Source organism: Pseudomonas sp. L13 (genome assembly GCF_009935965.1).
GTDB classification, from domain to species: domain Bacteria; phylum Pseudomonadota; class Gammaproteobacteria; order Pseudomonadales; family Pseudomonadaceae; genus Aquipseudomonas; species Aquipseudomonas lactis.
In genome coordinates, this window is the sequence record NZ_QODJ01000034.1 from 1 (window position 1) to 57,435 (window position 57,435).

The following is a 57,435-nucleotide window of genomic DNA, read 5'->3' on the forward strand; positions in this document are numbered from 1 at the left end:
TCCTGCCGGGTTACCCACGAATTCAAGCCTGCGTTCGGCCAGCGTGGTTTAACGGGGCGCCTGAGATCAAAAGCAGAGCAAGAGCAAGAGCAAGAGCAAGAGCAAGAGCAAGAGCAGCTCCCTTGCTTCAGGCATAAAAAAGGCGACTGGGCCATGGGGCCGCAGTCGCCTTTATGCTTGTGGAGACAGTGCTTACTGCACTTCTACCGCCAGGCTGTCACTGATCTTTTTCTGCCAGATGGCAGGACCGGTGATGTGGACGGACTCGCCTTTGCTGTCCACTGCAACGGTGACCGGCATGTCTTTGACGTCGAACTCGTAGATGGCTTCCATGCCCAGTTCGGCGAAGGCAACCACGCGCGACTTCTTGATGGCTTGGGCCACCAGGTAAGCGGCGCCGCCCACGGCCATCAGGTATACGGCCTTGTGGTCCTTGATCGCTTCGATGGCGGTCGGGCCGCGCTCGGATTTGCCGATCATGCCCAACAGGCCGGTTTGCTCGAGGATCTGGCGGGTGAACTTGTCCATCCGCGTCGCGGTGGTCGGGCCAGCAGGGCCAACCACTTCTTCGCGCACCGGATCAACCGGGCCGACGTAGTAGATAAAGCGGCCCTTGAGGTCCACCGGCAAGGTTTCGCCCTTGTTCAGCATCTCGACCATGCGCTTGTGCGCCGCGTCGCGACCGGTGAGCATCTTGCCGTTGAGCAGTACGGTTTCGCCCGGCTTCCAGCTCTGCACTTCTTCCGGGGTCAGGGTGTCGAGGTTGACGCGACGGGCCGATGGGCCGGCTTCCCAGACGATTTCGGGGTAGGCGTCCAACGGTGGCGCTTCCAGCGACGCCGGGCCCGAACCGTCGAGCACGAAGTGCGCGTGACGGGTGGCGGCGCAGTTGGGGATCATGCACACCGGCAGGGAAGCGGCGTGGGTCGGGTAGTCCATGATCTTCACGTCGAGTACAGTGGTCAGGCCACCCAGGCCCTGGGCGCCGATGCCCAGTTGGTTGACCTTCTCGAACAGCTCCAGGCGCATTTCTTCGATACGGTTCTGCGGGCCGCGCTTTTTCAGCTCGTGGATGTCGATGGACTCCATCAACACTTCCTTGGCCATTACCGCGGCTTTCTCGGCGGTGCCGCCGATGCCGATGCCGAGCATGCCCGGTGGGCACCAGCCGGCGCCCATGGTCGGAACGGTCTTGAGCACCCAGTCAACGATCGAGTCGGACGGGTTGAGCATGGCCATTTTCGACTTGTTCTCGGAACCGCCACCCTTGGCCGCCACGTCCACTTCCACGGTGTTGCCCGGGACGATGGAGTAGTGGATGACCGCTGGGGTGTTGTCCTTGGTGTTCTTGCGGGCACCGGCCGGGTCGGCGAGGATCGAGGCGCGCAGGACGTTTTCCGGCAGGTTGTAGGCGCGACGCACGCCTTCGTTGATCATGTCGTCCAGGCCCATGGTGGCGCCATCCCAACGCACGTCCATACCCACGCGCACGAACACGGTGACGATGCCGGTGTCCTGGCAGATCGGGCGATGGCCGGTGGCACACATGCGCGAGTTGATCAGGATCTGGGCGATGGAGTCACGGGCCGCCGGCGATTCTTCGCGCAGGTAGGCTTCGTGCATGGCCTGGATGAAGTCAACGGGGTGGTAGTAGGAAATGAATTGCAGGGCGTCGGCAACGCTCTGAATCAGGTCGTCTTGCTTGATCACGGTCATGAGTCGCGCTCCTCTATAAGGGAACATTCAATAAAGATGGCGTCAGTGTTGCATCGGTCGGCTGAAGCCATCTTTCCAAGGCACGCCAGAATGGTGCAGGCGCGACGCTAAAAAGGCGCGGCAGTATAACCCGGCACGGTGGCCGATACACCCGACTATGGTCACGAATGCCCGGCCCGGTTATCTGTAGGAGCGAGCTTGCTCGCGAAAAGCGTGAATCTGGTGGGTTTCATCTGGTTGTCCGCGTTATCGTTAGCGATCTTCGCGAGCAAGCTCGCTCCTACCTAGAGAGGTGACGGCGTTATGCCTGAACTGTACGTCGGCGAACGCCACTGGTCGGTCACCTCCGGCAGCAACCTGCTGGATGCCTTGAATCAGGCAGGCGTGGCCGTGCCCTTCAGTTGCCGAGCCGGCAGTTGCCATGCGTGCCTGGTGCGTTGCGAGGGTGAGGTTGACGACCTGCAGCCCGAAGCCCTGAGCCCGACGCAGCGCCAGCAAGGTTGGCGCCTGGCGTGCCAGTGCCGGGTCAGTGCAAACCTGAAGGTCGAAGCGTTTGACCCTCAGCGTGATGGCCTGCCCGCCCAGGTGGTGGGCGCCGATTGGCTGAGTTCGACGGTACTGCGCCTGCGCCTGCAACCCGAACGTGCCCTGCGTTACAGCGCCGGGCAGCATCTGGTGCTGTGGGCGGGGCAGGTGGCGCGCCCTTATTCCCTGGCGAGCTTGCCCCAGGAAGAGCCGTACCTGGAGTTCCATATCGAGTGCCGCCAGCCTGGTGCATTCAGCGATGCCGCGCGACAGTTCAAGGTCGGTGAGCCTCTACGCCTGGGCGAACTGCGGGGTGGAGCGCTGCACTATGATCCCGACTGGCAATCGCGGCCATTGTGGCTGCTGGCTTCCGGTACAGGCCTGGGGCCGTTATGGGGCGTGTTGCGCGAGGCGCTGCGTCAGGATCACCAGGGCGACATTCGCGTGATTCACCTGGCCCATGAGGCCGAGGCTCATTATCTGGCGGAACCCCTCGCAGCGCTTGCCGCGCAGCATGGGAACCTGACCGTGGAGCTATGGACCGCGGCGCAGTTGCAGCCGGCATTGGCGCAACTGCGGCTCGCGTCCCGGCAAACCCTGGCCTTGCTTTGCGGACATCCTGCCAGCGTCGAGGCGTTTTCCAAGCGCTTGTTCCTGGCGGGACTGCCGCGTAATCAATTGCTGGCGGATGTGTTTCTGTCCGGTTGCTGAGCATGCGCCGTTAACTGTGGGAGCTGGCTTGCCTGCGATGGCGACCTGACAGCCGACCAGGATGTTGGATCTGACCGGGTACATATCCGGTTCTACAGGAATGGATATGTACCCGACAAACCGCCATCGCAGGCAAGCCAGCTCCCACATTTGGGTAGCGGGGTGTCAGGTAGATAGGCGTAGGCAATCTACCCGCTTCAAATGCAAAAAGCCCCGCCATTCACATGGCGGGGCTTTTGTTTTTCAGCCTGTCACTCAGACCTGCGGGTCGCCCACATGCAGGATCTTCATGCCATTGGTGCCACCGGTGGTGTGGTAGCTGTCGCCCTTGGTCAGGATGACCCAGTCGCCTTTTTCCACAACGCCGCGTTTAACCAGCTCGTCGATCGCCTTCTGGCTGACTTCGTTCGGTGCCAGCGACGCCGGGTCGAACGGGATGGTGTACACGCCACGGAACATGGCCGCGCGGGCCTGGGCTTCGCGGTGTGGGGTGAACGCGTAGATCGGCACCGAGGAGCGGATGCGCGACATGATCAACGGCGTGTAGCCACTTTCGGTCAAGGCGATGATGGCCTTGACCCCCGGGAAGTGGTTGGCGGTGTACATGGCGGCCAGGGCGATGCTCTGGTCGCAGCTTTCGAATACCTTGCCGATGCGGTGGCTGGAGGTCTTGCTGGTCGGGTGCTTTTCAGCACCGACGCAGATACGCGCCATGGCCTGCACGGCCTCCAGCGGGTACGGGCCAGCAGCACTTTCAGCCGAGAGCATCACGGCGTCGGTGTAGTCGAGCACGGCGTTGGCCACGTCGGATACTTCGGCACGGGTCGGCATCGGGTTCTGGATCATCGACTCCATCATCTGGGTCGCAACGATCACCGCTTTGTTGTGACGGCGTGCGTGCAGGATGATCTTCTTCTGGATACCGATCAGCTCGGCGTCACCGATTTCCACGCCCAGGTCGCCACGGGCAACCATCACGGCATCGGAAGCCTTGATCAGGCCGTCGAGGGTTTCATCGTCGGCCACGGCTTCAGCACGTTCGATCTTCGCTACCAACCAGGCGGTACCGCCTGCTTCGTCGCGCAGTTTACGGGCGTATTCCATGTCGGCGGCGTCGCGCGGGAAGGACACGGCGAGGTAGTCCACTTCCATTTCGGCGGCGAGCTTGATGTCGGCCTTGTCTTTTTCAGTCAGGGCCGGCGCCGTCAGGCCACCACCGCGACGGTTGATGCCTTTGTGGTCGGACAGCGGGCCGCCGATGATCACGGTGCAGTTCAGTTCGGTCGGCGTGGCAGTGTCGACGCGCATGACCACACGGCCGTCGTCCAGCAGCAGCTCGTCACCGACGCCGCAGTCCTTGACCAGGTCCGGGTAGTCGATGCCCACCACGTCCTGGGTACCTTCGGTCAGCGGGTGGCTGGTGGAGAAGGTGAACTTGTCACCTATCTTCAGCTCGATCCGCTTGTTGGTGAATTTGGCGATACGGATTTTCGGGCCTTGCAGGTCGCCCAAGAGTGCAACGAAGCGGCCATGCTTGGCGGCGAGGTCACGCACCAGCTTGGCGCGAGCCTTGTGCTCGTCCGGGGTGCCGTGGGAGAAGTTCAGACGGGCGACGTCCAAACCAGCCAGAATCAGCTGTTCGAGGACTTCCGGCGAGTTACTGGCCGGGCCAAGGGTGGCGACGATTTTGGTACGACGGACGGACATGCACGGACTCCTGAGTTCTAGCGCTGGGGAAGGCTACTATGCTCTTTCGTTGTAGTCATTGTTCGTTTGCACTACTTATCGACGATTGGCTTGTTTTGGCTGCGGTTGAATGGGCAAACGCCTTGAAGATTTTCGACCAGGGGTCGATACACTGCACAAGACAGGAGAACCCCATGCGAATTTTGCTCGTTGCTGCCCTGGCCGTCAGTGTTGTCGGCTGTACCCGCTGGTCGATGGACCACCATTTGAACAACGCTTACCGCGCCTATGGGGTCGGTGATTGCCAGCGTGTCACCCTGGAGTTGTCCCAGGTCGATCGCGAGAGCCGTACCCGCCGCTACGTGCAACCGGAGGTTTCGATGTTGCGCGGGCAGTGCCTGGAACGCCAGAAACTGTTTGTCGATGCCGCACAGACCTATCAGTTCATCATCGGCCACTACCCGTCGAGCGAGTACGCCTATCGAGCCCGCGCGCGGCTCGATACCTTGCAACAATTGGGGCATCTGCCGGCTGCAGGCCTGGCAAAACCACGGCCTGCGTCGCTGTAAGGGTATTTGTCGCTTCAGAGCTGGCCGGTCGCCAGTCTTGGGCTAATCTTTGAATGTCTGTTTGTGCAGTTTCCCATTCGAACGGATGCAAGGCCCGGATTCGGCAGCTGTTTGGTGACAAGCGGTACCTGTTGTCACACCGAGATCCAGGGAGAGCGAGCGATAGCTTGTTCCGAATCACTGGCACGGCCAGATTTTTGGCTATTGGATGGCGACTTCACCATGTTTACCGAACGAAGGATCGAACGGCATCAACTGCCGTATTTTTTGCAGGTGTTCAATCGTATTACTGACAAGCCTATCGGCTTTCTTGGAAATGTGTCTGAAAACGGTCTGATGCTGATCAGCTCGTTACCCATGATGACCGAGGTGGATTTCGAGCTGCGCTTGAAAGTGCCGGTGGCTCAAGGCGAGCTCAAGGCGATTGACCTCACGGCAACCTGCTTGTGGAGCCACGAAGATGTCACCCCGCAGCATTACGACTCGGGGTTCAGCGTGCTTGAGGCACCCGAAGAGTACCGGCATCTGATCAACGCGCTGTTGCAGTACTTCAGCTTTTATCCTTTGCAGGCCTCTGTCTGAATTATGCGTGGGGTCGTGGCTGTTTCCTGGCCATGGCCCTGCGCAGTCATCCTCAGAATACCCCGGCCTTTTTCCATTCCAGATAGCGCGTGACCAGCCCGGCACCCAGCGCCGATGGCAAGGTATCCAGCACCGAGAGCCCATGGGCACTCAAGCGATCATGGCGTTGGTTGCGGGTGTTGAGGTAATCGACCGTGCCGCAGTAAGCCAGCGCTTCGGGCAATGTTTGCACCGGGGCCTGGCGTAGTTGGTCGAGGACCTCTTCCCTCAGGCTGGCCACCAGTACCCGGTGATGCCTACCGATACGCTGGACAGCGGCCATCAAGGCTTCATCCTCCTCATCCCGCAGGTTGGTGACGATAATCACCAGTGCCCGGCGTTTTTGCCGTGCCAGCAATTGGTTGGCGGCAGCCTGGTAGTCGGTGGTTTTTCGCGTGGTCTGCAGGTCGTAGACCGCATTGAGCAACAGGTTCAATTGGCCACTGCCCTTGACCGGCTTCAGGTAGCGCGGCTGGTCGCTGGCAAACGTGCACAGCCCTACGGCATCGCCCTGGCGCAAGGCGACATAACTGAGCAGCAGGCAGGCGTTGAGGGCGTGGTCGAAATGGGGCAGCTCATCATCCTGGCTGCGCATGTGCTGGCCGCAATCGAGCATGAACACGATTTGCTGGTCGCGCTCATCCTGGTATTCCCGGGCAATGGGCGTACGTTGGCGGGCGGTGGCTTTCCAGTCGATCTGACGCAAGCTGTCGCCTTCACGAAACTCGCGCAGCTGGTGAAACTCCAGGCCCAATCCTCGCCGCTGATGTTGGCGCACGCCCAGTTGGCTCAGCCAGTTATCCACACCCCGCAACTGCGCACCGTATAAGCGTGCGAAATCCGGGTAAACGCGGGTGGCATCGTGGGTGTCGACCCAGCGTCGTGCCGACCACAGCCCCAATGGGCTGGGCAGCAGCAGTTCGCAGCGACGGAAATGGAAGTGCCCGCGCCGCAAGGGGCGCACGCGATAGCCCAGCTCAGCGCGTTCACCGGGGCGTAGTTGAATGGATTGAGGCAGGTTCTCCACAGCCAGGCCATCGGGCACGTGATCGAACACTTGCACGGTCAGTGGTTGCGGGTAGTCGTGCTCCAGGCACAGGCGTATTTCTTCCCAGCGCCCCAGCGCCAGGCTACCAGGCAATGCCCTGTACACGCGGGCCGAGGGGCGGCGACGCAAGCGTGCGGCATCCAGCATCGCCAGCAGCAACAGGGCCAGCAGCAGGCCCCAGGCTACCGAATGCAAGGTGGCGGGCACTTGGAATTGCAACGCTGCCGAGGCGCCCAACAAGATGTTCAAGCCGAGCAGAACACCCAGCCAGGTCAGCAGCAGACGAGTCGGTTTCATAACGGCGTCATTGCCTTGGTGCTGCAATCTGGTCGAGTAACTGCTGGAGCACCTGGTCGACTTCAAGGCCGTCGATGTCCAGTTCTGGTGCGATGCGTACCCGGTGACGCAGTACCGCCAGGGCGCAGCCCTTGATGTCGTCGGGGGTGACGAATTCGCCACCGCGCAACAGCGCACGGGCACGTGCCCCGCGAACCAGGGCAATGGAGGCCCTGGGGCCGGCACCGATGGCCAGCCCCGGCCAACTGCGCGTGGCACGGGCCAGGCGCACGGCGTAGTCGAGCACCTGCTCATCCAACGGCAGGTCACTGGCAATTTGCTGCATCGTTACTACGTCCTCGGCTTGCAGCACCGTACGCAACGGCTGTACCTCCAGCATGTCGGCCTTGGACGAGCGCGTCACTTCGCGGACCATATCCAGCTCTTGTAGAGCATCTGGGTAGTCCATTCGCACCTTGAGCATGAAGCGGTCCAGCTCGGCCTCGGGCAGTGGGTAGGTGCCTTCCTGCTCGATGGGGTTCTGGGTCGCCAGCACCATGAAGGGTTGGCCGATGGGTAATGCCTCACCCTCAAGGGTCACTTGACGTTCCTGCATGGCTTCGAGAAGCGCTGCCTGGGTCTTGGCCGGTGCACGGTTGATCTCGTCGGCCAGCAACAGGTGGGTGAATAATGGCCCCTTGCGCAGTTTGAACTGTTCGGTCTGCAAGTCGTACACGGCGTGGCCGGTGACATCGCTGGGCATCAGGTCCGGGGTGAACTGGATACGCGCGAAATCACCGCCAAAGCAGCGGGCCAGGGCGCGTACCAGCAAGGTCTTGCCCAGGCCAGGCACGCCTTCCAGCAGTACGTGACCGCCTGCGATCAGAGCGGTGAGCACGTCGTCAATCACAAGGTCCTGGCCAATCACGGCCTTGCGCAATTCCACGCGCAGCGCCTGGGCCTGCTGGCTGGCATGCTGGAGGTTCTCGGCGGTCAGGGCGGTGGCCAATGGAGAGTCGCTCATAAGGCATTCCTGAGGGTTTGCAGGTGCGCCACCTGTCGGCTGAAGTCGGCACTGGAGAGCCGCTTCAGCGCAACGGGCTCAAGCGCCTGGCTGATGATATGAGGGGGTTGTCGCGTAAGGTGTTCCAGCACTTGGCGTTGCCCTGGCGCATCGAGGTGTTCGAAACCAGGATGGCGTCGCCGGGCTGCGCGCAGAATGTCGTGTTGCAAGGCTTTCAACAACGTGCCCTGGCCACTGCGGCGCAACAGGAAATCCGCGCTGGCCTTCAAGTGTTCCTGCAGCTGGCGACGCGCTTTGGGCGCCGGTGCCTGGACTGGGCCGTGGCGCATGCCTGTCTGCCACAGCCCCAGGGCAACCAGCGCAATCAGGGCGACCAGGGCCTGGGGGAAATAACGCAACAACAGGGTAAACAGGTCGTCTGTGTCGTTGTTGAACAGCAAGGTGACGTCAGTGCCCTGGTTCAGATACCACAGCAACCAGGCGTTATCATGTTTGCCGATATCTGCGGTTTTCCACAGGTCGCTGTCGGTGATCACCGTTACGCGGCCTTGCCCCAGGTCAAGTTGCATCAGGTGGCTGGACTTGGCGCTGTTGGCGGAAAACTGCGCCAGGTGCTTGGGGTCGGTGAGGTTGAAGTCGGTGTCAAAACTGAAATAGGCCGGTGCCGTTTCGTTGTCGACATACAGCTTGGTCAGGTCCGGCTTGGTTTTTTTACGCGGTGGCGCGGGTTCGTCGAAGGTGTCGCTCAAGGTTTGGCGGACAGTGAGACTATCAAGCAACAGGTCACCGCTGGTGCCGGTTTCTTCATCCCATAATGCCTCGGCGACCACGAGCAGGTGGCCGCCGGCTTTTGCCCAGCCCAGCAGTTGTTCGACCTGGCGTGGGGTCATGTTGCTGCGCTCCCCCAGCAGCAACAGGCTATGGCCTTTGGCGGGCAGCTCGGCGAGTCGTTCAAGGCCATTGGCATGCGCCACCACCACGCCTTGCTGGCGCAGAAAGTGCTCGGCGGCCAGGTAAGGGTTGGCGCGTGCCTCTGGCGACGGGCCGCGATCTACCACTTCCTCGTAGGGAATTGCCTTGTGCCAGGCATATAGGCCGCCCGCACCCAACAGGCATGCCAGTAGCAGCGCTACCCACCATAACGTCCGATTCATTGGCCCGCTCCGTCACTGAAAAGAGCACGCCAATCGCTGCACAGTTTTTGTTGGGCTGAAGAAGGCGGCAGACGGTGACCATAGGCCAGGTTTTGCCAGTGGCGTGTCAGTTCGTCGCTGAACGCAAGTAACTGCGGTTGTTGCAAATGATGAACACGTTCCAGCACCTGCCCCTCGGTATCGGCGTTTGTCAGTGGCAGGTCGAACTCATGCAATAGCCGGCTGAGCAACCCGCGATACAGCAGGCCAAGAGCTTCCCGGGGCTGGGTGGGCCATAGCTGTTCGGCGGTACTGGCGATGTCTTGGGGCAATGTCTCGGTGCCCAGCTCCAGCCCGAACAGCTGGGCGGGAACGGGCGAGGGAGCGGCCGTGCGAGTGGGCCCAAGGCGGCTGACGAACGTGCGCAACCATTCACGGTAACGCCAGCACACCAGGGCCAGGCCGCCAATCACAAGGCTCCAGAGGAGTACTTCCAAGGTTTTGGCGACGTATTTGAAAGTGTCGCTGTTGAAGTTGTCGAGCAGTGCCTGGAGCCAGCCAGGTAACCTGCCGTCGCCCTTGGCCGTGTTTTTAACCGACGTTTTTTCTTCGCCAAACCGATAGCGTGTGACGGTTTCCGGGTTCTTGAAGGGGGGCTTTTTCAGCAATGCCTGGATGGATTGGCTGGCGGCCTGGGTGCTGAGGGGTTTATGGGCTGTGGCTTCATCTGCCATGGCGGGTGGGCTGACGTGTAGCAGCGCCAAGCCGACGACCAGCAACAACAGCGCTGTGACGTTGCTCAGGCGCTGGCGCAGGCGACGGAATACCAGTTCCAGGTCCCAGGCCTCCAACACCGTGCGGCGGTTGAGGTACAGGCTGAAGCCACAGGCGACATAGATGGGTTCCCAGAACACCAGGATCAGGGCGTAGAAGGCATTGCTCAGGTGCTCCAGCCAAAGCACGCCCGAGCCTGACGCCAATATCAGCCGTTGCCAGTCCCAGTCCAGTTCGATCTGTTGCGGGATGAAGAGATAGAACAGGGCCATGGCGCCAAACCACAGGCCGATTTCCAAGTGCACGCCGATGGTCGTCAGCCAGCGTGCGGCGCCAGCGTTGCGTTGCAGCAACACCCCAAGGCGCCGTTGACGGGCGTCACCATCCAGGCCTTCCAGTTGGCTGACGGGCAGGGTGAAGCTGCGGCTCATGCTCAGCCGCCGCCAGGTCAGGCTGGCGAACAGTTGCCCCTTGAGCAATTGCGGCCAATGGCGAACGGCCTGTTTGAGGCTGGGGGGCTCACCAAACAGGGCCTTGGACAGAATGTACAACGGCAAGCGGTCGAAGGCCGGCTTGAGCCACCAGAACAGGAACATGGCCAAAGACGGGTAATTCCAGAGCAGCACCGTCAACAGGCTGAATACCGGCAGGCTCACCAGCGCCCAACTGCCCATCAGCAGGGCGCGGTGTTCCCTGGCCATCAGCACCCCCAGGTCCATTGCTTCCCAGGAAGTGCGCGGGCGAATCACTACGCTGGCGTCAGTCAGGCGCATGGCGACTCCGCCCGGCCAGGGTCAGGTAAGCGGCCACCAGCAGCCAGAGCGCGACGCCTACTGCGTATTTGATCCAGGGCTCAATGCGTGTGGTTGAGGACCAGTAGGCTTCGATAAAGGCTGCGATCAACAGGAAGACCATGACACCGCAAAGCATCCGTACGCTTTTGCGCGCGGCCAGGCGCAGGGCCTCGCTGCGCGCCAAGCGCCCGGGGGCGACCAGTGACCAGCCCAGTTGCAAGCCCGCGGCACCGGCCAGTGTGATGGCGCTCAACTCGAATGCGCCGTGACCAATGACAAACGACCAGAAGATTTGGCCGTAGCCGATGTCGGTAAGGTGCCCGGAGACCGCACCTATGACCAGACCGTTGAAAATCAGGAAGAACATACTGCCCAGGCCGAACAACAGGCCGGCGGCAAAGGTCTGGAAGGCGATGCCGATGTTGTGCATCACGTAATAGCCAAACATCATCCAGTCTTCGCTGGAGGCACGTTCGGCAGCACGGCCCAAGCGGCTGGCGTCGGGGTTGTACATGCCCTGCATCTCGGTCACTTGCTGGGGGCTGATGATGCTGTAGACCAGATCGGGGAACAGGTACACCAGCAGGGCTATCCCCACCAGGCTGCCAAAGAACAGCAGGCTGGCGATCAGCACGAAGCGCCACTGTTCGCGTACCAGGCGCGGGAAGTCGGCCAGAAGAAACGAAAGTATGTTTGCCGTCAGTTGGCTGCGATGGCGATACAGTTGTTGATGGCCGCGCAGTGCCAGTTGTTGCAACGGGTCGACCAGGTAACTGCTGTAGCCGCGTTGCTGAGCCAGGGCCAGGTGTTGGCACAGGCGTCGATATTGATGCGGGAAGTCGGCAACGTCGGCGGCCTTGGCTTTACCTTGCTCCAGTTGCGTCAACTGCTCGGCGAAGGTTTGCCATTGGCGCTGGTGGCGGCTTTCAAAAAGGCTCTGCTTCATGTCGGCCCCAACAAACCACGGGCTACACCGTTGAGTTGCTCCACGGCACGCGGTGCAGACACCTGCAGGGGCTCTGCCAGAATGGCGGCCAGTTCATGCACCCGTTCGGCCGAGAGCTCGGCCTGGCGTTCGGCGAAACCGAGGATGGCCCGCTGTTCGCTCAACGCCAGTGCGAAGGGCAGGCGCAGGGCGGGTGCTTGAGGGATGCTTGGGCGTGCCAGCGGCAGTTTGCGGTACACCACCAGCGTACCGGCGGCAAGATCGCCGAGCCGCTTGAAGTGCGGATGCTGCAGGCAGCTGATCGCGCCGAGGAAATAACCGAAGGGCAGCATGTCGACAAAACGCAGCAGGTTGCGGATCAGCGATGCCGACCAGCCGATGGGCGTGCCGTCATCCTGCACCACGCGCAGACCCATGACCTGCTTGCCCGGCGAGCAGCCCTGGTTGAGCACTTCGAACAGCACCATGTACCACCAGCTCACCAGGAACAACAGCAGCGAACCCAGCCCGACCCCCACATTGCCGAGCAACGCCAGCGGCACCAGCAGGATACCCATGATGATCCCGCGCACGCCCAGGTCGAATGCAAACGCCAATGCCCGGGAGGGCAGGCCAGCAGGGCGCAGGGGCAGGTCGATGCCCTCCGGTGTTTCTATCTGATAGTGGGTATCCAAAGGCGTTGATGGCATTGCGATCCTTGGCAGTGCGAGGCGACTTAGAAACACGGATGCTAGCAGTGTCGAGGATGGAAGCAACCACCCGAGGTTTTTCTGGATATTTATACAGTAAGGTATCGCTGGCCCCAAACGCCTTGCAGCGCCTAGACTTTGTCGGTCTTCAGCACAGGAATAGCCCGTGACCTCGATTTTCTGGTACGACTATGAAACCACCGGCATCAACCCGCGCAACGATCGTCCGCTCCAGGTAGCCGGTATCCGCACCGACCTTGAGCTCAATGAGGTCGGTGCGCCGATCAATCTTTATTGCCAGCCCAGCGACGATATCCTGCCTCATCCGGCAGCCTGTGCGATCACGGGTATCACGCCGGGTATCCTCGCCGAGAAGGGCCTTGCCGAAGCCGATTTCATGACTCGGGTGCACGCCGAGCTGGCCGCGCCAGGTACCTGCGGCGCCGGCTACAACACCCTGCGATTTGACGATGAAATGACGCGCTACAGTCTGTACCGCAATTTTTTCGACCCGTATGCGCGCGAGTGGCAGGGCGGCAACAGTCGTTGGGACTTGATCGATGTCATGCGCACCGCCTACGCCCTGCGGCCGGAGGGCATCAACTGGCCTGAGCAGGACGGGCGTGTGACCCTCAAGCTCGAACGCTTGACCGAGGCCAACGGCATCGACCATGGCCAGGCCCATGATGCGTTGTCGGATGTGCGTGCAACCATCGCCCTGGCGCGGTTGGTCCGAGACAAACAACCGAAGCTGTATGAATGGCTGTTTCAACTGCGCAGCAAACAGCGGGTCATGGATCAGGTGCGGTTGCTGCAACCGATGGTGCATATCTCTGGGCGTTTTTCTGCCGAGCGCCATTACCTGGGCGTGGTCTTGCCCTTGGCCTGGCACCCGCGCAATCGTAACGCCTTGATCGTCTGTGACCTGGGGCTTGATCCACAAGGGCTGTTGGACCTGGATGCGGCGACCCTGCGCCAGCGCCTTTACACGCGCCGCGATGAATTGGCCGAAGGTGAGCTGCCGGTGCCGCTCAAGTTGCTGCATATCAACCGCTGCCCGGTGGTCGCGCCGTTAAAGGTGCTGCGCCCGCAAGACCTGGAGCGCCTGCAATTGGATAAGGAGGCTTGCCTTGCGCGGGCGCTGCGGCTAACTGACGCACAGGAAGTTTGGCGGGACAAGTTAGCGGCCATTTATGCCGAGGAAGACTTTGCGCCGAACGCCGACCCGGAGCAGCAGCTCTACGATGGTTTTATTGGTGACCGTGACCGTCGTTTATGTGAGCAAGTTCGCATGGCGGAGCCAGCGCAGTTGGCCCGTCAGCAGTGGCCGTTCGATGATCATCGTTTGCCGGAATTATTATTTCGCTACAGGGCGCGTAACTTTCCTGAAACCTTGAACAATGAGGAGCAACAACGCTGGAAACTTTTCTGTCAGCAACGTTTGTCGGATGCGCAGTGGGGGGCGCCGAATACCCTGTTGGGATTTAAGCAGGCGCGTGAGGAGTTGGCGGTTAGTGCTACATCGTTTCAGTGTCAGGTACTGGCGCAATGGCAGGACTATGTAGATTCCTTGGCGGCGCGCCTGAATCTGTAGGCACATAACTACAGAATATTCAGACAATAAAAAACGCCAGCAAGCTGGCGTTTTTCATGTGTGACGTATCGGATGAACGTCCGACCGGGCTTAGCCCAGCAGGGTTGCCCAACCTTCAACTACGTCACCGCCCCACTTGGCTTTCCACTCTTTCAGAGTTTTGTGGTTGCCACCTTTGGTTTCAATCACTTCGCCGTTGTGCGGGTTTTTGTACTGCTTGACCTTGCGAGCACGCTTGGTGCCGGTAGTTTTCACAGCGCCACGTGGTGCTTTAACTTTCGACTCTGGATCCAGCAGCGCGATGATGTCACGCAGGGATTTGGAGTATTCACCCATCAGGGTGCGCAATTTGCCTTCGAATTCCAGCTCGGTTTTCAGCTTGTCGTCTTCGGACAGGTTCTTCAAACGGGCTTGCAGCTCTTTGATAGCTTCTTCGGTGGCGCGGTATTCGTTGATCAGTGACATGTGGACTACCTTATGTAGAACGCTGATTGACAGGGTGAGTGGCCTAATAATAGTCAGGCAATTTCATCAAGTAAACATTTAAGACGTTATTCAGGTGAATGACATTGAATGTGTGTGAGAAAACCTGGCCGATGAGTTAATTAGTAAGCGTTATGCGCAAAGATAATCGCGTTAATTTTTTGCGACTGGCCTGAGCATGCCCTTGTATCGTCATATAGCGGTGGTAAAACCTTACACGATTAAGGGGTGTTACCACGGCGAGGGCTCAAGATTAGGTGCAAGGGAATACTGCAGTTTTTCTGCGTAATCGCTAGAATAGCGGCCTTTGTGAAGTTCTGGAGTTTCCCCCTAATGCGCACTTTTCGGCTGGTGATTGCTTGCCCGGACCGGGTTGGCATCGTTGCCAAGGTCAGTAACTTTCTGGCTTCCCATAATGGCTGGATCACCGAGGCGAGCCATCACTCGGACGATCTCAGTGGTTGGTTTTTCATGCGTCACGAAATCCGTGCCGATACGCTGCCCTTTGGCCTGGAAGCCTTCCGCGAGGCGTTTGCGCCGATTGCCGAAGAGTTTTCGATGACCTGGCACATCACTGATACAGAGCAGAAGAAACGCGTGGTGCTGATGGCCAGCCGCGAATCCCACTGCCTGGCAGACCTGCTGCACCGCTGGCACAGCGACGAACTCGATTGCGAGATTGCTTGCGTGATCTCCAACCACGACGACCTGCGCAGCATGGTCGAATGGCATGGCATCCCTTATTACCATGTGCCGGTCAACCCACAGGACAAGGAGCCGGCGTTCGCCGAGGTGTCGCGCCTGGTCAAGCAGCACGACGCGGACGTGGTCGTGCTCGCGCGCTACATGCAGATCCTGCCACCGGAACTGTGCCGTGAATACGCTGGCAAGGTGATCAACATCCACCACAGCTTCTTGCCGTCGTTCGTTGGTGCCAAGCCGTATCACCAGGCTTCCCTGCGTGGCGTAAAGTTGATTGGTGCAACCTGCCACTACGTGACCGAAGAGCTGGACGCCGGCCCGATCATCGAGCAGGACGTGGTGCGCGTCAGCCACAGCGACAGTATTGAAGACATGGTGCGCTTCGGCCGTGATGTCGAGAAGATGGTGTTGGCCCGTGGCTTGCGCTACCACCTGGAAGATCGCGTGTTGGTGCACGGCAACAAGACCGTGGTCTTCTGACCCAGCGGTTTTGATTGAAAGACAGCGGGGCCTGGAGGTAAAACTCTGCAGGCCCTTTTTTATTTCTGTTTCAGGAGATTCCCATGAGCGACCCGCTCGATAAAGCCACCTCACGGGCGCCTGCTACCTTGGGCGAGGGCTGTTTGAGTCGTTACGACCCGGACGCGCTGGATGCCGAGGATGGTACTGATTTTCCAGGCGCGGCGCGTTTATGGGAACAGACACAGGCGCAGGATGAGCCGCCTGCCGCCCCTGAAAAAGACGCTTGAGCAGCGGTTTGCCGACCATCAATAGAAACACTGGCGCACCGGCCAGCAAATAGAAGTAGTAGGTCACCGCGCGCCAGATCAGAATCGCCGCCGCCGCTGTGGATGTGCCCACCATGGGCGCCAGCAGTGCCGCTGACGTCAACTCCGCTGCGCCGGCCCCGCCTGGCGCGAGGCTGAACTGCCCGGCAGTCAGCGACAGCATCTGGATCAGAAAACTCCAGGCCCACTGCACCTCACCGCCCAACCCGCGCAGCGCCAGATACAGCACGCTGTAACGCAGCAGCCAATGCAGGCTGGTAAGCGCAAAGACCCCAAGCAAGGTACTCCGGGGAAGTTTCAGGGTGGCGCTGAACGCCGCAAGAAAACGCAGCAACCGACGTGCCCAGCGTCGGCGGGTGATAGCACCGACCTTCATGGCCTTGAGTGCCAAACCCGCCAGGCGAATCAGCCGCCGGTGAAAATGCACCACGGCCCAGCCACTGATCACCCCTCCGACCATCGACACGGCGCTGAGCCCCAGCAACCACTCCATACGCGGGCTGAGGCTATGAAACAGCGCATACAGCAGGATCCCCACCAGTGCGCAGAGAAAAAACACCAGGTCGCTCAGTTGGTCCATGGCGAACACCGCACTGCCATGGGCGGGGCGGATGCCATTACGTGCCAGCAGGGCCATCAGGGTCAACGGCCCGCCGCTGCCGCCGGGTGTGGCGCACATGGCGAACTCGGTGGATATCACCACGCCTAGGCTTTTAAGCGGCCCTAGTCGAGCGCGATGCTCGCCAAGCAACAGGCGGATGCGCAGGCTGTTGATCAGCCAGCAGCCGATGATCATGGCGAACATCCCCAGCAACTGGGGCAGCGGAAACTGGCGCAGGCGTGTAATGCTCTCGCCGCCGCCCAGCCACAGTGGGATCACCAGCGCCACCAAGAGCGCCAACATTAACCAGATCAGTCGGCCCATGGCTGCGTCGCCAGCCAGGCGGCCTTGGTTTGGGGGACGCGCCCCCCGTTGAGCAGGCGTTGCAGGGTGTGCAGCCAATAATCGCGGGAAAACCTGTGGCGCATGTCCACGGGGTGCAGTCCCAGTCGGATCAGCGGGGCTGTCTGCCAACGCTGTTCACGGCGGTCGCTGAGGATTTTGGACAGCCCGCGGCGCCAGGCACTGCGGGCACTCCACACCAGGCCGGGGGCATTGATGGGCGTGAAGTCCGGCAGGCGATAAAGATGTTGTGGGTCGCTGGTGTAGCTCAGGGGCAACTGGCGCAATGCCTGCCGGGTGCCGTTGCTCATCAACCAGGCGGGCGCAACAAAGCCATGCAGCGGCCAGCCATTGCGTTCAAATATCTCAATCCCGGCAGTCAGCCGCCGCAACGCCTCGGCTTCGGACAGCTGGTAAAACTCGCCTTCGTGGGTATAGATGCGTCGCATAAACCATTCTTTTGGCGTACGCGGCCGAGGTTGGTCGTCGCAATGGTAATAACCATGCAAGGTGAGTTCATCGCCCTTGGCGACACGGCTATCGAGCAGGCGCCGAAATTCGCGGTGGGCGGCCAGGTCGTCATGGTGATGGAAGTCCGGCACCACCAGCCAAGTGATGGGCACGTTGCCCAGCGCATCGACGGCCTCGACGAAGGGCCGGTAGTCGGCCCAGGTGTGCGGTGCCACGTCGTGCAGTACCAGCATCAGCGCGCGCTCAGCCATGGGCGAGCATCGGTTCATGGCTGCCCAGCACGGCGTAGTAATGCCCCAACAGGCTGTCGACTACCGTGTCCCACGCATAATGCTGCTCGACATGGCGCCGAGCCTGAGCACCCAGGCGTCGGCTGTCGGTACTGAACAGCTCACGCACCGCATCGGCCATGGCCTTGGGGTTGTTCGGCGTGCACAGCAGGCCACAACGCTCGTCGACAATCTCGGTAAAGGCCCCGGCCGCCACCGCGACCACCGGAATGCCGCAGGCCATGGCTTCCAAGATCACCAGGCCGAAGGTCTCCTGGTCGCCGCCGTGCAGCAAGGCATCGGCGCTGGCCATCAGCCGCGCAACATGCAGGGCGGGCCGGAATCCATCAACGACGGTGACATTGTCTGGCACGCTGGCCGGCATGCCAGAGCCCACCAGCAGCAAGTGGTAGCCTTCCCCCAGGCGCTTCATGCAGTTGAGCAGCACCGGCAGGTTTTTCTCTTTGGAGCCGCGCCCGGCGAAGATCAGTAGCCGAGTGTCTTCGCCAATCCCCAGTTCGGCGCGCAGGCCGGGGTCACGTACCTCAGGGGTGAAAGTTTGCAAGTCCACGCCCAGGGGTTGCACGAAGACATTTCTGACACCGAGCCCGGTGAGCTTGTCGGCCATGACCTGGCTGGGGGCGAGCACTCGGTCAAAATTCCCATAGAGTTTGCGCACATAGGCTTCAACGTTGGGGGTAAACCAAGGCCCCATGCGGTTGCTCACCAGCAGTGGCAGGTCGGAGTGGTAAAAGCCGATGACCGGCACATCTAACTGGCGCCGGGCATCCAGGGCGGCCCAGGCCGTCAGGTAAGGGTCGCCCACTTCGATCAGATCGGGCTGTAAATCGTGCAGGACATTTCGCCATGGCGCCAAGCGAAGGGGGAAGCGATAGCCTTTGCCGAAGGGCAGGGCGGGCGCCGGTACTTTGAAGATGCCGTCCTGCTCGCTCAAATGTGCGCCGGGGATCAACAGGCTGTGGCGAATACCCGGTTTGAGCGCCAGACGCCGGTGCTTGGCGTCAAGGTAAGTGCGTACGCCGCCGCTGGCCGGGGCGTAGAACATGGTTATGTCAGCGATATGCACGATGAACATCCCTCCGATCCATTGCTCTCCCTAGATGGACCTGAGGTAAGGATAGATGTTCGGTTTAGATTCGCAGCATAACGGTGGTGGGAGCGGACAAACCCACGCTGTAGGAGCGAGCTTGCTCGCGAAAAACTCACAGACGCCGCGTTTCTTCAGGTCGCCCGCGTTATCGTTGACGTTTTTCGCGAGCAAGCTCGCTCCTACAGGGGAATTTCAGATCCGGAAGCTGCCCACCAACTGCTTCAAACGCGAGGCCTGTTGTTCCAGGTCCGAGCAGGCGCGCAGGGTCGATTGCAGGTTTTCCACCCCTTCCTGGTTGAGGGTGTTGATCTCGGTGATGTCCATATTGATCGACTCCACCACCGAGGTCTGTTCTTCAGTGGCAGTGGCGACCGACTGGTTCATGCCGTCGATCTCGCCAATGCGCTGGGTCACGCTGTTCAGGCGCTCGCCGGCCAGGTTGGCGATTTCCACGCTGTCCAGGCTGTGGCGTTGGCTTTCGCTCATGGTAGTCACCGAGTCCCGGGCGCCCACCTGTAGCTCCTCGATCATCGTCTGCACCTGTTGCGCCGACTCCTGAGTGCGATGGGCCAGGTTGCGCACTTCATCGGCCACCACCGCAAAGCCACGCCCGGCTTCCCCGGCGCGCGCCGCTTCGATCGCCGCGTTGAGCGCCAGCAGGTTGGTTTGCTGGGAAATGCTGGTGATCACCTCAAGGATCTGGCCGATATTCACCGTTTTGCTGTTAAGTGCTTCGATATTGGTACTTGAGGTGCTGATCATGCTGGATAACTGCGTCATCGCCTTGATATTGCGTTCAACCACCTGCTGGCCGTCCTCGGCCAGGTGCCGTGCATCGCTGGCCTGGTTAGAGGCCTGTGCAGCGTTGCGTGCGATCTCCTGGGCTGCCGCCCCCAGTTGGTTGATGGCTGCAGCAACGCTGTTGGTGCGGTTGGCCTGTTCGTCGGAGTTGACCATCGACGAATTCGAGGCGCTGACCACCCGCAGGGCCACTTCATTGACGTGCTCGGTGGCGGAAGACACTTCGCGAATCGAGGTGTGAATGCGCTCCACGAAGCGGTTGAATGCATTGCCCAGGGTGCCGAATTCATCGTTGTTCTGGATGGTCAGGCGGCGGGTCAGGTCGCCTTCACCGTCGGCAATGTCCTGCATGGCGCGGGTCATCAGGTGCAGAGGTTGCAGCAAGACGCGGATGAGCATGCCGAGCAGGGCGATGATGATCACTACCGCGATGATCGTGGCGATCACCGCCGAGGTGCGGAACTCACTGAGCATGGCGAAAGACTTGTCTTTATCCACCGAAACGCCCAGGTACCAGTTCACCGAGGGCAGGCCCTTGATCGGTGTGAACGTCACGATATTAGTCTTGCCGTTGGCTTGCACTTCGCTGAAGTCACCGCTGATCTTTGGCGTGTCTTTTGGATAAACGTCCGCCAGGGTCTTCATCACCAGGGCTTTATCCGGGTGCACCAGCACTTTGCCGTCAGCGCTGACCAGGAACGCATAGCCCATGCCGCCAAAATCCAGCGCGCCGATGTTATCTACCAGGGTCTGCAGGCTCAGGTCGCCGCCGACTACGCCGATGCTCTGGCCACCCTTGGCGCTGGGCGTGGCGACAGAAATGATCAGTTGCCCGGTCGCCGCGTCAATATAGGGCTCGGTCAGGGTCGAGCCGTTACTGGCCTGGGCGCCTTTGTACCAGGGGCGAACACGCGGGTCGAAGCCGTCGGGCATCTTGGTGTCAGGGCGGATGGTGAACGCGCCCTGGCTGTCACCGACGTAGGTGGCCATGAATGACGAGGTCAGCGCTTTCTGCTCCAGCAGGCTGGCGACCACGGTTTTTTCAGGGTTGATGGCGATGTTCTGTGCGGCGTTTTCCACCAGAGCGATACGCCCGGTGAGCCAGGTTTGGATGTTGCTGGCGGTGACGTCGCCCATCTCATGCAGGTAGTTATTGAGGTCGTCGCGAATCGCGTTGCGCTGCAGGTAGTCGTTGTAGAGGGTAAACAACGCGAAGGCGGCGATGACGATAAGGGAGGCTGCAAGCAGGATCTTGTGGCTGAAGCGCAGATTTTTGTTCATGGCTTGAAGGGTCCGCTAAGGTCTTAATATCCGAGGCGCATCCTATGCGGGAGGCGCAAAATGGCAGCGTCAAAAAAGGTGTGGTATTTCTGGTGATAGCTCCGTTGGTCCGTATCGGAATTATCTGACCGTTTTTTAGTCTTTGTCGGGCTTACATCCGTCTATATCGACCTCGCGGCACTAAAGATTAACCATAGGTGACGAAATGCCTGACTCCACACAACTGCTTATCGGTGCCGGCCTTGACGGCCAGCCCATCGCCCAGTCCATGCGCCTGGCCAACCGTCATGGGTTGATCGCTGGCGCCACGGGCACGGGCAAGACCGTCACCTTGCAGCGCCTGGCGGAAGCCTTCAGTGATGCGGGCGTGGCGGTGTTCGCTGCCGACATCAAGGGCGACCTCTGCGGCCTGGGCGCCGCCGCCAACCCCCAGGGCAAAGTGGCCGAGCGTATTGCCGGTATGCCCTTCCTTAATTACACCGCCCAGGCGTACCCGGTTACCTTGTGGGATATACACGGCCAATCCGGTCACCCACTGCGCACCACCATCAGTGAAATGGGCCCGCTGTTGCTTGGCAGCCTGTTGGAACTCACCGACAGCCAGCAATCGGCGCTCTATGCGGCGTTCAAAGTGGCCGACCGCGAAGGCCTGTTGCTGCTGGACCTCAAGGACCTCAAGGCACTGCTCAATCACCTGCGCTATCACCCGGAACTGCTGGGCGAAGACGCCGCCTTGATGACCACCGGTTCCAGCCAGGCCTTGTTGCGGCGCCTGGCAGTGCTGGAGCAGCAGGGCGCCGAAGCCTTGTTTGGCGAGCCGGCCCTGCAACTGGAAGATATTTTGCAGCCCGCCAGCGATGGGCGTGGGCGCATCCACCTGCTGGACGCCAGCCGCTTGGTGCATGAAGCGCCGAAGGTTTACGCGACCTTCCTGTTGTGGCTGCTGGCAGAGTTGTTCGAACAATTGCCGGAACGCGGCGATGCCGACAAACCGTTGTTGGCGTTGTTTTTCGACGAGGCGCACTTGTTGTTCGCTGATACACCAAAAGCCTTGCAGGAGCGCCTGGAGCAGGTGGTGCGCCTGATCCGTTCCAAAGGCGTCGGCGTGTATTTCGTCACCCAATCGCCGGGCGACTTGCCGGATACGGTACTGGCGCAACTGGGCCTGCGTATCCAGCACGGTTTGCGTGCGTTCACCGCCAAAGAACAGAAGTCCCTGCGGGCGGTGGCGGACGGTTTCCGGCCCAACCCGACATTCGATACCTTGTCAGTGCTCACAGAGTTGGGCACTGGTGAGGCATTAGTGGGAACCTTGCAGGAAAAGGGCACGCCGGAAGTCGTCCAGCGCGTACTGGTTGCTCCCCCGCAATCGCGGATCGGGCCGCTCACCGAAGCCGAACGCAAAGCGTTGATCGCCAGTTCGCCGCTGTTGGGGCGCTATGACAAGCCGGTGGATCGTGAGTCTGCCTATGAAGTGCTGATGGCCCGCAAGGAACTTGGGCCTGCCGAGCAGGCCGCGCCGGCCGCCGAAGAGCCGAGCTTCACCGACAAGGCCGGTGCCTTCCTGGGGACCACGGCGGGCAAGGCGTTGAAATCAGCCATGCAGCAGGCCGCCAATCAGATGGGGCGCCAGTTGGTGCGGGGTCTGCTGGGTTCATTATTGGGCGGCAGCAAACGCAAATAGCGCTTCAGGCTTTGGGCCGGGCATGGGCGGCCAGCCGTTCCAGGGCGGCGCGCAAGCCCGGGTCGTTGATCCCTTCGGCGGTGGCCTGAAGGGTTTCAGCGGCCGTTTCCGACAGGTCCAGGGTATGCCCCACTGCGCCTTGCGGCACGGTGGGTGGCTGCACCTTGAACTGAATGCGCGTCAAACCGGCGAACTCTTCAAACACCATCAACTGGCGCTGCAAGCGTTTTTGCTGATAACGCAAGCGGGTAGCCCAATGACCATCGGTGACAATTAATAGCAGATTGCCTTCGCGCCAGGACGCCACATGACAGTGCTCACGTGCGGCCGGTTGCAGCTGGCTTTCAAGCAGGCGTTGCAAATGGCCCAGGCGCTTGGCATGGCCAAAGATGGCTTTCAACGGCTTGGCTTCGCGAAGCAACACGCCGGGAGCGCGGGCTGTGAGAGGGCGAAATGCCATGTTTAGACACCTTAGGTAACAGAGCGGCTATCTTAGCAGAAAGCGCCTGGACACCCCGAGGCTCTGCGTCGGCTGGGCTTTGCCCATGAAATCAATAAGTAACTTCTGCACGCCATGGGTTGAAGTTCGCGCAAAAGCCCTTATTTTAAACAAGCCCTCTCACAGCGCCGTGCCTGCCTCGGGGAACAACGCCACTTTCCTCACCCACGATTCCGGGTAGAATGCGCGTTCGCAATGCGGCCGTGAGGGCTGCTCGGGCCACTCACGGTGCGCCCTCCATCCCTATGTGTGGAAGAACCTGCCGATATGTTTGCGCCTTTGTTAAAGAAACTTTTTGGAAGCAAGAATGAGCGCGAAGTCAAACGCATGCTCAAGACGGTGCAGCTGGTCAATGCCTTCGAAGAGCAGATGGTTGCTCTGTCGGACGAGCAATTGCGCGCCAAGACCCAAGAGTTCAAGGCCCGCATAGCCAAAGGTGAAACCCTCGACAAGCTGCTGCCCGAAGCCTTCGCGGTCGCCCGTGAAGCCGGTAAGCGCGTCATGGGCATGCGCCACTTCGACGTCCAGTTGATCGGCGGCATGACCTTGCATGAAGGCATGATTGCCGAAATGCGCACCGGTGAAGGCAAGACCCTGGTGGCAACCCTGGGCGTCTACCTCAACGCACTGTCCGGCAAGGGCGTGCACGTTGTGACGGTGAACGACTACCTGGCTCGCCGGGATGCCAACTGGATGCGCCCGCTGTATGAATTCCTCGGCCTGACCGTCGGCGTGGTAACGCCGTTCCAGCCGCCGGAAGAGAAGCGCGCCGCGTACGCCTGCGACATCACCTACGGCACCAACAACGAATTCGGTTTCGACTACCTGCGCGACAACATGGCGTTCAGCATGGATGAAAAATTCCAGCGTGAACTCAACTTTGCCGTGATCGACGAAGTCGACTCCATCCTCATCGACGAAGCCCGTACCCCGCTGATCATCTCCGGCCAGGCCGAAGACAGCTCGCGCCTGTACACCGAGATCAACAAGTTGATCCCGCGTCTTGAGCAGCACATTGAGGAAGTGGAAGGCGTGGTGACCAAAGAAGGTCACTTCACCATCGACGAGAAGACCCGCCAGGTCGAACTCAACGAAGCCGGTCACCAGTTTGTCGAAGAGATGCTGACCCAGATCGGCGAGTTGGCCGAAGGTGAAAGCCTGTACTCGGCGCACAACCTGGGCCTGTTGACCCACGTGTATGCCGGCCTGCGCGCCCACAAGCTGTTCCACCGCAACGTCGAATACATCGTGCAGGACGGCCAGGTGGTACTGGTTGACGAGCACACCGGTCGTACCATGCCCGGTCGCCGTCTGTCCGAAGGCCTGCACCAGGCCATCGAAGCCAAGGAACACCTCAACATCCAGGCCGAAAGCCAGACGTTGGCGTCCACCACCTTCCAGAACTACTTCCGTCTGTACAACAAGCTGTCCGGCATGACCGGTACGGCCGACACCGAAGCGTTCGAATTCCACCAGATCTACAACCTGGCCGTGATGGTCATTCCGCCGAACAAGCCGTTGGCGCGTAAAGACTACAACGACCTGGTGTTCCTGACCGCCGAAGAGAAATACGCGGCGATCATCAATGACATCAAGGACGGCATGGCCAAGGGCCGTCCGATCCTGGTGGGTACCGCCACTATCGAGACTTCCGAGCACGTGTCCAACCTGCTCAACAAGGAAGGCATCGAGCACAAGGTACTGAACGCCAAGTTCCACGAAAAAGAAGCCGAGATCATTGCCCAGGCCGGTCGCCCAGGCGCACTGACCATCGCCACCAACATGGCCGGTCGTGGTACCGACATCCTGTTGGGCGGCAACTGGGAAGTGGAAGTGGCCTCGCTCGACAACCCGACGCCCGAGCAGATCGCCCAGATCAAGGCCGACTGGCAGAAGCGCCACCAGGCCGTGCTGGAATCCGGTGGCTTGCAGGTGATCGCGTCCGAGCGTCACGAGTCGCGTCGTATCGACAACCAGCTGCGTGGCCGTGCCGGTCGCCAGGGTGATGCCGGTTCCAGCCGTTTCTACCTGTCGCTGGAAGACAGCCTGATGCGTATCTTCGCGTCGGACCGGGTGAAGAACTTCATGAAAGCCCTGGGCATGCAGTCCGGTGAAGCGATCGAGCACCGCATGGTGACCAACGCCATCGAGAAGGCCCAGCGCAAAGTAGAAGGCCGTAACTTCGACATTCGTAAGCAACTGCTCGAGTTCGACGACGTCAACAACGAACAGCGTAAAGTGATTTATCACATGCGTAACACGTTGCTGGCCGCCGACAACATTGGCGAGACCATCGCTGATTTCCGTCAGGACGTGCTCAACGCCACTGTCAGCGCGCATATCCCGCCACAATCGCTGCCTGAGCAGTGGGATGTTGCCGGCCTGGAAGCGGCATTGAAGAGCGACTTCGGTGTGGACTTGCCGGTTCAGCAATGGCTGGACGAAGACGACCACCTGTACGAAGAAACCCTGCGCGAAAAACTGATGGCCGAGCTGCTGGCCGCATACAACGAGAAAGAAGAGCAGGCGAGTGCCGAAGCACTGCGCACCTTCGAAAAACAGATCGTATTGCGCGTGCTGGATGACCTGTGGAAAGACCACCTGTCCACCATGGACCACCTGCGCCACGGTATCCACCTGCGTGGCTACGCCCAGAAGAACCCGAAGCAGGAGTACAAGCGCGAGTCGTTCACGCTGTTCTCCGAATTGCTGGATTCGATCAAGCGCGACTCGATCCGCGTGCTGTCCCACGTTCAGGTGCGTCGCGAAGACCCGATCGAGGAAGAAGCACGCCTGCGCCAGGAAGCCGAGGCCCTGGCGGCGCGCATGCAGTTCCAGCATGACGAAGCGCCGGGCCTGGATGAGCCTGAAGCCTTGGGTGAAGAGGTCGATGTGGCCCTGGCCCAGACCCCGGTTCGCAATGACCAGAAGCTGGGTCGCAACGAACTGTGCTACTGCGGTTCGGGCAAGAAATTCAAACACTGCCACGGCCAGATCGAATAAGATTTTCGCCTGACGCTGCAACACCCCGCGCCGCGACCGGCCTTTGCCGTCGCGGCGTTTTGCCATTAATTCCCACCGTCGATAGCGACGGCACAGACATCACCTATTTTTAAGGAGCGCATTCATGGCTGTTGGTCTTGGTCCTTTGCCCACGTTGCACCCGGTTGCCGGTTTTGAACTCGGTATCGCTTCGGCCGGCATCAAGCGCCCGGGGCGCAAGGATGTGGTGGTGATGCGCTGTGCTGAAGGCTCGACCGTGGCGGGGGTGTTCACCCTCAACGCCTTCTGCGCCGCGCCGGTGATTCTGGCCAAGCAGCGCGTGGCCGGTTCGATCCGTTACCTGCTGACCAACACCGGCAATGCCAACGCCGGCACCGGCGAGCCAGGCCTCGTCGCGGCGGCGCGCACCTGCGCCAAGCTGGCCCAATTGACCGGCGTCGATGCCAGCCAGGTGCTGCCGTACTCCACCGGTGTGATCGGTGAGCCGCTGCCGGTGGAAAAAATCGAAGGCGCCCTGCAAGCCGCGCTTGATGACTTGTCTGTGGATAACTGGGCGGCTGCCGCTACCGGCATCATGACCACCGACACCTTGCCAAAAGGCGCGAGCCGCCAGTTCGTGCATGACGGCGTGACCATTACCGTTACCGGTATCAGCAAAGGCGCAGGCATGATCCGCCCGAACATGGCCACCATGCTCGGCTATATCGCCACCGACGCCAAAGTCTCCCGCGATGTGCTGCAACGCCTGATGCTGGACGGCGCCAACAAGTCGTTCAACCGCATCACCATCGACGGTGACACGTCCACCAACGACTGCTGCATGCTGATCGCCACCGGCCAGGCCAACCTGCCGGAAATCACTTCCACCGAAGGCCCGTTGTTTGCGGCGTTGAAGCAGGCGGTGTTCGAAGTGTGCATGGACGTGGCCCAGGCCATCGTGCGTGACGGCGAGGGCGCGACCAAGTTCGTCACGGTTGAAGTCAACGGCGGCGGCAACCACCAGGAATGCCTGGATGTGGGCTACACCGTGGCGCACTCGCCGCTGATCAAGACCGCGCTGTTTGCATCGGACCCGAACTGGGGCCGTATCCTCGCGGCTGTTGGCCGTGCTGGCGTGCCGGACCTGGACGTGAGCAAGATCGACGTGTTCCTGGGTGACGTGTGCATCGCCAGCCGTGGCGCTCGCGCCGAAACCTACACCGAAGCCCAGGGCTCGGCGGTGATGCAGCAGGAAGAAATCACCATCCGTATCGAGCTGGGTCGCGGCGAGTGCAGCGAAACCATTTGGACCACCGACCTGTCCCACGAGTACGTGAAGATCAACGCGGAATACCGTACCTGAAAATGACCCTCCCCCTGTAGGAGCGAGCTTGCTCGCGAAGAACGTCAACGATAACGCGTGCATCCTGGATAACCGCGGTGGCATTGAGTTTTTCGCGAGCAAGCTCGCTCCTACAAAGGGCTATAACGAGAGGAAGCAGTGGCGTGAAACGAGTGCATGTAGCAGCAGCGGTGATCCGCGGTGTCGACGGCAGGATCCTGCTGGCGCGCCGTGCCGATACTCAGCATCAAGGCGGCCTCTGGGAGTTTCCCGGCGGCAAGGTGGAGGCCGATGAGTCGGTTGCCACGGCCTTGTCCCGTGAATTGCAGGAAGAGCTGGGCATCCAGGTCACCACGGCGCGGCCGCTGATCAAGGTGCAGCATGACTACCCGGACAAACAGGTATTGCTGGATGTGTGGGAAGTCTCGGCTTTTACCGGCGAGCCCCATGGCGCCGAAGGGCAGCCGTTGGCGTGGGTGGCACCCCGGGACCTGACCAACTATGAATTTCCGGCGGCGAATGCGCCGATTGTCGCTGCGGCACGCTTGCCTGCCGAGTACCTGATCACCCCGGGCGAGCTGGAAACCCCGACGTTGTTGCGCGGTATCCAAAAGGCTATCGCCGGTGGCATCAAGCTGGTTCAACTGCGTGCGCCCAACGGTTATGACCCTAAATACCGCGACTTGGCAGTAGATGCGGTGGGCCTGTGTGCCGGCAAGGCGCAACTGATGCTCAAGGGGCCGTTTGAGTGGCTGGGGGATTTCCCCGCTGCCGGCTGGCATATGACCTCGGCGCAGTTGCGCAAATACGCCAGTAAGGGTCGACCGCTGCCCAAAGACCGTTGGCTGGCGGCTTCGTGCCACAACGCTGAAGAGCTGGCGCTGGCAGAAATGATGGACGTGGATTTTGTCACCCTGTCGCCGGTGCAACCGACCCAGACTCATCCGGATGCCCAGCCGTTGGGTTGGGAGCAGGCGCAGCAGTTGATCGCCGGGTTCAGCAAGCCGGTGTTTCTGTTGGGCGGGGTTGGGCCGGCGCAGCGGGAGCAGGCTTGGGAGGCAGGTGCGCAAGGTGTGGCAGGTATTCGGGCGTTCTGGCCGCAGGTGTGATGCAGCGCTGATGGGCCTTATCGGGATGTAGGAGCGAGCTTGCTCGCGAAAGGCGTCAACGATAACGCGGGCTTGCAGAATGAGCGCGGCGCCTGCGCGTTTTTCGCGAGCAAGCTCGCTCCTGCACTCCGATTGGGCCCTCCCAGTCACCTGAAAAATGTCAGTGGGGCTTGGCCGCCGCCTGCCATAACACTTCCGCAACACCTTGGCGTTTGGCAATCACCCTGGCTGCCACAAACAGCAAATCCGACAACCGATTGATATACGCCAACCCCACACCCTCCAACGGCTCCACGGCATTGAGGTGCTGACAGCGGCGTTCGGCGCTGCGCGCCAGGCTGCGGCACACATGGGCCTGTGCGATCAAGGCTGAGCCGCCGGGAAGAATGAAGTTCTCCAGCGGTCCAACCTCTTCATTCCAGCGATCAATCGCTGCTTCCAGTCGATCCACTTGCGCCGCATTCAACGCCTTGTACACCGGCATGGCCAGCTCACCGCCCAAGTCAAACAGACGGTGCTGGCAAGGGGTGAGCACTTCAATCACATCCTTCAACCCTGGGTGCTTGCCGCTTTGTTCTTCAAGGTTGGCCAGCAGCAGGCCCAACTGGCTGTTCAGCGTATCCACCTCGCCAATCGCTTCCACGCGTGGATGGTCCTTGGGCACGCGGCGGCCGTCGCCGAGGCCGGTTTCGCCTTTGTCGCCGGTACGGGTGTAGATCTTCGACAGGCGAAAGCCCATGGTCAGTGCTCCAGTTGGGTAAGTTCAGTGGGAGGCAATTGGCTGCCGGCCAGGGGCAGGCGCAAGGTAAAGCAGGTGCCCTGGCCCAGGGTGGAATGCACTTCCATCTGGCCCTTGTGGTTGTTGGTGATGATGAAATACGACACCGAAAGCCCAAGCCCGGTGCCCTGGCCGATTTCCTTGGTGGTAAAGAACGGTTCGAATGTACGTTTGCGCACGTTTTCGCTCATGCCGATGCCGTTGTCTTCCACCTGGATTTCGGCCCACGGCGGGTTGAGGCGCGTGCGCAGGATAATGCGCCCAGGTTCGCTGTCGTCTTCACGCAGGTGAATGGCCTGGGCGGCGTTCTTCAACAGGTTGAGCAGCACTTGCTCCAGCTCGTTGGCGGTGCCGGGTACTGGGCCCAGTTGCGGATCGAACTGGCGGATGATCGCCTGGCCCTTGAAGTCGAACCCAATGGTCAGGTCGAAGTCGTTGCCAGCGATTTCCACAGCCTGGTCGATCAGCGCCGGCAAATCGCAGGGCGCCATCTGGCGATTGCTGCGGCGGCTGAAGCTGAGCATGTGGGTGACGATCTTCGCGGCACGTGCACCGGCCTGCTGAATGCCGTCGAGCAATTGCGGGACTTCGCGGCCTTGCAGGTATCGGTTGACCGTCTCCAGCTCGATGCCCACCTGTTCGGCCAGTTCCAGGTTCTTGGGCAACTCGGGGGACAGGCGGCGGCGGATGTTCTGCACGTTATGCAGGATCGCGCCCAGCGGGTTGTTGATCTCATGGGCCATACCTGCCGCCAGGCCGCCCACGGAGAGCATTTTTTCCGATTGCACCATCATTTCTTCCAGGGACAGGCGCTGGGTGATGTCGTCGATTCGGATCACCACACCGCGCCCGGCACCGCCCATCAAGGGGTAGAACGTCAGCGCATAATGCTTGGGCTCGTCGTCTTTGATCCAGGTGACCCGCTCGATCCGTTCCACCGTGTGTTGCTCCACGGTGGCCTTGATTTGCGGCAGGTACGGCTTGAGCGGCTGGAAGGCCAGGAACACCGGCTGGTTCAGGGCTTCGTCCAGGCGCGTGCCGGATAGGGCGGTGGCTTCCTGGTTCCACTGGGTGACGTAAAGTTGTTCGTCCAGGGCGATCAGCGCCGAGGGCATCGAGTCGATAATGCTGTTCAGGTAGTTCTGGAAGCCCGTGAGCTTTTTCTCGATCTTGCTGCGCACCTGGACTTCCAGTTCCAGCTTGCGGTTGGTATGCCGGGTTTCTTCGGCCAAACCCTGGGCCTGGTCATACGCAGCCTGGGAGTCGTCGCGCGCACGTTTAAGTTGCTGCTCACGGGCTTCGATGCGCGACAGCATGGTGTTGAAGGCTTCGGCCAGGCTGCCGATTTCGTCACGGTTGCCACGCCCGGCGCGTAACGCGTAGTTTTCCTCGCGGGTCACCTGGCGGGACAGTTCTTCAAGCTCATGAATCGGTCGGGTGATCAGGCGTTTGATCTGCCGGGCGATGACCAGCCACAACAACACGCTGAAAATCAGGATGCCCAGGCTCGCGGTCAGCGTGCCGGTATAGAATGCCACCGGCAGCTCACTGCTGGCCACCAGCAACAAATGCCCCGAAGGCTGGTTGCCGCGGGGCAGGGTGATGACCTGGTTGCTGCGAAATTCGGTGAGGCGCCACGCTTCGATATGCCGGTAGTGGTCCGGCAGGTGCAGGCGGTCGCCGTGCTGCATCTGCGCCAGGCGGTTGCCTTCGCCGTCGTACAGGGCGGCGGCGCGCAACGGTGAATAGCTGGTCAGCTCATTGAGCAGCGCCTCGGCCTTGGTCGGAGATTCAAGGGCCTCGGCGGCGAGCGCGGGGTTGGACACCAGTCGACCGATGGACTGCAAGGCCTGGGGGGCCATGCTTTCCTGGGAGATCCAGTAGGCAGCGCTGATAAACGTCAGGTTGGCCACCAGCAATACGGTGGTCAATAACACCAGCAGGGCGGCCAGCAGTTTCTGCCCTACCGGTAGATTTTCAAGACGCTGGCGCAGTGGCATCAGGGGTTTCCCAGGTGATAGACAGGTAGGCAGGGTAGCGCGTGCCTCAGTTGCTGGCCAATCCGCGTGCGCGCAAATGCTCGACGAGGCGCGCTTGCAGCTGTTGCAGATGCGGCAACACCAACTGATGGCGGGCCGCCGCCTGGCAGGCATAGCCCAGCAGGTAGCTGATCTCGGTACGCCGTGCGTTGGCCACGTCCTGGTACATGGACGAGTAATTGGCCGCCGTGGCCTGGATCACCCGCTGTACCTCGCTGTGCAGGTCCTGTGCGGCGGCGGGTTGGCCGCAGCATTCGAGCAGCTCGGCCAGTTCCGCACACAAGGTTGCCACTTCACACGCGTGGGCTTGCAAGCCGCCGTTGCGGCATTCGTAAAGCACGGTGAGGGGGTTGATGGCGCAATTGAGCGCCAGCTTGCGCCACAGGCGCGTGAGGATATCGCTGGCCCAATCGTGGGGAATGCCGGCCGCTTGCAGGTCGTCCAGCCACAGCGGTGGCGTGGGGTGGCTCGCATCCCCCAGCCAGGTGAAACCATGGCCGGCAAATACCACCCGCCAGTCGCCTTGGCGAAACGCGCCTTCGGTGCTGGAGGCATAGATGCAACGGGCCGACGGTACTTGTGCGGCCACTGCGTCCTGGCTGCCGAGGCCGTTTTGCAGCAGGATCAGTTCGGCGTCGGGCGCCAGTCGAGGTTGCAACTGGGCGATAGCGCTTTGGGCATCGTAGGCTTTGCATGCCACCAGCAGGCGATGAATTGGCTCTGGGCTGTCAGGCGTTTCGCCGACTACCGGGTAAGTCTGTTCCACACCCTGCTCGACCAGGGTCAGGCCCTGGCCGGCTCGATAGTCGGCCAGGCGCGCCTCATTGCGCAGGATCAGCTTCACGGGCACGCCCGCGCGCGCCAGCCGTGCGGCCCAGAGGGTGCCCAGGCTGCCGGCGCCAAGAATATGCCAGGGGGTCGCCATCAGTGTGTACTCCATAAGCTCGCCAGCGGTGAACGGCGCGAAAGAACCGCTATAATGCCCCGGCATTTTAGCTCGGGCGCGCTCCATCTCTACTGAGCCCGCCCCTTATATTGGAGAAATCACATGCCTTCGTTCGACGTGGTATCTGAACTGGACAAACACGAAGTCACCAACGCCGTCGAGAACGCCGTCAAGGAACTGGACCGTCGCTACGACTTGAAAGGCAAGGGCAGCTTCGAATTCAAGGAAAAGGAACTGACCGTCAACCTGACCGCTGAAGCCGATTTCCAGCTGGAAGCGATGATCGAGATCCTCAAGCTGGCCCTGGTCAAGCGCAAGATCGACGTGCAGTGCCTGGAAGTCAAGGACGCCTACGCCTCCGGCAAGCTGATGAAGCAGGAAGCCGTGCTCAAGGAAGGCATCGACAAAGAGCTGGCCAAGAAGATCGTGGCGCACATCAAGGACGCCAAGCTCAAGGTCCAGGCCGCCATTCAGGGCGAGCAGGTTCGCGTCACCGGCAAGAAGCGTGACGACCTGCAAGAGGCCATCGCGGCCCTGCGCGCCAAGACGTTTGATATGCCGCTGCAGTTCAATAACTTCCGCGACTGATGGCACTCTGGGGAACCTGTGAGCACTTTTGACGTCCCACGCCCCAGCATCATTGCCTACAATTGAGCCCTTCGGGGCTCAATTGCGTTTTCAGGCAGTCAGTAGAGCCTTATCGCCGCACAACAGGAGAAAGTAGATGGATTTGAACGCTGAAATGGATCACCTGATCAAGACCTCCCAGTCTTGGATCCCCATGATCATGGAATACGGCAGCCGCGTATTGCTGGCGTTGATCACCCTGGCCATCGGCTGGTGGCTGATCAATGTCTTGACTCACCGTGTGGGCCGCCTGCTGGCCATGCGTAACGCAGACTTGGCTCTGCAACACTTCATCACCAGCCTTGCCAACATCGCGCTCAAAGTCATGCTGGTGGTCAACGTGGCCTCGATGATCGGTGTGGCAACCACCTCGTTCGTTGCGGCGATCGGTGCCGCTACCCTGGCTATCGGCCTGGCCTTGCAAGGCAGCCTGGCGAACTTTGCCGGCGGCGTGTTGATTCTATTGTTCCGCCCATTCCGTATCGGTGACTGGATCGAAGCCCAAGGTACCTCGGGTACCGTCGACAGCATCCAGATCTTCCACACGGTGTTGCGTACCGGCGACAACAAGACGGTGATCATTCCCAACGGCAGCCTGTCCAACGGCCTTATCACCAACACCAACCGCCAGCCGACCCGCAAGGTCGTGTTTGATGTGGGTGTGGACTATGAGGCGGACCTGCAGAAGGCCCGTGAAGTGCTGCTGGCTCTGGCCGAAGACCCGCGTGTACTGAAGGACCCTGCCGCCGTGGCGGTGGTGTCGACCTTGGGTGACAGTTCCATCACCGTCTCCCTGCGTTGCTGGACCAATACCCCGGATTATTGGGACGTGATGTTTATGCTCAATGAACTGGCGCGTGACCGTTTGAAAGCGGCCGGGATTGATATTCCGTTTCCGCAGCGGGTTATTCGCGTGATGCAGGAAAGTGCGACGAAATAACTTGGCGTGACGCTATCAAACTTGGCCGAAAGGTCAGCTTTGATAAACTAGTTACTTAGCTTGCTAGTTGTTTTGTTGATTGAAATAAAACTGCAATAAAAAAGCCGCTCCCTGTTGAACAGAGGAGCGGCTTTTTATTTAAGGCCTAAGCCTCAAGTCATCGTTGTAATTGAACCAGCAATTACAAGATGTTCAGCGGGTAGTTCGCGATCAGGCGCAGCTCGTCGATCGACGGCGAACCGTAGTACACGCCATCACCGGAACGATAAGTCGCTTGACGCAGACGCAGGCTCAGGTTTTTCGCCGGGCCGCTCTGGATCACGTACTTGGCTTCGATGTCGCGTTCCCACTCTTTGCCGTTCGACGTGGTGGCGGTGTTGGCACCGCTACCGGTGACATAACGGGTCATGAAGCTCAGGCCCGGAATGCCGAAGGTCGCCATGTTGATGTCATAACGCGCCTGGTAGGACTTTTCGCCTTCGGCGTTGAAGTCGGAACGGGCGATGGAGTTGGCCAGGAACACAGTGCCGCCGCCGTCTACGCCGTAACCGTAGTCGCCGTCACCGGTGACTTTCTGCGCTGCCAGGGTGAAGGTGTGAGCGCCGATGGTGTACGCACCCTGCAAGCTGAAGGCACGGTTGTCGAGCTTGGTCACGCCGTCTTTCTCTGCGCGTTGCAGGCCGGCGCCGTCGCTCTTGGTGTCGTATATGTTGAAGTCCAGGGCGAACGACTGATCATCGCTCAGGGCGTGGGTCCAGTTCAGGTTGCTGTAGTACTTGCGGAAATAATCTTCGGTTTTCGCGTAGTACAGGCTGCCGGTGATTTCTGGAGTGAAGGCATACACACCGCCGACAAAGTCGGTTTTGGTCAGGCCCAGGCTGTCGTGGTAGGTCTGGTTCTGCGCGACGCTCGAGGTGAAGTGACCGCCTTCAAGCTTCAGGCCCTTGATTTCGTTGCTGGTGATCGAGATACCTTGTGGCAGCTCTGGCAGCAGGCGGCTGTCGTCGGAAGCGAACACCGGTGCCGTGGTGTACTGGTCACCGATTTTCAGCACGGTATTGGAGATGCGGAACTTAACTGCGCCGCCGCCTTTGGAGTAGTCGTCCTGCGAGCGACCGTCGGAACCGGTAGGGAACAGACCGGTGCCGGCGCGGCCCTTGCCGCTGTCGAGCTTGAGGCCCATCAGGCCGATCACGTCGACACCGACACCAATGGTGCCCTGGGTGAAGCCCGATTCGTACAGGGCATTGAAGCCCAGGCCGGTTTCTTCAGCACGGCTCTTACGCTTGCCGTTGACGGTGCTGTAACCGCCGCCTGGCTCATTACGGAAGTCACGGCTGAAGTACAGCGCGCGAGTATTGATGCTGAAAGTACTGTCTTCAACAAAGCCCTTGGAATCGTCCTGGGCGGACGCCATTGCGAACTGCGAGGTGCCTGCTGAAACAGCCAGGGCGATCATGCTCCACTTCATCACGCGCATCGTGATTTGCTCCTTTGGTTTTAGGAAGAGTACTGCCGTCCCACCTGTATTTTTATCTGGGCGGCTCTTTCTTTTTGTGTCGGCGCAAAGTTATCTCACGCAGACCCTATTGACGATACTTACTCAACTATCCTTTCAGCTTCTTTACGAGGCTGTCGTAAATCGCTAGATCCATGTCGCAAATTCACAGCCAGAAATGTATCCAGGCTGACAACTTCAATGCTGTTTTCAGACTTCTTTCAAAGCTTGAACGCATCCCTGATACACATTGAAACGCCACTGTTTTTATCGCGAAACACCTGTGTCCAAACGGGTGCCGTTGCCGACGATATGGGGGTGAATGCAACAAGCGTGCTCAAACCACTGACCGAATGTCATTTTTTCGTGAAAAGTGTGATGAACCTGTAAAAACCGCATAAGCACGGGGGGTTTACGCCATTTGGGTTGGGCTTGACGCCAGGGTTTTACCCCGGTTCGGTGGTACCGGAATCCTGTATGTGGGTAAAACGTTACCGGTTGACCCTTATCGGTGGGTAATCGGCGGATCCCTTTGAGGCGCAAGTGAGTCATTTTGGTGCGTTCCGTTGAGGCCCGGCCTAGCGTCGCTTACCTGTGTTACTGCCTCTAAAGGGTGCATTTTTTTGTTCGGCTGCCTCAAGGCCGCCAGCATTGCCCGTGAAGCCTTGGGGATTCGAAGGTATGCTGGGCACCTGTTACCGACCTGCCGAACGGAGTGCCACGTGTTCGCCTTAGATCAACGCCTGCAACAAGATACCTTGGCCATTGGGGACTTCCCGCTCTGTCGCCTGATACTGTCCAACGACGCGAATTACCCCTGGTTCATCCTGGTGCCGCGCATCAACGGTATCAGCGAAGTGTTTCAACTGGATGTCGCAGATCAACAAACCTTGTGGCAAGAAACGACGGCCCTGGCGCAGTTGCTCAACGAGGGGCTGGCGGCTGACAAGATGAACATCGGCGCGCTGGGTAACGTCGTCAGCCAGTTGCATGTGCATGTGATTGTGCGCAAGCGCGATGACGCCGCGTGGCCAGCCCCGGTGTGGGGCAAGCACCCGGCCCGGCCCTATACGCAAGAGCAGGTGGCCGCGATTCGCAGCCGATTGCGCGAGCTATTGCCTGCCGACTTCATCTTTACCCAGGACTGAACCATGGACCTGCAAGAACGCGTTACCGACCTGGAAAGCCGCCTGGCCTTTCAGGACGACACCATTGAAACCCTCAACGACATCCTGGTTGCCCAGCAGCGGGCCGTCGAACGCCTGCAATTGCAGATGACTGCACTGCTCAAGCGCCAGGAAGAAATGGGCGGGCAGTTCGAGTCATCCGAAGAAGAAGCGCCGCCGCCCCACTATTGAATGCGCACGCAATAAAAAAACCGCGACCCAGCCAAGGCTGGATCGCGGTTTTTTTTGCTGCGAAGGCTGGGGAATCAGCGACGCGGCAGGGCAGCGATGACGTCTTCGGCTTGCAGGCCCTTGTCACGGTTCATCACCGAGAACTCCACGCGCTGGCCTTCGACCAGTACGCGATGACCTTCGCCACGAATGGCTCGGAAGTGGACGAAGATATCGTCGCCCGAGTCGCGGGAAATGAAGCCGAAGCCCTTGGAGGTGTTGAACCACTTGACGGTCCCGGTATCCCGGTTGGTCATGTCATAGTTTTGCGACGCGGCCGCTGGAGACGAGCGGTAGAAGCTGATGGCCAGGTGAAGAACGATGGCGACCACAGCAATCACCAGGCTGAGCAGGATGGCCGGATGGCCCCCGACTTCAGGCATGGGCGCCAGGAGGGTGAGGGTTTGTACGACAACAGTCAGCACCAGCAGCGCACTGACCAGGTTTTGCAGTTGATGACGCGTGCCTTTGTTCCAGTAAGGGATTACCGGTGCGAGCGTCAGGTTAAGAAGGCCGAACAAGGCCAGGTACAGGGCGTCGTGTTGTTCCAGATAAGGCAGGCTTTCAGGCTGCAGGCTCGGAATAAAGGACAGCAGCAACGCTGCAACGCCCGTTAGCAGGTGGACGATCTTCAACATTTTGGTTAACTCACGTTAAGACGGATCACAAGGAAGAGCTGACTGGCACGGTTCGCTTCTGAACAATGGGAGGCGTTGAGCACGTGCGCGGGTATCAGCCTATGTGACGTGCCGCAGGAATAAACGGCAGCCACACCGCGTCTATTTAACAGCAAAGGCTGTGCCTACTCAAATCAAGCATTTCGGGGTATTGCCACGGCCACGGCATTTCTGCGTCAAACGCTTGTCCTAGACAGGTGCGGGATTTTTCATTGGTATGCCGAGACTCTTCCCACAGGTAAACAGGCTTGCCAAGTCAGATCCCGCAGGCGGTGCGGGGCGATTTGCCGCATGTCGCCCGGGTGTGCCGGGCTGCACATGACGCACTCTCTTGCTAGAGTGGAGCTGCACCTGATCAATGAATGCTCGTCAATTGAAGGGGAAACACATGGCAATCGATATTGGTATCAGTGAAGAAGACCGTAAATCCATCGTCGACGGACTTTCCCGCCTGCTTTCCGATACCTATGTTCTGTATCTGAAGACCCACAATTTCCATTGGAACGTCACAGGCCCCATGTTTCGCACGCTGCACCTGATGTTCGAGGAGCAGTACAACGAGCTGGCGCTGGCAGTGGACTCCATTGCCGAGCGTATCCGTGCCCTGGGCTTCCCGGCGCCGGGTGCCTATTCGATTTACGCGCGCCTGTCTTCCATCAAGGAAGAAGAGGGTGTGCCGAGCGCCGAAGAGATGATCAAGCAGTTGGTGGCCGGCCAGGAAGCGGTCACGCGTACCGCGCGAGGTATCTTCCCATTGCTCGACAAAGTCAGTGATGAGCCGACGGCGGACCTCTTGACCCAGCGTATGCAGGTTCACGAGAAAACCGCGTGGATGCTGCGCTCCCTGCTCGAAAACCAGTAACCGTCAGACCCAGGCGGCGCCTTTTGGGCGCTGCCTGCTGGTTTCCCTGCGCTTCCTGGCGTTGTCCTACGACTAACTACTCCCCGTCTTCTGGCTGCTCTGCGCTGGCTGCTGTTTTATAGGCCCATCGTCCAATGGGAGAAACCTGTTGGCTGCTGTTTGGCAATGGAGTGTCAGGTGTATGTCACGTGGAGTGGGTAAGGGAGTGATGGAAGCCTGTGGTTTTCACAAGATAAAAGTTGACCCTTTTTCGAAGGGTTTTGATATGGGACTGGCCAAGCCACTGTCCCGGTCGGTCAGGCTCAATGGGTTTTCTACCTGTCTGCGCCTTGAACAGATCTATTGGAATATCCTGACGGAAATCGCCAGGCTCAATACCTGCTCGGTCAGTGCATTGTTGTCCTATGTGGATCGGGAAGTGCATTTGCGTTACGGAGGCGTGAAGAACTTCAGTGGGCTGGTGAGGGTGGTGTGCGTGGTCCATGTGCTCAAAGACCGGAGCGCCCTCACGTCCGGGGACACGCTCGCGCAGTAGTCCGGTGGTCGGCCCGTCATCCCGGCGGGCCGGGCCCTGGGCACAAAGCCGGCTGCGCTGTGTTGATTTACCAGATATAATCCCGCGCTTTGCTGCGCATGCCGGGCTTTATGCACAGGGCAGGGCGTGGCGCTGTAACGATCTGATCGCCGAGACATCTCCATGCCCATGTACGACTATCAATGCGCTTCCTGTGGTCATCAGTTGGAAGCCATTCAGAAGATCAGCGCCGCGCCGCTGGTCGATTGCCCTGCCTGCCAGGCACCTGAGTTGAAGAAGATGTTGTCCATGCCGGGCTTCCGCCTGAGCGGCAGCGGCTGGTACGAGACCGATTTCAAGACCGGCGCCAAGAAGAACCTGGCCGGCGGCGACAAAGCAGACTGAGTTGAACTCTACGCGCAGGCTCCTGCATTATCCGTCCCCTGCTTAACTGTACGGTGACGAGGCAGGCCTGCCACCGAATTTCGAATTACGAGAAGTGAAACCACGACCATGATGCGCAGCCACTATTGCGGCCAACTGAACGAGACCCTGGAAGGTCAGGAAATCACCCTTTGCGGATGGGTTCACCGTCGCCGCGACCACGGCGGGGTGATCTTCCTCGATATCCGTGACCGTGATGGTCTGGCCCAGGTAGTGTTCGACCCGGACCGCGCCGAGAGTTTCGCCGCCGCCGACCGCGTGCGCAGCGAATACGTGGTGAAGATCACCGGCAAGGTACGGCTGCGTCCGGCCGGTGCCGTGAACAAGAACATGGCGTCCGGCGGCATCGAAGTGCTGGGCTATGAGCTGGAAGTGCTGAACGAGTCGGAAACCCCGCCGTTCCCACTCAACGAATACTCCGACGTAGGCGAAGAAACCCGCCTGCGCTACCGCTTCCTGGACCTGCGTCGTCCGGAAATGGCCGAGAAGCTGCGCCTGCGTTCGCGCATGACCACCAGCATCCGCCGCTTCCTCGACGAAAACGGCTTCCTGGACGTCGAAACGCCGATCCTCACCCGGGCCACCCCGGAAGGCGCGCGTGACTACCTGGTACCGAGCCGCACCCACGCCGGCAGCTTCTTCGCCTTGCCGCAATCGCCGCAGTTGTTCAAGCAACTGCTGATGGTGGCCGGCTTCGACCGTTACTACCAGATCGCCAAGTGCTTCCGTGACGAAGACCTGCGCGCTGACCGCCAGCCGGAATTCACCCAGATCGACATCGAGACCAGCTTCCTCGATGAAACAGAGATCATGGGCCTGACCGAACAAATGATCCGCAACCTGTTCAAGGAAGTGCTGGGCCTGGAGTTCGGCGAATTCCCGCACATGACCTTCGAAGAAGCCATGCGCCGCTACGGTTCCGACAAGCCAGACCTGCGTAACCCGCTGGAACTGGTGGACGTGGCCGACCAGCTCAAGGACGTCGACTTCAAGGTGTTCAGCGGCCCGGCCAACGATCCGAAATGCCGTATCGCCGCCCTGCGCGTGCCTGGCGGCGCGAGCATGCCGCGCAAGCAGATCGACGACTACACCAAGTTCGTCGGCATCTACGGTGCCAAGGGCCTGGCGTACATCAAGGTCAACGAGCGCGCCAACGGCGTCGACGGCCTGCAATCGCCGATCGTGAAAAACATCCCTGAGGCCAACCTGAACACGATCCTTGATCGAGTCGGTGCGGTTGACGGCGACATCGTGTTCTTCGGCGCCGACAAGGCCAAGATCGTCAGCGAAGCCCTGGGCGCGCTGCGTATCAAGCTGGGTCACGACCTGAACCTGCTGACTTGCGAATGGGCGCCGATGTGGGTGGTCGACTTCCCGATGTTCGAAGAGAACGACGACGGCAGCTTCAGCGCCTTGCACCACCCGTTCACCGCGCCGAAGTGCTCCCCGGCCGAGCTGGAAGCCAACCCGGCAGGCGCTTTGTCCCGTGCCTACGACATGGTGCTCAACGGTACTGAGCTGGGTGGCGGCTCGATCCGTATCCACCGCAAAGAGATGCAACAAGCGGTATTCCGCCTGCTGGGCATCAACGAAGCGGAACAGGAAGAGAAGTTCGGCTTCCTGCTCGACGCCCTGAAGTACGGCGCGCCGCCGCACGGTGGCTTGGCGTTCGGCCTGGACCGTCTGGTGATGCTGATGACCGGTGCCCAGTCGATCCGTGAAGTGATCGCCTTCCCGAAAACCCAGAGCGCTGCGGACGTCATGACCCAGGCGCCGGGTGTGGTGGATGCCAAGGCCTTGCGCGAGTTGCACATCCGCCTGCGCGAGACGCCGAAGGCTGAGTAAGGCTGCTGCGTGAAAGCGCGATAAAGTGGTAGGCAGTCAAAAAGGCGCATCTTCGGATGCGCCTTTGCGTTTAAAAGAGGGAAATCTCGCCTGGGGCGTAATGCCGTTCAGTTAAGGCTTTTTGTAGGAGCGAGCTTGCTCGCGAAAAACCCATAGGCGCCGTGTTCAATCAGGAAACACGCGTTATCGTTGACGTTTTTCGCGAGCAAACTCGCTCCTACAGAGGGCGATATACGCTTAACTGAACGGCATTACGCCCGGGGGGCGGGATTGATAAGTTTTTTAGAGAATTCGGAGTTGTGTTATGGCTGGCCATTCCAAGTGGGCGAACATCAAGCACCGCAAAGAGCGTCAGGATGCCAAGAAAGGCAAGATCTTCACCAAGTGGATTCGCGAACTGACCGTCGCAGCACGCCAGGGTGGCGGTGACCCGGGTTCCAACCCGCGTCTGCGCCTGGCGCTGGACAAGGCCCTGGGCGCGAACATGAGCCGCGACATCATTGACCGCGCCGTGGCCCGTGGTGCCGGTGCGGCCGATACCGACGACATGGTCGAGCTGACCTACGAAGGCTACGGCCCGGGCGGCGTGGCGGTGATGGTCGAATGCATGACCGATAACCGCAACCGTACCGCCGCTGCCGTACGCCATGCGTTCAGCAAATGCGGTGGCAACCTCGGCACCGACGGCTCGGTGGCCTACCTGTTCGAGCGCAAGGGGCAAATCACCTTCGCACCCGGCACTGATGAAGACGCGCTGATGGAAGCCGCGATGGAAGCGGATGCCGATGACGTGGTCACCAACGAAGACGGCTCTATCGATGTGTTTACCTCGTTCGCCAGCTTCTACGCCGTGCGTAATGCCCTGGAAGCCGCTGGTTTCAACGGCACCGACGCGGAAATCGTGATGCTGCCGACCACCAGTGCCGAACTGGACCTGGACGGTGCGCAGAAGGTGCTGAAGCTGCTGGACATGCTTGAAGACCTGGATGATGTGCAGAATGTGTATTCGAATGCCGACATCCCTGAGTCTGTGGCCGAACAGCTCACTTGAGAACGATGAATATCCCCTGTGGGAGCTGGCTTGCCTGCGATAGCATCACCTCGAATTGACAGAAGCACCGAGGTGCCCGCATCGCAGGCACGCCAGCTCCCACAGGGGTTCTATGCTGTTACACAAATGTGTGCCTGGCACATACCGTTGTAAATCCAACCCGCAGGCGTTATGACTTTAATCCTAGGTATCGACCCCGGTTCGCGCATCACCGGTTTTGGCGTGGTGCAGCAGACCCCGCGCGGCTGTGTGTATGTCGCCTCGGGTTGCATCCGCACCGGTGCCGGCGAGCTGGCCGAGCGGCTGCAGATCGTTTATCGCGGCGTGCGTGAAGTCATCCAGACCTACGGCCCGGTCACCATGGGCATCGAAAAAGTCTTCATGGCCAAGAATGCCGACTCGGCGTTGAAGCTTGGCCAAGCCCGTGGCGCCGCCATCGTGGCAGGTGCCGAGGAGGGCATGGAGATCGCTGAATACACCGCGACCCAGGTCAAGCAGGCCGTGGTCGGCACCGGTGGCGCCAACAAGGAGCAGGTGCAGATGATGGTCATGCACATGCTCAAGCTCACGTCCAAGCCGCAGATCGACGCCTCGGACGCCTTGGCCATCGCCATTTGCCATGCCCATACCCGCTCCAGCCTGCTGCCTCATGGCTTGGGCGCAGCACGTAGTCGTGGCGGGCGCTTGCGTCTCTGATAGCATCAGCGCAATCGTTATTTTTGCGGTCAGGCCTTGAACTGACCCCCAAGCTTTAAGGATCTGAACCGTGATTGGACGCTTGCGCGGCACCCTGGCTGAGAAACAGCCGCCGCACCTGATTCTGGATGTGAATGGGTTGGGTTATGAGCTGGAAGTGCCCATGACCACCCTGTATCGCCTGCCGTCGGTCGGCGAGCCGATAACCTTGCACACGCATTTAGTGGTGCGCGAAGACGCGCAACTACTCTATGGTTTCATCGGCAAGCGCGACCGCGATTTCTTCCGCGAGCTGATTCGCCTCAATGGCGTGGGGCCCAAGTTAGCCCTGGCCCTGATGTCGAGCCTGGAAGTGGATGAATTGGTGCGTGCCGTATCCGCCCAAGACACCTCGGCCCTGACCAAGGTGCCAGGGGTGGGCAAGAAGACCGCCGAGCGCTTGCTGGTCGAGCTCAAGGACCGCTTCAAAGCCTGGGAGGTGGTGCCGAGCATGTTCGCCCTGGTACCGAACCAGCCGGATATGCCAGCGGCCCAGGTCGCCAGCGCAGAAAGCGATGCCGTCAATGCGCTGATCTCCCTGGGCTACAAGCCCCAGGAAGCCAGCAAAGCCGTATCGGCCATCAAGGACAAGAACCTGAGCGCTGAAGACATGATTCGCCGTGCCCTGAAGGGAATGATTTAAGTGATTGAAGCCGATCGTCTGATCGCGGCCACCGGCCCGCGTGACCGTGAAGAAGTCCAGGACCGGGCCATCCGCCCGCTGAGCCTGGCCGAATACATCGGCCAGCCTACCGTGCGCGAGCAGATGGAGCTGTTTATCCAGGCCGCGCGCGGGCGCAGTGAGTCCCTGGACCACACCTTGATCTTCGGCCCGCCGGGGTTGGGCAAGACCACCCTGGCCAATATCATCGCCCAGGAAATGGGCGTGTCGATCAAGTCCACCTCCGGCCCGGTGCTGGAACGGCCGGGCGACCTGGCGGCGCTGCTGACCAACCTTGAACCCCATGACGTGCTGTTTATCGACGAAATCCATCGCTTGTCGCCGATTGTCGAGGAAGTGCTGTACCCGGCCATGGAAGACTTCCAGCTCGACATCATGATCGGCGAAGGCCCGGCGGCCCGCTCGATCAAGCTCGACCTGCCGCCATTCACCTTAGTGGGCGCGACCACCCGTGCGGGCATGCTGACCAACCCGCTGCGAGACCGTTTCGGCATTGTTCAACGTCTAGAGTTCTATAGCACGGCCGATCTGGCGACCATTGTCAGCCGTTCGGCGAGTATCCTGGGCCTGCCCCTGGACCCGGAAGGCGCTTTTGAAATCGCCCGGCGCGCCCGCGGTACGCCACGTATCGCCAACCGTTTGCTGCGCCGCGTGCGCGATTTCGCCGAAGTGCGTGCCAAGGGCCACATCACCAAGGCGGTGGCGGACCTGGCGTTGAACCTGCTGGATGTGGACGAGCATGGCTTCGATCACCAGGATCGGCGCCTACTTTTGACCATGATCGAGAAATTCGACGGTGGCCCGGTCGGCGTGGACAGCCTGGCCGCAGCCATCAGTGAGGAGCGCCATACCATTGAGGATGTGCTGGAGCCGTACCTGATCCAGCAGGGCTACATCATGCGAACCCCGCGGGGCAGGGTGGTGACGCGTCATGCTTACCTGCACTTCGGGCTAAACATTCCGTCACGATTGGGAGAGATGCCCGTGGTAGACGAATTCCTCGATGCAGTAGACGATTAAAAAACTGTAGGAGCGAGCTTGCTCGCGAAAAACGCCAACGATAACGCGGTATGTCTGGTTATACGCGGCGTGCTCAGGTTCTTCGCGAGCAAGCTCGCTCCTACAGGGTATTTGTCATGTGGGGTGATTTATCCGAGCTTTGTGCTGTCCCAGTGTCTGGCGTCGTCATTTGAAGCGTTCAGGAATGAAAAAACAGTTGCCCAGCCAATTGGCAACCTGAGGAGTAAGCACTAGAGTATGCGCGCGCAAAACGGGGATCAGTCGTTCGCACATCGCTGTCGCGTTTATTACGAGGACACCGATGCCGGGGGCATCGTTTATTACGTCAATTACCTGAAATTCATGGAACGGGCTCGAACCGAGCGGCTGCGGGAGTTGGGTTTTGCCCAGTCCGAGCTGGTAGGCGAGGACCTGTTATTCGTCGTGCATTCCAGCGAGGCGCGTTACCACGCACCGGCGCGACTGGACGACGAATTGCTGGTCAGTGCCGAAGTCATCGAATTGAACCGTGCCAGCCTGCGTTTCAAACAGCAGGTCAGGCGGGCCACGGATGCAACGCTGCTCTGTGAGGGGCAGTTCCTGGTGGCGTGTGTGCGCACCAACAGCTTGAAACCTCGGGCCATTCCCGAAACTCTACGCGCGGCCTTTGCCGCCGTGAGCGGCGCGGGTCAACAATCAAAGCAGGAGATTTAGCGTGGAACCTACCGTCGTCGACCATTCCTCCATGTGGAGCCTGGTCAGCAATGCCAGTGTCGTGGTTCAACTGGTCATGCTGACCCTGGTAGCCGCATCGGTTACCTCTTGGGTCATGATTTTTCAGCGCAGCAACATGCTGCGCGCCGGTCGACGTGCCCTGGAGAGCTTTGAAGAGCGCTTCTGGTCGGGTATCGACCTGTCCAAACTGTACCGCCAGGCCGGCAGCAACCCGGACCCGGACTCGGGCGTCGAGCAGATCTTCCGTGCCGGCTTCAAGGAATTCTCCCGTCTGCGCCAGCAGCCTGGTGTAGACCCGGAAGCGGTGATGGAAGGCGTGGCCCGTGCCATGCGCGTGGCCATCTCCCGCGAAGAAGAGAAACTTGAGCAGGGCTTGCCGTTCCTCGCCACCGTGGGTTCCGTGAGCCCGTACATCGGCCTGTTCGGTACCGTATGGGGCATCATGAACTCCTTCCGCGGCCTGGCCCAGGCGCAGCAAGCCACACTGGCCACCGTGGCCCCGGGTATTGCCGAAGCCCTGATCGCCACCGCGATCGGCCTGTTCGCCGCTATCCCCGCAGTAATCGCCTACAACCGTTTTGCCGCCACCAGCGAAACCTTGATCGGCCGTTACTACACCTTCGCCGATGAATTCCAGGCGATCCTGCACCGTAAAGTGCACACCAGCGAAGAATAAGCAGGTAATTCCCAATGGCTTTAATCGCTCGAGCTCGCAAAAAGCGCAAGCCGGTCGCCGAGATGAACGTAGTGCCCTACATCGACGTGATGCTGGTACTGCTGGTGATCTTCATGGTGACCGCGCCGATGCTCAACCAGGGCGTGAAGGTTGATCTGCCCAAGGTTTCCAGTGAAGCCTTGCCGCAGGACAACAACACTCAGGTCCTGACCATTTCGATCAAGGCTGACAAGACCTATTACTGGAACCTTGGCAGCGAAGTCGACACGCAAAAGCAGCAGGACAAGGCCCTGACCTTGCCGGCCATGACCGATGCGGTGACCAAGATCATTCGCTCCGGCAACGAAGGCGGCAAGCACACCCAGGTGTTTATCCGGGGCGACAAATCGGTCGACTACGGCTCCGTCATGGGTGCCATGGGCGGGCTGCAGAAGGCCGGCGTCGGTAACGTTGGCTTGATTACCGAGGCGCCCTGATGCAGCAACAGCGAGAGCCGTCCGCCTCGGAAAGCTACTTCTGGCCTGGCGTGTGGGCAATTGCCCTGCACGTCCTGGTGTTCGGCATGCTGTTCGTCAGCTTTGCCATGACCCCGGATTTGCCGCCAGCCAAGCCGATCGTGCAGGCGACCCTGTATCAGCTGAAATCGAAAAGCCAGGCCACCACCCAGACCAATCAGAAGATTGCGGGTGAGGCCCAGAAGTCGGCCGCGCGCCAGACTGAAGTCGAGCAGATGGAACAGAAGAAGGTCGAGCAGGAAGCGGTAAAGGCTGCTGCGGAACAAAAGAAAGAAGAGGCGGCTCAAAAGGCCGAGGAATCGAAAAAGGCTGACGAAGCCAAGAAGGCCGACGAGGCGAAAAAGGCTGATGAAGCCAAGAAAGCCGAGAAAGCTGCCGAAGCGAAAAAGGCCGAAGAGAAACAATTGGCTGATATAGCCAAGAAGAAATCGGAAGAAGAAGCCAAGAAGGCTGCCGAAGAAGAGGCCAAGAAAAAGGCCGCTGAAGAAGCCAAGAAAAAGATCGTCGAAGACGCGAAGAAGAAAGCCGCCGAAGACGCCAAGAAAAAAGCTGAAGCAGACGAGGCGAAGAAGAAAGTCGCCGATGAAGCGAAGAAGAAAGCTGCCGCCGACGCCTCCAAGAAGAAGGCCCAGGAAGCAGCGCGCAAATCCGCCGAAGAGAAAAAGGCCCAGGCCCTGGCAGATTTGCTTTCCGACACGCCGCAGCGTCAGCAAGCCTTGGCCGATGAGCGTGGCGATGAAGTCGCGGGCAGTTTCGACGACCTGATTCGGGCGCGGGCAGCGGAAGGTTGGACACGTCCACCTTCGGCACGTAAAGGCATGACAGTAGTGCTGCAGATCGGCATGTTGCCGGACGGTACGGTGACTTCGGTCAGCGTGGCCAAGTCCAGTGGTGACGGTTCGTTCGACAGTTCGGCGGTTGCCGCGGTCAAGAATATTGGCCGGTTGACCGAGATGCAGGGAATGAAACCAAGTGACTTCGCTCCCTATCGTTCATTCAAGATGACATTCACACCTGAGGATCTAGCCTTGTGAGAAACCTTCTTCGAGGAATGCTTGTCGTTATTTGCTGTATGGCAGGGATAGCGGCGGCGGATGAAAAGAACATCCTGGTAACCAGCGGCAGTGATCGGGCCACCCCGATTGCAGTCGTGCCGTTCGGTTGGCAGGGCGGCAGCGTGCTGCCGGACGACATGGCCCAGATCGTCAGCGACGACCTGCGTAACTCCGGTTACTACGCGCCGATTCCAAAAGGCAACATGATCAGCCAGCCAACCCAGGCCAGCGAAGTCATCTTCCGCGACTGGAAGGCGGTCGGTGCCCAGTACCTGATGGTCGGTAGCATCACGCCGGCCGGCGGTCGCCTGCAGATCCAGTACACGTTGTTCAACGTGGCCACCGAGCAGCAGGTTCTGACCGGCAGCGTATCGGGTACCGCCGAACAACTGCGCGACATGGCTCACTACATCTCGGACCAGTCGTTTGAAAAACTCACCGGTATCAAAGGGGCGTTCTCGACGCGCCTGCTGTATGTGACGGCTGAGCGTTTCTCTGTAGACAACACCCGCTACACGCTGCAACGTTCGGACTACGACGGTGCACGTGCAGTGACCTTGCTGCAGTCCCGTGAGCCAATCCTGTCGCCGCGTTTTGCGCCGGACGGCAAGCGTATTGCCTACGTATCGTTCGAACAGCGTCGCCCGCGCATTTTTGTGCAGCACATCGATACTGGCCGTCGTGAGCAGATCACCAACTTCGAAGGCCTCAACGGTGCGCCAGCCTGGTCGCCGGATGGTTCACGCCTGGCTTTCGTGCTGTCCAAGGACGGCAACCCGGATATCTACGTGATGAACATGGCCTCGCGTCAGCTCTCGCGTGTGACCAGCGGCCCGGGCATCAACACCGAACCGTTCTGGGGTAAGGATGGCTCGACCATCTACTTCACCTCCGACCGTGGCGGCAAGCCTCAGGTCTACAAGGCAAATGTGAACGGCGGCGGTGCGGAACGTGTGACCTTTATTGGTAACTACAACGCCAACCCCAAGCTTTCGGCCGATGAAAAGACGTTGGTGATGATTCACCGTCAGGATGGGTTCACTAATTTCCGGGTTGCGGCCCAGGATTTGCAGCGCGGAACCGTAAAAATCCTTACAGATACCAACCTTGATGAGTCAGCCACTGTTGCGCCCAACGGCACCATGGTAATCTACGCCACCCGCCAGCAGGGCCGGGGAGTCTTGATGCTCGTGTCCATTAATGGACGCGTAAGGCTCCCACTTCCTACCGCACAAGGCGAAGTCAGAGAACCATCCTGGTCCCCTTACCTGAACTGACGCGGCGCTACAAAAAGAAGTACTTAACACACTGGGGTTCATTAGGAGTTTCACGATGGAAATGCTGAAGTTTGGTAAGTTTGCTGCTCTGGCTCTGGCTCTGTCCGTAGCCGTTGGTTGCTCCTCTAAAGGCGGCGACAATGCCGGTGAAGGCGCAGCTGTTGATCCAAACGCTGGTTACGGCGCCAACACTGGTGCGGTCGACGGCTCCCTGAGCGAAGAAGCTGCTCTGCGCGCTATCACCACTTTCTACTTCGAATACGACAGTTCGGACCTGAAGCCAGAAGCCATGCGCGCTCTGGACGTTCACGCCAAGGACCTGAAAGCTAACGGCGCTCGCGTTGTTCTGGAAGGTAACACTGACGCCCGTGGTACTCGTGAGTACAACATGGCTCTGGGCGAGCGTCGTGCGAAAGCCGTTCAGCGCTACCTGGTACTGCAAGGTGTTGCTCCAGGCCAACTGGAACTGGTTTCCTACGGTAAAGAGCGTCCAGTTGCAACTGGCAACGACGAACAGTCGTGGGCTCAGAACCGTCGCGTCGAACTGCGTAAGTAATTCGTCATGCGAACGTGCCGTCGTGCTCTAACTGTATTGGCTCTCAGCTTCGCACCGCTTGCGGTGTGGGCTGCGGTTCCTGTAACGGATAGCAACTCAGGCTATAACAATAGCGGGAGCAGTTATCCGCCAGCAGGTTATGGCACGAACGGCGCCTATGCGGGGGGAGCGGCTACGTCCGCTCCCTCGGCACAGGGCGAGCTGTTCAACCAGCTGCAACGCATGCAGGATCAATTGGCCCAGCAACAAGGCGCCATTGAAGTTCTGCAAAATCAAGTGAACCAGCTGAAGCAAGAAGGCCTGGAGCGATACCAGGATCTTGATCGTCGTATTGGAGCCGGTGTTGCACCTGCCGCTACTCCTGATAATTCTTCTGCCGGTGGCGCACCCAGTGCCGCTGCCGGTGGCGCCGCAGCGGGGGCCGCTGCTGCTGCCCCTGCTGCCAGCAGCGAGCCGGGTGATCCTGCGAAGGAAAAACTGTATTACGATGCAGCCTTCGACCTGATCAAGGCCAAGGATTTCGATAAAGCCAGCCAGGCTTTTACCGCTTTCCTGCGCAAATACCCTAACAGCCAATACGCGGGCAATGCCCAGTACTGGTTGGGTGAGGTCAACCTGGCAAAGGGTGATTTGCAAGCGGCGGGCCAGGCTTTTGCCAAGGTCAGCCAGCTGTACCCCAAGCATGCCAAGGTTCCGGATTCGCTGTACAAACTCGCTGACGTAGAACGCCGCCTGGGTCATACCGACAAGGTCAAAGGCATTCTGCAGCAGGTGGTTGCCCAGTACCCGGGTACCTCCGCGGCTCAGTTGGCCCAACGGGACCTGCAACGCTTGTAAGCGATGCAGCCCGTTTAGAAGAAACCCGCGCTTGTCGCGGGTTTTTTCGTTAGAATCCACGCCCTTTTATGAAACACGCTTTCTGGGGTTGACGCGTTGGCGCAATCCCTTGAAGTGCCTGACGGAGGCGGACAGCCTGTTTAGCTGTTACGCCCGTGGCGACTATGCAAGACACATTACGTATTACCGAAGTCTTTTACTCGTTGCAGGGTGAAACGCGCACTGCTGGCCTGCCCACTGTCTTTGTACGGTTGACCGGCTGCCCATTGCGCTGCCAATACTGTGACAGCGCCTACGCCTTCAGTGGCGGCACCGTGCGCACCCTCGACGACATCCTGGAACAGGTTGCCGGCTACCGGCCACGCTACGTCTGCGTGACGGGCGGTGAGCCCTTGGCGCAACCCAACGCCATCCCCTTGCTCAAGCAACTGTGTGACGCCGGCTACGAGGTGTCACTGGAAACCAGCGGCGCCCTGGACATCTCAGCGGTCGATCCGCGAGTCAGCCGGGTGGTCGACCTCAAGACGCCGGACTCCAAGGAAGCCCACCGCAACCGCTACGAGAACATCGACTTGCTGACGGCAAACGATCAGGTCAAGTTCGTCATCTGTTCCCGTGACGATTACGACTGGGCCACTTCCAAGCTGATCCAGTATGGCCTGGAGCGGCGGGCGGGCGAGGTACTGTTTTCGCCCAGCCATCACGACCTGAACGCCCGGGAGCTGGCCGACTGGGTAGTGGCGGACAACCTGCCGGTGCGCCTGCAATTGCAGCTGCACAAGTACCTGTGGAACGACGAGCCAGGCCGCTGATTCGCCTGCTGCGATAGGCGTTCTACCCACCGAATTACAGTTCAAATGCGTTTTTTCTGATTTATTTAAAATAAGGTGTTGAATAATCCTTAGAAATCAGTATTATACGCGCCACCACACAGCGGGTCGTTAGCTCAGTTGGTAGAGCAGTTGGCTTTTAACCAATTGGTCGTAGGTTCGAATCCCACACGACCCACCATTTTTGGCGGTTTAGAAAATCCGGAAGGCCCACGTAAGTGAGGATTTCCGGGTTTTTTTTTGCCTGTCATTTGGCTGGTCCGAGTCGTCCCTTGCCCAGACTCCGTCGCCGTCCAAAAAGCATTCCTTAAATTCAAATATTCATACGCGGACCGGTGCTGACCGAAGAGTCCGGTCGTTCGTATGCGCCCTCATGTGTATCAAACCTGATACCGCTGGTCGGAAACTAACCCGGAACTCCAAACAAAATTCTTTCCTATTTGTTTATTTTTCTTCTGCGTCAGCTACTTACGAATTTTTTAAGACATTTCCTAAAGTTCAGTCGGTTTATTGGCGCGAGGGGCGGACGATGTTAGTTTGCCACCCTTCGTAAATTCGATGGATCGAACATGTCTTCCCAACTGCCACGGACTCGGTATTCACTGAGTATTGCCCTGCTTGCCTGCCTCGTTTCCCACAGCGTGATGGCGGCAACACTCCCGGGTGATCAGGACCTGATCCGCGAGCGGCAAAACCGCCTGTTGGAAGACCAGCAGCGGCGCCTGGAACAGCTCAAAGAGCTGCCCGGTAAAGAGGCCAGGCCCGAAGCGCCGACGGCCCCGGTGGACAGCCGTTGCTTCCCGATCCAGACCATTGAACTGCAGGGGGCCGAGCACCTGCATGTCACTGAACGCGAGCGTCTGCTCAAACCGTACACCGATCAATGCCTGGGTGTTTCCCAGCTCAACGCCCTGCTCAAAGACCTCACCGACTTCTACATCGACAAAGGCCTGGTCACCAGCCGCGCCTACTTGCCCCAGCAAGATATGTCCAAGGGGCATCTGCAAGTGCTGGTGGTGGAAGGCAAACTCGAAGGCTTGAAGGGCGCCGACGCCAGCAAGCTGTCGGACCGCGAGCTGGCCATGGCCTTTCCCGGCAAAAGCGGCGAGATCTTGAACCTGCGGGAAATCGAACAGGCCGTCGACCAGCTCAACCGCTTGCCATCCAACCAAGCCCAAATGGAACTGACCCCGGGCGATGCCGTGGGCGGCAGTTCGGTGCTGGTCAAAAACAACCCGCAGAAGCCCTGGCGCGCCAGCCTGTCGCGCAACAACGACGGCCAGAAAAGCACCGGCGAACAGCAATGGGGCACTGGCTTTGAATGGGACAACCCGCTGGGCCGGGCCGATCAGCTGATTTTGCGCGGCGGCCATGACGCGGTCAGCGACCACCAGAAAACCTCCAAGAACGCGATGCTCTACTACAACGTGCCCTGGGGCTGGTGGAACTTCAGCTACAGCTACAACCAGAGCGACTACCGTTCGGTCGTCCAGGGCGACGGCTTCGACTTCAAGCAAACCGGCGACAGTGAAAACCATCAGTTGCGCGCTGAGCGGGTGATTCATCGCGATGCTGTGAGCAAAACCTCGCTCAATGTCGGCCTGTCGCACCTGCGCACCAACAACTACATCGAAAGCAGCCGCCTCAAAGAGAGCAGCAATCGCCTCAGTGAACTGCAACTGGGCATCAACCACGGTCGTCGTATCGGCAGTGCGTTCGTCAACGTCGATCTAGGCATGCAAAACGGCACCGGCGCCTTCGACGCCCAAGGCAATCACAACCCCCTGCCTGGCGTGCCGGATGCGCGCTACCGCAAATACACCGCCACTGTCAGCTACCTGCAACCGTTCACGCTGTGGGGCGAGTCGTTCAGTTTCACCAGCCTGGCCACCGGCCAACGCAGCGAAGACGTACTGTTCAGCCCCCAGCGCATGAGCCTCGGCGGGTCAGCCTCAGTTCGCGGCTACAAAGATCAGCAACTGACCGGCGACAGCGGCGGCTACTGGCGCAATGACCTTCGCTGGAGCCGCCCGGTGACCCTCGGCTGGCTGCGCCCGGTGTTCGGTGAATACGGCGCCAGCGTGGGTTACGACCAGGGCGTGATCCGCAACGGCCGCTACAACGGCGAAGTGCACGGCCGGGTCTCCAGCAACTCCCTTGAGCTGTTCGCCCGCGGCCAACACGTGAGCACCAGCGTGACCTTTGCCCACTCGCTGGAACGACCGGCCGCGCTGCTTGAGCGCGAAGCACCGATCTACTTCCGCATGGATTTCTTCCTGTAATAACAACGCCTAGTTGCAACGAGAATTTGAAATGGATGTTCGCCAATTTGCCTTCCTGGTTCGTCAGCCTTCTGCTGCCCTGAAAAGCCGTGACGCGTTCCTGGGCCTGCCCAAACGTGGCCTGGCGCTGATCCTGGCCAACGCGCTGTTCTGGCAACCGCTGCTGGCCCAGGCCGAAGGCATCGTGGTCAGCGCCCCCGGCACCACCGTGGGCGCAGCGGGCAATGGCGTGCCGGTAGTGAACATCGCCGCTCCCAATGGCAGTGGCCTGTCCCACAACCAGTTCAAGGACTACAACGTCGGCGCTAACGGTGTGATCCTCAATAACGCCACCGACCGTACCCAATCCACGCAACTGGGCGGCATCATCCTCGGCAACCCGAACCTGCAAGGTCGTGCCGCCAATATCATCCTCAACGAAGTCAACGGCGGCAGCCCCAGCCAATTGCGCGGCTACACCGAAGTAGCGGGGCAGTCGGCCAAGGTTATCGTCGCCAACCCCTACGGCATCACCTGCAGCGGCTGCGGCTTCATCAACACCCCCAACGTCACCCTGACCACCGGCAAACCGATACTCGACGCAAGCGGCCAACTGCAGCGTTACCAGGTCGATGGCGGCGCCGTGACCATCGACGGCCAGGGCTTGAATGCCGATAACGTCGACCGCTTCGAAATCATCACCCGCTCGGCCAAGATCAATGCGCAGATCAATGCGCGCAACTTGAGCGTGGTTGCCGGTCGTAATGACGTCGATGCTAAAAGCCTGCAAGCCACTGCCCGTGCCGATGACGGCAGTGCCAAGCCGGAACTGGCGATTGACTCGACGGCGTTGGGTGGGATGTATGCCGGGGCGATCAAACTGGTGGGCACCGAGGCCGGTGTGGGTGTGAAGCTCGACGGTACGTTAATGGCCAGTGGTGGTGATATTCAGCTCGATGCCCATGGACGTCTGAGTCTGGCCAATGCCAAAGCCAGCGAAGCGGTGGTGATCAAGGCCGGTCAATTGGACGCTGCGGGTGCGGTGTATGCCGGCACGCGGGTTGATGTGCAAACGTCGGCAGGGGTGAGCAACCAGAAAAGCCTGGCGGCCCGCGACAGCATCACCGTGACCAGCGGTGGGGCGCTGATCAACAGTGGCATCATCGAAGCCGGTGTCAACGCCGATGAAAGCCGCAACGCCAGCGGCGATGTCAGCCTTGCCGCCGCTAACCTGAGCAATAGCGCCAGTGTGGTTGCCAGCCGAACCCTCACCGCGACAGCCAACCAAACCTTGAACAATCAAGGCGGCACATTGAGCGGTACCACCGCCGTGATTAACGCCGGTCAACTCGACAACCGCGGCGGTCGTGTGTTGGGTACCGACTCGCTCAAGGTCACGGCCACCAGCCTGGATAACCGCACCAACGGTCTGCTGCACAGCGAAAACAGCGCCGACGTCACGGTCACCGCTGCGCTGGATAACCAGGGCGGACGCGTGATCGGCCTCAAGAACCTGACGCTCAACGCCGGCCAACTGACAAATGACAGCGGCCTGGTCGCCAGCCAGGCGCAAGCCCATGTAACCGCTGGGCAACTGAGCAACCAAGCGGGTGAAATCTCCGCCAACCAGACCACCGTGGCCGCCACGACCGTGGATAACCGTTCCGGCAAGTTGCTGGGCAGCAACCTCAACGTGACCGCCAGCGGTGCCATCGATAACCGCCTGGGGATGTTCTCTGCGACCAGCCTGACAGTACAGGCGGCCAGCCTGGATAACCGCGACAAAGGTTCCATCGCCGCCCAAGGCGTGATGAACCTGACCGTCGCCGGGCTGCTGGACAATCGCAATGAAGGCAACCTCGTCAGCCAGGGGGCTCAACAAATAACCGCCGGGCAGTTGAACAACAGCCAGGGCGGCCTGGTGTCCAGCAAAACCACCCTGGCGTTGCACGGCGACAGCCTGATCAACCACGGTGGCCTGGTCATTGCCGACGGCGCGCTGACCCTCACCGGCGGCGATCTGGATAACAGCCAAGCGGGCGTGATCAGCACCAAGGCCGCCGCGCACGTGCAACTGAACCAGTTGAACAACAGCAATGGCGGCAAGTTGGGCAGCGATGGTGCGCTGACCCTCAACGCCAACCAGCTCGAAAACGGCGCCGGTCGCATCAGCGCCAAGGGCGACCTGCAGGCAACCGTCGGTGTGCTCAATCAACAAGCGGGCGAACTCGTCAGCGACGGTGCGCTGAACCTGACCGGCGCGTCCCTGGATAACCGCAACGGCGGCCTTATCGCTGCCACCAACGGCGTGGACCTGCGCAGCCAGACCATCCTCAACCAGCAAGGCGAGATCTCTAGCCAGGCCAAGGTGCTGGTGGTCGCCGATCAACTGAACAACACCACCGGCAAGGTCATTGGTGACAGCGGCTTGACCCTCACGGTGCAACGCCTGCTCAACCAGAGCAAAGGCTTGCTGGCGGGGCGTGAGAGCCTTGTGCTGAACGGTGCCCAACTGGACAACAGCCAGGGTGGCCGCGTTACTAGCCAAAAAGACCTGACCATTACCCTGACCGGCGATTTGCTCAACCAAGGGCAGGGCACGCTGCTGAGCGAGGGCGGACTGACCGTCAGAGCTGGCACCCTGGATAACAGCCAGGGCGGCATTCTGTCCGCAGCCAATGCGCTGTCGATCACCACCCAGGGCCAACTGAACAATCAGGCTGGCAAGCTGCTGGCCGATGGCACCGCCACGCTGGTCAGCACGGCGCTGAACAACAGCCAGGGCGGCGTGATCAGCGCCAAGCGACAGGTGGACGTGCGCAGCGCCGGCCTGGACAACAGCCAGCGCGGCAGCATCAGCAGTGACGCTGGCATCACCCTCAACACAGGGCGACTGGACAATAGCCAACAAGGTTCGATCTTCGCCAAGTCCACGGTCAAGGCAATCCTGACCGGGCTGGACCAACATGATCGTGGCGAACTGATCAGCAATACCAGCATCGACCTGGACTTGAGCCATGGGCAACTGATCAACCGCGACCACGGCCTGATCGCGACACCGGGCCAACTGCTGCTGAACAACCTGGGCACCGTCGACAACAGTCAGGGCGGTGAAATCTCCAGCACCCAGTCATTCCTGTTGATGGCCGATGCGCTGAATAACCGCGGCGGTAAAGTCATCAGCGGCGACAGCCTGCAGGTACGTATCGCCAAGGCGCTGGATAACAGCGTGGAAGGTGTACTGTCCGCCAAGAGCGTTCTGCAAGTGGCAGCCGACAGCCTGGACAACCAGGCCCGTGGCGCGCTCGCCAGCCGTGGTGCGCTGAGCCTGAAGGTCACCGGCGCGCTGGATAACCATAACCAGGGGCAGATCTTTGCCGCTACGGTTTTGACTACCACCTCAGGCTCCTTGAACAACAGCGACAAGGGCAGCCTCTCGGCCGGCACGCTACAGACGCTCAACACCGGCGCGCTGGACAATCACCAGGGCGGGCGAATCGTCAGCGATGGTAGCCAGACGGTCACCGCCGCCAATGTGGATAACCGCGCGGGTGTGATCGGCAGTCAACAGGCGTTGAACCTGACCACTGCCAACCTCGATAACACTGCCGGGTTGATCAACAGCCAGGCTGATTTGACCCTGACCGGGCAAACGGTCGACTCAAGCCGGGGAGGGGAAATCTCGGCCAAGGGCGACTTAAAACTCATCGTCCAACAGCTGATCCAGCGCCAGGGTCGCTTGATCGGCGAACGCGCTGTGAGCCTCGATCTGCAAGGCGGAAATCTCGATAACAGCGCAGGCTTGATCAGCGCCAAAGGCCCGCTGACCTTCGCGCGCCTGGCTAACCTGACCAACCGAGAACAAGGCGAAATCTCCAGCCAGACGGCGTTCACCGTCGCCGCCAAACGCATCGATAACGGTGATCGCGGGGTCATCCTCAGTGCCGATCAATTGCGCCTTGAAGCGGATACCGTGGTCAACGCCAACAAGGGCTTGATCTCCGGCTGGAATGGTCTGACGGTGGTCGGCAATAGCCTCGACAACAGCGCCGAGGGCACGTTGTCGAGCAAGAGTGGCACCCTGCACA

General features: G+C 60.1%; 50 protein-coding genes, 1 tRNA gene and 1 pseudogene (1 of these 52 only partly in view). 32 read left to right on the forward strand and 20 right to left on the reverse strand.

All coding sequences use genetic code 11. The features are described from left to right. Positions 1-192: 192 nt before the first annotated feature. Positions 193-1,716: a fumarate hydratase gene (locus DK871_RS17450; protein ID WP_003193907.1), complete on the reverse strand. Its 1,524-nt coding sequence runs from the start codon at positions 1,714-1,716 to the stop codon at positions 193-195. A gap of 303 nt (positions 1,717-2,019) precedes the next feature. Here DK871_RS17450 and DK871_RS17455 point away from each other — a divergent pair, with 303 nt between their 5' ends. Continuing rightward, positions 2,020-2,952: an iron-sulfur-binding ferredoxin reductase gene (locus tag DK871_RS17455; protein ID WP_161906017.1), complete on the forward strand. Its 933-nt coding sequence runs from the start codon at positions 2,020-2,022 to the stop codon at positions 2,950-2,952. Positions 2,953-3,207: 255 nt separating this feature from the next. Here DK871_RS17455 and pyk read toward each other — a convergent pair whose 3' ends face one another. Next, a complete protein-coding gene (pyk, locus tag DK871_RS17460) occupies positions 3,208-4,659 on the reverse strand; it encodes a pyruvate kinase (RefSeq protein WP_003193904.1) in 1,452 nt (483 codons plus the stop codon). A gap of 173 nt (positions 4,660-4,832) precedes the next feature. On the opposite strand from pyk, the gene DK871_RS17465 reads away from it, so the two are divergent. Further along, on the forward strand, positions 4,833-5,207 hold the full coding sequence (locus DK871_RS17465; protein WP_003193903.1) for a tol-pal system YbgF family protein: 375 nt from the start codon (positions 4,833-4,835) through the stop codon (positions 5,205-5,207). Positions 5,208-5,429: 222 nt separating this feature from the next. Beyond that, positions 5,430-5,789 (forward strand): PilZ domain-containing protein, encoded by a 360-nt coding sequence (locus DK871_RS17470; RefSeq protein WP_161906019.1) that lies wholly within the window; start codon positions 5,430-5,432, stop codon positions 5,787-5,789. A 52-nt stretch (positions 5,790-5,841) separates the two neighbouring features. On the opposite strand, the gene DK871_RS17475 is transcribed toward DK871_RS17470, so the two are convergent. The 6 genes from DK871_RS17475 to DK871_RS17500 are packed head-to-tail and all read right to left on the reverse strand — an operon-like array spanning position 5,842 to position 12,512. Then, positions 5,842-7,173 (reverse strand): DUF58 domain-containing protein, encoded by a 1,332-nt coding sequence (locus DK871_RS17475; protein ID WP_161906021.1) that lies wholly within the window; start codon positions 7,171-7,173, stop codon positions 5,842-5,844. 7 nt (positions 7,174-7,180) lie between these two features. After that, positions 7,181-8,176, reverse strand: coding sequence for a MoxR family ATPase (locus DK871_RS17480; protein WP_003193900.1), 996 nt, complete (start codon positions 8,174-8,176; stop codon positions 7,181-7,183). Beyond that, the gene (locus tag DK871_RS17485; protein ID WP_161906023.1) at positions 8,173-9,330 is read right to left on the reverse strand and encodes a DUF4350 domain-containing protein; all 1,158 of its coding nucleotides are present in this window, start codon (positions 9,328-9,330) and stop codon (positions 8,173-8,175) included. The genes DK871_RS17480 and DK871_RS17485 overlap by 4 nt, the downstream gene beginning before the upstream one ends. Next, a complete protein-coding gene (locus DK871_RS17490; protein ID WP_161906025.1) occupies positions 9,327-10,856 on the reverse strand; it encodes a DUF4129 domain-containing protein in 1,530 nt (509 codons plus the stop codon). Before DK871_RS17490 ends, DK871_RS17485 begins: the two co-directional genes overlap by 4 nt. Then, on the reverse strand, positions 10,843-11,823 hold the full coding sequence (locus DK871_RS17495; RefSeq protein WP_161906027.1) for a stage II sporulation protein M: 981 nt from the start codon (positions 11,821-11,823) through the stop codon (positions 10,843-10,845). The genes DK871_RS17490 and DK871_RS17495 overlap by 14 nt, the downstream gene beginning before the upstream one ends. Continuing rightward, positions 11,820-12,512 carry an RDD family protein gene (locus DK871_RS17500; RefSeq protein WP_161906029.1) on the reverse strand — a complete coding sequence of 231 codons (693 nt, stop codon included), beginning with the start codon at positions 12,510-12,512 and terminating at the stop codon, positions 11,820-11,822. Before DK871_RS17500 ends, DK871_RS17495 begins: the two co-directional genes overlap by 4 nt. 166 nt (positions 12,513-12,678) lie before the next feature. On the opposite strand from DK871_RS17500, the gene sbcB reads away from it, so the two are divergent. Then, on the forward strand, positions 12,679-14,106 hold the full coding sequence (sbcB, locus tag DK871_RS17505) for an exodeoxyribonuclease I (RefSeq protein ID WP_161906030.1): 1,428 nt from the start codon (positions 12,679-12,681) through the stop codon (positions 14,104-14,106). Positions 14,107-14,196: 90 nt separating this feature from the next. On the opposite strand, the gene mvaT is transcribed toward sbcB, so the two are convergent. Then, on the reverse strand, positions 14,197-14,571 hold the full coding sequence (gene mvaT, locus DK871_RS17510; protein ID WP_019821235.1) for a histone-like nucleoid-structuring protein MvaT: 375 nt from the start codon (positions 14,569-14,571) through the stop codon (positions 14,197-14,199). Positions 14,572-14,922: 351 nt separating this feature from the next. Between mvaT and purU the strand changes: the two genes are divergently transcribed. Beyond that, the gene (purU, locus tag DK871_RS17515) at positions 14,923-15,771 is read left to right on the forward strand and encodes a formyltetrahydrofolate deformylase (RefSeq protein WP_019821236.1); all 849 of its coding nucleotides are present in this window, start codon (positions 14,923-14,925) and stop codon (positions 15,769-15,771) included. 123 nt (positions 15,772-15,894) lie between these two features. Here the strand turns inward: purU and DK871_RS17520 are convergent, their stop codons facing one another. The 5 genes and pseudogenes from DK871_RS17520 to DK871_RS29725 form a co-directional block, all read right to left on the reverse strand. Next, entirely contained in the window at positions 15,895-17,004 is a 1,110-nt protein-coding gene (locus tag DK871_RS17520; protein ID WP_161906032.1) for a lysylphosphatidylglycerol synthase transmembrane domain-containing protein, read from the reverse strand. Continuing rightward, positions 16,992-17,744: a DUF2334 domain-containing protein gene (locus tag DK871_RS17525; protein WP_161906034.1), complete on the reverse strand. Its 753-nt coding sequence runs from the start codon at positions 17,742-17,744 to the stop codon at positions 16,992-16,994. The genes DK871_RS17520 and DK871_RS17525 overlap by 13 nt, the downstream gene beginning before the upstream one ends. Next, the gene (locus tag DK871_RS17530; protein ID WP_161906036.1) at positions 17,737-18,858 is read right to left on the reverse strand and encodes a glycosyltransferase family 1 protein; all 1,122 of its coding nucleotides are present in this window, start codon (positions 18,856-18,858) and stop codon (positions 17,737-17,739) included. Before DK871_RS17530 ends, DK871_RS17525 begins: the two co-directional genes overlap by 8 nt. A gap of 207 nt (positions 18,859-19,065) precedes the next feature. Continuing rightward, complete coding sequence (locus tag DK871_RS29720) at positions 19,066-19,830, reverse strand: methyl-accepting chemotaxis protein (RefSeq protein ID WP_375139744.1); 765 nt, start codon at positions 19,828-19,830, stop codon at positions 19,066-19,068. A 93-nt stretch (positions 19,831-19,923) separates the two neighbouring features. Then, positions 19,924-20,955: pseudogene (locus DK871_RS29725) on the reverse strand (cache domain-containing protein); the annotation flags it as partial. Positions 20,956-21,160: 205 nt separating this feature from the next. Here DK871_RS29725 and DK871_RS17540 point away from each other — a divergent pair. Next, on the forward strand, positions 21,161-22,639 hold the full coding sequence (locus DK871_RS17540) for a helicase HerA-like domain-containing protein (protein WP_047711675.1): 1,479 nt from the start codon (positions 21,161-21,163) through the stop codon (positions 22,637-22,639). Between the two features lie 4 nt (positions 22,640-22,643). On the opposite strand, the gene DK871_RS17545 is transcribed toward DK871_RS17540, so the two are convergent. After that, on the reverse strand, positions 22,644-23,099 hold the full coding sequence (locus DK871_RS17545; protein ID WP_003193887.1) for a DUF721 domain-containing protein: 456 nt from the start codon (positions 23,097-23,099) through the stop codon (positions 22,644-22,646). A 306-nt stretch (positions 23,100-23,405) separates the two neighbouring features. On the opposite strand from DK871_RS17545, the gene secA reads away from it, so the two are divergent. From secA to DK871_RS17560, 3 genes are all read left to right on the forward strand, one after another. Continuing rightward, positions 23,406-26,141, forward strand: a complete 2,736-nt coding sequence (gene secA, locus DK871_RS17550) for a preprotein translocase subunit SecA (RefSeq protein ID WP_014719726.1) — start codon at positions 23,406-23,408, stop codon at positions 26,139-26,141. Positions 26,142-26,265: 124 nt separating this feature from the next. Next, entirely contained in the window at positions 26,266-27,483 is a 1,218-nt protein-coding gene (argJ, locus tag DK871_RS17555) for a bifunctional glutamate N-acetyltransferase/amino-acid acetyltransferase ArgJ (RefSeq protein WP_032895495.1), read from the forward strand. A gap of 143 nt (positions 27,484-27,626) precedes the next feature. Next, positions 27,627-28,571, forward strand: a complete 945-nt coding sequence (locus DK871_RS17560; RefSeq protein WP_161906039.1) for a Nudix family hydrolase — start codon at positions 27,627-27,629, stop codon at positions 28,569-28,571. A gap of 160 nt (positions 28,572-28,731) precedes the next feature. On the opposite strand, the gene DK871_RS17565 is transcribed toward DK871_RS17560, so the two are convergent. Genes DK871_RS17565 through DK871_RS17575 form a run of 3 tightly spaced genes read right to left on the reverse strand, consistent with a single transcriptional unit; the run spans position 28,732 to position 32,313 of the window. Next, complete coding sequence (locus DK871_RS17565; RefSeq protein ID WP_161906041.1) at positions 28,732-29,310, reverse strand: cob(I)yrinic acid a,c-diamide adenosyltransferase; 579 nt, start codon at positions 29,308-29,310, stop codon at positions 28,732-28,734. Positions 29,311-29,312: 2 nt separating this feature from the next. Next, positions 29,313-31,349 (reverse strand): ATP-binding protein, encoded by a 2,037-nt coding sequence (locus DK871_RS17570; RefSeq protein ID WP_032895499.1) that lies wholly within the window; start codon positions 31,347-31,349, stop codon positions 29,313-29,315. Between the two features lie 46 nt (positions 31,350-31,395). Continuing rightward, on the reverse strand, positions 31,396-32,313 hold the full coding sequence (locus DK871_RS17575; protein WP_161906043.1) for a putative 2-dehydropantoate 2-reductase: 918 nt from the start codon (positions 32,311-32,313) through the stop codon (positions 31,396-31,398). 123 nt (positions 32,314-32,436) lie between these two features. Between DK871_RS17575 and DK871_RS17580 the strand changes: the two genes are divergently transcribed. Further along, positions 32,437-32,922 carry a YajQ family cyclic di-GMP-binding protein gene (locus DK871_RS17580; RefSeq protein WP_003193880.1) on the forward strand — a complete coding sequence of 162 codons (486 nt, stop codon included), beginning with the start codon at positions 32,437-32,439 and terminating at the stop codon, positions 32,920-32,922. A 136-nt stretch (positions 32,923-33,058) separates the two neighbouring features. Next, complete coding sequence (locus DK871_RS17585; protein WP_161906045.1) at positions 33,059-33,901, forward strand: mechanosensitive ion channel family protein; 843 nt, start codon at positions 33,059-33,061, stop codon at positions 33,899-33,901. A gap of 181 nt (positions 33,902-34,082) precedes the next feature. Here the strand turns inward: DK871_RS17585 and DK871_RS17590 are convergent, their stop codons facing one another. Continuing rightward, positions 34,083-35,381, reverse strand: a complete 1,299-nt coding sequence (locus tag DK871_RS17590; protein ID WP_161906047.1) for an OprD family porin — start codon at positions 35,379-35,381, stop codon at positions 34,083-34,085. A gap of 740 nt (positions 35,382-36,121) precedes the next feature. Here DK871_RS17590 and DK871_RS17595 point away from each other — a divergent pair. Both DK871_RS17595 and DK871_RS17600 read left to right on the forward strand, forming a co-directional pair. Continuing rightward, positions 36,122-36,547: an HIT domain-containing protein gene (locus tag DK871_RS17595; protein ID WP_161906049.1), complete on the forward strand. Its 426-nt coding sequence runs from the start codon at positions 36,122-36,124 to the stop codon at positions 36,545-36,547. 3 nt (positions 36,548-36,550) lie between these two features. After that, positions 36,551-36,757, forward strand: a complete 207-nt coding sequence (locus tag DK871_RS17600) for a SlyX family protein (RefSeq protein WP_003193876.1) — start codon at positions 36,551-36,553, stop codon at positions 36,755-36,757. Between the two features lie 74 nt (positions 36,758-36,831). On the opposite strand, the gene DK871_RS29480 is transcribed toward DK871_RS17600, so the two are convergent. Beyond that, entirely contained in the window at positions 36,832-37,434 is a 603-nt protein-coding gene (locus tag DK871_RS29480; protein WP_003193875.1) for a cold-shock protein, read from the reverse strand. Between the two features lie 427 nt (positions 37,435-37,861). On the opposite strand from DK871_RS29480, the gene DK871_RS17610 reads away from it, so the two are divergent. From DK871_RS17610 to DK871_RS17700, 19 genes are all read left to right on the forward strand, one after another. Beyond that, positions 37,862-38,335 (forward strand): Dps family protein, encoded by a 474-nt coding sequence (locus DK871_RS17610; protein ID WP_003193874.1) that lies wholly within the window; start codon positions 37,862-37,864, stop codon positions 38,333-38,335. A 181-nt stretch (positions 38,336-38,516) separates the two neighbouring features. Then, entirely contained in the window at positions 38,517-38,870 is a 354-nt protein-coding gene (locus DK871_RS17615) for a ribbon-helix-helix domain-containing protein (protein ID WP_161906051.1), read from the forward strand. A 162-nt stretch (positions 38,871-39,032) separates the two neighbouring features. After that, positions 39,033-39,254 carry an FmdB family zinc ribbon protein gene (locus tag DK871_RS17620; protein ID WP_003193872.1) on the forward strand — a complete coding sequence of 74 codons (222 nt, stop codon included), beginning with the start codon at positions 39,033-39,035 and terminating at the stop codon, positions 39,252-39,254. Between the two features lie 108 nt (positions 39,255-39,362). Continuing rightward, a complete protein-coding gene (gene aspS / locus DK871_RS17625; RefSeq protein ID WP_161906052.1) occupies positions 39,363-41,138 on the forward strand; it encodes an aspartate--tRNA ligase in 1,776 nt (591 codons plus the stop codon). A gap of 304 nt (positions 41,139-41,442) precedes the next feature. Beyond that, positions 41,443-42,189 carry a YebC/PmpR family DNA-binding transcriptional regulator gene (locus DK871_RS17630; RefSeq protein WP_003193870.1) on the forward strand — a complete coding sequence of 249 codons (747 nt, stop codon included), beginning with the start codon at positions 41,443-41,445 and terminating at the stop codon, positions 42,187-42,189. A 171-nt stretch (positions 42,190-42,360) separates the two neighbouring features. Beyond that, a complete protein-coding gene (gene ruvC / locus DK871_RS17635) occupies positions 42,361-42,885 on the forward strand; it encodes a crossover junction endodeoxyribonuclease RuvC (RefSeq protein WP_019821257.1) in 525 nt (174 codons plus the stop codon). A gap of 70 nt (positions 42,886-42,955) precedes the next feature. After that, positions 42,956-43,567: a Holliday junction branch migration protein RuvA gene (ruvA, locus tag DK871_RS17640; protein ID WP_003193868.1), complete on the forward strand. Its 612-nt coding sequence runs from the start codon at positions 42,956-42,958 to the stop codon at positions 43,565-43,567. Continuing rightward, a complete protein-coding gene (gene ruvB / locus DK871_RS17645; RefSeq protein WP_003193867.1) occupies positions 43,568-44,626 on the forward strand; it encodes a Holliday junction branch migration DNA helicase RuvB in 1,059 nt (352 codons plus the stop codon). It abuts the gene before it with no gap. A 237-nt stretch (positions 44,627-44,863) separates the two neighbouring features. Further along, positions 44,864-45,319, forward strand: coding sequence for a tol-pal system-associated acyl-CoA thioesterase (gene ybgC, locus DK871_RS17650; RefSeq protein ID WP_003193866.1), 456 nt, complete (start codon positions 44,864-44,866; stop codon positions 45,317-45,319). 1 nt (position 45,320) lies between these two features. Further along, positions 45,321-46,016, forward strand: a complete 696-nt coding sequence (gene tolQ, locus DK871_RS17655; RefSeq protein ID WP_003193865.1) for a protein TolQ — start codon at positions 45,321-45,323, stop codon at positions 46,014-46,016. A 23-nt stretch (positions 46,017-46,039) separates the two neighbouring features. Beyond that, a complete protein-coding gene (gene tolR, locus DK871_RS17660) occupies positions 46,040-46,492 on the forward strand; it encodes a protein TolR (protein WP_161793227.1) in 453 nt (150 codons plus the stop codon). Then, positions 46,492-47,565 (forward strand): cell envelope integrity protein TolA, encoded by a 1,074-nt coding sequence (tolA, locus tag DK871_RS17665; protein WP_003193863.1) that lies wholly within the window; start codon positions 46,492-46,494, stop codon positions 47,563-47,565. The genes tolR and tolA overlap by 1 nt, the downstream gene beginning before the upstream one ends. Before the next feature lie 17 nt (positions 47,566-47,582). After that, positions 47,583-48,863 carry a Tol-Pal system beta propeller repeat protein TolB gene (gene tolB / locus DK871_RS17670; RefSeq protein ID WP_032874245.1) on the forward strand — a complete coding sequence of 427 codons (1,281 nt, stop codon included), beginning with the start codon at positions 47,583-47,585 and terminating at the stop codon, positions 48,861-48,863. Positions 48,864-48,918: 55 nt separating this feature from the next. Beyond that, positions 48,919-49,419 (forward strand): peptidoglycan-associated lipoprotein Pal, encoded by a 501-nt coding sequence (pal, locus tag DK871_RS17675; protein WP_003193861.1) that lies wholly within the window; start codon positions 48,919-48,921, stop codon positions 49,417-49,419. A 6-nt stretch (positions 49,420-49,425) separates the two neighbouring features. After that, a complete protein-coding gene (ybgF, locus tag DK871_RS17680; protein WP_003193860.1) occupies positions 49,426-50,256 on the forward strand; it encodes a tol-pal system protein YbgF in 831 nt (276 codons plus the stop codon). A gap of 164 nt (positions 50,257-50,420) precedes the next feature. Further along, positions 50,421-51,068, forward strand: coding sequence for a 7-carboxy-7-deazaguanine synthase QueE (gene queE / locus DK871_RS17685; RefSeq protein ID WP_005790893.1), 648 nt, complete (start codon positions 50,421-50,423; stop codon positions 51,066-51,068). A gap of 123 nt (positions 51,069-51,191) precedes the next feature. Then, positions 51,192-51,267: transfer RNA gene (locus tag DK871_RS17690), tRNA-Lys, on the forward strand. A 388-nt stretch (positions 51,268-51,655) separates the two neighbouring features. Next, positions 51,656-53,368 (forward strand): ShlB/FhaC/HecB family hemolysin secretion/activation protein, encoded by a 1,713-nt coding sequence (locus tag DK871_RS17695; RefSeq protein WP_161906054.1) that lies wholly within the window; start codon positions 51,656-51,658, stop codon positions 53,366-53,368. 31 nt (positions 53,369-53,399) lie between these two features. Beyond that, positions 53,400-57,435: part of a filamentous hemagglutinin N-terminal domain-containing protein coding region (locus tag DK871_RS17700; protein WP_218581457.1), annotated on the forward strand (this coding region is incomplete at its 3' end). 2,093 nt of the annotated region lie beyond the right edge of the window; the window shows 4,036 of its 6,129 annotated nt.

Excerpts from the sequence above, each read along its gene's own strand:
- DK871_RS17450 (WP_003193907.1), bottom strand. The coding sequence starts at position 1,716 with ATGACCGTGATCAAGCAAGACGACCTGATTCAGAGCGTTGCCGACGCC.
- DK871_RS17455 (WP_161906017.1), top strand. The coding sequence starts at position 2,020 with ATGCCTGAACTGTACGTCGGCGAACGCCACTGGTCGGTCACCTCCGGC.
- pyk (WP_003193904.1), bottom strand. The coding sequence starts at position 4,659 with ATGTCCGTCCGTCGTACCAAAATCGTCGCCACCCTTGGCCCGGCCAGT.
- DK871_RS17465 (WP_003193903.1), top strand. The coding sequence starts at position 4,833 with ATGCGAATTTTGCTCGTTGCTGCCCTGGCCGTCAGTGTTGTCGGCTGT.
- DK871_RS17470 (WP_161906019.1), top strand. The coding sequence starts at position 5,430 with ATGTTTACCGAACGAAGGATCGAACGGCATCAACTGCCGTATTTTTTG.
- DK871_RS17475 (WP_161906021.1), bottom strand. The coding sequence starts at position 7,173 with ATGAAACCGACTCGTCTGCTGCTGACCTGGCTGGGTGTTCTGCTCGGC.
- DK871_RS17480 (WP_003193900.1), bottom strand. The coding sequence starts at position 8,176 with ATGAGCGACTCTCCATTGGCCACCGCCCTGACCGCCGAGAACCTCCAG.
- DK871_RS17485 (WP_161906023.1), bottom strand. The coding sequence starts at position 9,330 with ATGAATCGGACGTTATGGTGGGTAGCGCTGCTACTGGCATGCCTGTTG.
- DK871_RS17490 (WP_161906025.1), bottom strand. The coding sequence starts at position 10,856 with ATGCGCCTGACTGACGCCAGCGTAGTGATTCGCCCGCGCACTTCCTGG.
- DK871_RS17495 (WP_161906027.1), bottom strand. The coding sequence starts at position 11,823 with ATGAAGCAGAGCCTTTTTGAAAGCCGCCACCAGCGCCAATGGCAAACC.
- DK871_RS17500 (WP_161906029.1), bottom strand. The coding sequence starts at position 12,512 with ATGCCATCAACGCCTTTGGATACCCACTATCAGATAGAAACACCGGAG.
- mvaT (WP_019821235.1), bottom strand. The coding sequence starts at position 14,571 with ATGTCACTGATCAACGAATACCGCGCCACCGAAGAAGCTATCAAAGAG.
- purU (WP_019821236.1), top strand. The coding sequence starts at position 14,923 with ATGCGCACTTTTCGGCTGGTGATTGCTTGCCCGGACCGGGTTGGCATC.
- DK871_RS17520 (WP_161906032.1), bottom strand. The coding sequence starts at position 17,004 with ATGGGCCGACTGATCTGGTTAATGTTGGCGCTCTTGGTGGCGCTGGTG.
- DK871_RS17525 (WP_161906034.1), bottom strand. The coding sequence starts at position 17,744 with ATGGCTGAGCGCGCGCTGATGCTGGTACTGCACGACGTGGCACCGCAC.
- DK871_RS17530 (WP_161906036.1), bottom strand. The coding sequence starts at position 18,858 with ATGTTCATCGTGCATATCGCTGACATAACCATGTTCTACGCCCCGGCC.
- DK871_RS29720 (WP_375139744.1), bottom strand. The coding sequence starts at position 19,830 with ATGGTCAACTCCGACGAACAGGCCAACCGCACCAACAGCGTTGCTGCA.
- DK871_RS17540 (WP_047711675.1), top strand. The coding sequence starts at position 21,161 with ATGCCTGACTCCACACAACTGCTTATCGGTGCCGGCCTTGACGGCCAG.
- DK871_RS17545 (WP_003193887.1), bottom strand. The coding sequence starts at position 23,099 with ATGGCATTTCGCCCTCTCACAGCCCGCGCTCCCGGCGTGTTGCTTCGC.
- secA (WP_014719726.1), top strand. The coding sequence starts at position 23,406 with ATGTTTGCGCCTTTGTTAAAGAAACTTTTTGGAAGCAAGAATGAGCGC.
- argJ (WP_032895495.1), top strand. The coding sequence starts at position 26,266 with ATGGCTGTTGGTCTTGGTCCTTTGCCCACGTTGCACCCGGTTGCCGGT.
- DK871_RS17565 (WP_161906041.1), bottom strand. The coding sequence starts at position 29,310 with ATGGGCTTTCGCCTGTCGAAGATCTACACCCGTACCGGCGACAAAGGC.
- DK871_RS17570 (WP_032895499.1), bottom strand. The coding sequence starts at position 31,349 with ATGCCACTGCGCCAGCGTCTTGAAAATCTACCGGTAGGGCAGAAACTG.
- DK871_RS17575 (WP_161906043.1), bottom strand. The coding sequence starts at position 32,313 with ATGGCGACCCCCTGGCATATTCTTGGCGCCGGCAGCCTGGGCACCCTC.
- DK871_RS17580 (WP_003193880.1), top strand. The coding sequence starts at position 32,437 with ATGCCTTCGTTCGACGTGGTATCTGAACTGGACAAACACGAAGTCACC.
- DK871_RS17585 (WP_161906045.1), top strand. The coding sequence starts at position 33,059 with ATGGATTTGAACGCTGAAATGGATCACCTGATCAAGACCTCCCAGTCT.
- DK871_RS17590 (WP_161906047.1), bottom strand. The coding sequence starts at position 35,381 with ATGCGCGTGATGAAGTGGAGCATGATCGCCCTGGCTGTTTCAGCAGGC.
- DK871_RS17600 (WP_003193876.1), top strand. The coding sequence starts at position 36,551 with ATGGACCTGCAAGAACGCGTTACCGACCTGGAAAGCCGCCTGGCCTTT.
- DK871_RS29480 (WP_003193875.1), bottom strand. The coding sequence starts at position 37,434 with ATGTTGAAGATCGTCCACCTGCTAACGGGCGTTGCAGCGTTGCTGCTG.
- DK871_RS17610 (WP_003193874.1), top strand. The coding sequence starts at position 37,862 with ATGGCAATCGATATTGGTATCAGTGAAGAAGACCGTAAATCCATCGTC.
- DK871_RS17615 (WP_161906051.1), top strand. The coding sequence starts at position 38,517 with ATGTCACGTGGAGTGGGTAAGGGAGTGATGGAAGCCTGTGGTTTTCAC.
- DK871_RS17620 (WP_003193872.1), top strand. The coding sequence starts at position 39,033 with ATGCCCATGTACGACTATCAATGCGCTTCCTGTGGTCATCAGTTGGAA.
- aspS (WP_161906052.1), top strand. The coding sequence starts at position 39,363 with ATGATGCGCAGCCACTATTGCGGCCAACTGAACGAGACCCTGGAAGGT.
- DK871_RS17630 (WP_003193870.1), top strand. The coding sequence starts at position 41,443 with ATGGCTGGCCATTCCAAGTGGGCGAACATCAAGCACCGCAAAGAGCGT.
- ruvC (WP_019821257.1), top strand. The coding sequence starts at position 42,361 with ATGACTTTAATCCTAGGTATCGACCCCGGTTCGCGCATCACCGGTTTT.
- ybgC (WP_003193866.1), top strand. The coding sequence starts at position 44,864 with ATGCGCGCGCAAAACGGGGATCAGTCGTTCGCACATCGCTGTCGCGTT.
- tolA (WP_003193863.1), top strand. The coding sequence starts at position 46,492 with ATGCAGCAACAGCGAGAGCCGTCCGCCTCGGAAAGCTACTTCTGGCCT.
- tolB (WP_032874245.1), top strand. The coding sequence starts at position 47,583 with ATGCTTGTCGTTATTTGCTGTATGGCAGGGATAGCGGCGGCGGATGAA.
- pal (WP_003193861.1), top strand. The coding sequence starts at position 48,919 with ATGGAAATGCTGAAGTTTGGTAAGTTTGCTGCTCTGGCTCTGGCTCTG.
- ybgF (WP_003193860.1), top strand. The coding sequence starts at position 49,426 with ATGCGAACGTGCCGTCGTGCTCTAACTGTATTGGCTCTCAGCTTCGCA.
- queE (WP_005790893.1), top strand. The coding sequence starts at position 50,421 with ATGCAAGACACATTACGTATTACCGAAGTCTTTTACTCGTTGCAGGGT.
- DK871_RS17695 (WP_161906054.1), top strand. The coding sequence starts at position 51,656 with ATGTCTTCCCAACTGCCACGGACTCGGTATTCACTGAGTATTGCCCTG.